We start from the raw sequence: 57,671 nt of genomic DNA, 5'->3' as shown, positions 1-57,671 counted from the left end.
CGGTCGGCAAGAAGGTGTTGTCAGAATGAAGCAGTTCGCCGTTCTTGCCGCAAACCGCCGCCGAGCCCCGTGGTGACGAGGTGCGGTGCGGACGGCATGTCACCGTAGGGCGTGTTCGAGACTGACGGCTGGCACGTGGCTGTATTCTTCCCACCGACGCAATTCGTCGAAGTGGGATGTCGTAGACGTACGTCCCGATCTCTGCAGAGCCAGCGGCCACTCGGGCAGAATCCCTGCCTCGCCGTCCGCCGCCTCCCAAAGCCATGGACGTTTGAATCGCCACGTCACGCCTCGCGAGTCGAGGAGGGCGTCTCCGTCCTCCAGATAGGCGTACGGACGAAACAACCGTTCGACGCTGATGAACTCATCGCCTGGCAGGTTGTACGAGAATCCTTGTTCCTCGGAAAGCTCGGACCATTCCTCTCCCTGTGGTAGGAGTGAAACCGTCTTCGTGGGACGTGGCAGCCAGCCGATATCGAGTGGTTGGTCGAACTGTTCAATCCCCGCAACATAGGTGATCGTCCTGGGTATGGATATTACCCGATTCTCTCCAGGAACGAAGAGCATTGGATTCCCCTCGAAACGGAACGGTGTGGCCGACCATTCAGCTGAGTCCAGGTGGCGGGGCAGTTGATGGTTTCCGTCCCATCCGTATTCGGACTCGGGATCGACTTGGTGCCACGGAAGTCGCACGGTCACATAGTGAGACGACGTATCGAGAATCGGTACCGAAATTGGGTCGCAGGATAGCTGAAGAATGTCCCCAATATGCAGATCCATTGATCTCCGTTTCGTGCTCGGTAGAGCCCGGATCGGCTAGTATACCGATCCAGGCCGCCATGGGCACAACCTCAGACGACGCGACCAGGCCATGCCGTTGCGCGAAGGAGCGGTGACGGCATGGCTCGGTCACGTACGTCAACTGTATGGATTAATTATCCCACACGAAGCTTCGTTGTCGTGTTGTCTTATTGCTTCCGGGATAGATCGGCCCGACGATTTTCGCGCCCGACGCCTTGATGAGCGGGGCGCATATCTTGCGGCAGATGTTTCGAGACGAGCCGCCGGCTATGGGCGTCCACCCCATTTGATTGATGAAGAGGATGGCGTTCTGCTCGGCATGTGTGCCTGGGACGTTGAAGGCAAGATGCTCGCCCGCCTGTAAAGCCTTTTTCTGGCCTGCGGTCAAGCCGGCGCCGTTCGCCGCGACGACCAATATGGTATTACCCTTACCGTCGCGCGCGGCTACCACGGAAACCGTGCTGTGTTTTTCCTTGGTGTAGACGTTGGGCTCGGCGTCCCAGATTTCCCTCGCCCTGGCCGCCAACTGGATTGGGCAGGTGGTGTTGTGAACCAGAACGCTGACATCGCCGGCATCGACGTAGTAGGTGTTGATGTCCGCGATCGTGAGATTGTGGACCCGCTGCCTGTCGGCCGTTCTCTTCTCAATCGCGCTGACGAGAACATACGTCCCGGCCGAGGTCTGCAGCCAGTCGCCGGACTTGAGATCTCCGGCATCCACCCACTCGCCGGTCTCCGGCAACCAGAAGGGATGTCCTTCAGTGGCGATAATGACGCCTGATTCGCCGTCTTTCTCGCTTCCAGGATCGACCGTGATCTGTACGAGGTTCTTCTGTCCTTCTCCGGTGATGAGAGCCACTACCGGCTTGGCTACGGTCTCCCCAGTTTCGGGATCCGTGGCGAGAACCTTGTCGCCAAGCTCCACTTCCTCGATGGGTTTGCGAGTACCGTCGGCCATGAGGACCTGGGTGCCGGGCGCAAAGCTGTTGCACTCGTCGTCGGAGCCGTCGAGCTTCTTCTTGCTGCTGCCCTTTCCGCCCTTCCGGGTGAGAATCTTCCAGAGCGCGTCCTCGAGGACTCCTTCGCCTTCACCGATGAGGCCATCGGCCACGGCGTGGTCATTCCAATCACATAAGGGAAACGCGCTGCAGTACTCCTCCTGCCCTTTCTGTATCCACTTGCCAAGGGCGACGTCGGCTTCGTCCCGTCCTTGCCGATGTTTCTTGTACAGCGCGGCATCCGCTTTGGCGGCCTTGTTTGCCAGGCGCGTGTACGTCTTCTTGAGCTTCTTGTCATCGGTGCTGTCCGCCAGCCTTCTCAGTCCCGCCTCTCGTTGCGGGCAATCTCCGGGCTGACAGGAGTTGTGCCCATCGAGCTCTATTTCGTTGATCGGGTTGCCGCCGGTGAAGGCGTAGCGGTTGGCCGTCCACGGGTCGAGGCCGAGGGAGAGATCGTCGAGTGCGTCGTTGTAAGAGTCGAGGTTCAGGAAGCGGTTGAGGCCGGGATTGTAATCGCGGAACCCCATGTCGTATATGCCGGTGGAGTTGTCCCAGCGCTTGGCGTTGAAGCGGTAGGGGTTGTACTCCTCCTTGGCGGTGGGGTCGGCAGAATCGGGTTTGTCGACACCGGTGAAGAGCTTGTCGTCGTTGCTGCCGTAGGCGGTGTAGCCATAGGTGGCGCGGCTGTCGCCGTTCTCCTTGGTGATCTGCTCGACGTCGGAGTGGGCGTTGTAGCCGTAGTAGGAGGACTCCTCCGTCCCGTCGGTGTTGACCTTCACCTGCGACAGGCGCTCGCCCCACGCGTTGTATTGGAAGGACTTGGTGAGCTTGCCGGCCACCTCTTCGTCCAGGACCTCCGCCGACAAGCCGAGATAGGAGTACGTGGTGGTCTTGGCGGTGGCGGTTCCCTCCTTCTCGGTCCGCGACGTGGTGCGGTCGAGAGGGTCGAAAGTGTAGGTGGTGACGGTGTTGGTCGTGCCGCCGGAGCCGAGGGTTTCGTGTTTGGTGACGTGGTCGAAGCCGTCGTAGGTGTACTTCTCCAGCGTCGTCCCGGCAGCGGTGACAGTGCGCAGCCGGCCGTAGACGTCGTAGCCCTGGCTGGCGGTGGCCCCATCGGCGGTGGAAGTGATCAGCCGGTTGCGGTCGTAGGTGAAGGTGGTCTGCTTGCCGCCGACGCTCTGGTCGTAGACGTTGTTGTTGGCGTCGTGCTTGTAGGTTTCGGTCTCCGCGGGGCCGCCGCCGGTCGGGGTCTTGACGGTTTTGGCGATGCGGTCGCGGGGGTCGTAGGTATAGGCGTAGTCGTGTTCCAGGTACGCGCCGAGGCTGTCGGCGTTCTGGATCTTGGTGTGGTCACTGGCCTTCTGTAGGTTGCCCTGGTAGCCAAGGGTGTGCTCGGCGACGATCGTGCCGTTGGACTTCTTTTCGACCGAGTGGCGCAACAGGCCGGTCAGGAAGTAGTCGTAGTCGACGGTGTTTCCGTTGGCCTTGGTCTCTTTGAGGCGTTCGCCGCGCGGTGTGTAGGTGTATCGGGTGACCTTGGGCTTGGTGTCGGTGGCGGACTTGCGGTTGGTGACCGAGTCGACCAGGTCGCGTACGTCGTAGGTGTAGGTGGCACGGGTCTTGTCGTGGGTGAGCTCGGTGACGGCGCTGTTCTCGTTGTACGCGTACGTGGTGGTGTTCTTGACGACCCCGTCCAGTTTTTCGACGATCTTGTCGATCTGGTTCAGGCCGGTGTACGTGATCGCCCAGTCGTCGATCTTGGCCGTGGTGGTGTTGTCGAGGATCTGGGTGAGGTTGGCGTTGGGATCGTAGACGTAGCCGAAGTCCTTCTTCTCGACGTCGGCGGCGTTGGTGTCGCGCACCAGCTTGACCGCGTCGGCGGCGACGGTGCCGTTGGCGTCGTCGGTCAGGGTGATGGTGGCGGGCTTGCCGGCGGTGAAGGAGTTGCTGCCCAGCTTCACCCACTCGCCGGCGTGTTTGGTCTGGTCCACCGTCTTTTCGTCGTCGCCGTCGATGGTGTAGACGGCGTTTGTGGCGGTGGCGCCGGCCGGGTAGGTTGCCCAGACCTGATAGGTGCCAGTGGTGTTGGGTATCACGGTCCAGGTGAAGGCGGACTTGCCGGTGCCTGCGGGGGCGGCGGCAAAGTCGTAGCCAGTGACCGCGGACTTTGTCGTCTTCGGACCGGTGGTCGGTGCGGCGGTCGTGCGGGCGGTGAAGGTGCCGGTCGCCTGAACCTGCCCGACATCGCTGTTGTCGGCGAACAACACGTCGATGTCGAGCGGGACACCATTGTCGGAGTGGGTCTTGAGTTTCCCGTCAGGGTAGTAGGACCAGTCCATGGCCCGCTGTGAGGAGCCGCCTGCCGAGGTGACGGTGCGGTTGGTCTGCAGGCCGAGCGTGTTGTAGTCGTAGCTGGTCTGGATACCCCACGCGTCGGTGCTGGTCTTGTTCCATCCGGTGTCCCAGTACGTCATCGTGCTGACGTTGCGGACGGTCTGGCCGTGCGACGGCGGGGCGCTGATCTCCCTCAGTCGAGACAACTCGTCGTAGACATACTTGACCGAGTCAGGCTGGTTGTAGGTGGCGTCGTCCTTGTCGTAGGGGTAGATCTCCTCGACGGGACGGTTGAGCTTGTCGTACTTCGTTTCTGTCAGGAAGTCGCCGGGGTCGTCGGTGGTTTCGACGCCGCGCGGGGTGATGGCCTTGGTCTGGTTGCCAGCCTGGTCGTAGGCGTACTGGGTGGTGACGTACTTGATCACGCCGTCGGTGGAGGAGTGCGGCACGCGAGTTTCCACCACGCTGCCGCGCCCGTCGTAGACGGTGATCGTCTTGTTGCCCTCCTGGTCGGTCTGGCCGACGGGCAGGCCGTCGCGGTCGTAGTCGGTGCTCGTCTGGTGGCCGGCCGGGTCCTTGACCGTTTTGACCTGATGGTTGCGGTCGTAGGTGTAGGCCGTGGTGTAGTCGGCCGCATCTGAGGTGGCGTTCTTGCGCGGGTCGACAACAGTAGTGACATCACCGACGTTGTCGTAGCTGTAGGTGATCTTTTGCTGAGCGGCGTTGACGACCTCGGTGAGCTGGTAGATCGGGTCGTAGACATACGTCGTGGTGTAGTCACCAGCGGTCGAGGTGAGGTTGCCCTTCGGCTCGGTCTGCGTCTTGATGTTGCCGGCCGCATCGTAGGTGATGGTGGCCTTGCGCTCCGGGCTGTCGGTGGTGTCCTTGGGCAGCAGTTGCTCGGTGAGTTGGTCGGCCTTGTCGTAGACGGCGGTCGAGACGGCGCCGTTGGGCGCGATCATCTTGGTGACGTTGTCGTTGGCGTCGTAGACGGGGGCGGGCGTGGTGATGAACACCCCGTTGGCCTGGTCCTTGGGGACCTTCGACTCCAGCGGCCTGTTGAACAGGTCGTAGGCCTGAGTGGTCTTGCCGCCCAGCGCGTCGGTGACCGACAGCACGTTCCCGCGCACGTCATAGACCGTGGCGGTCACCTTGTTGTAGGCATCGATGATCGTCTTGGGATAACCGGACGGGTCATAGTCGCCGTAGGCCGTGGAGTTGGTGTTGGCGTCGGTGCTTTTGGTGAGCTGACCATAGCCGTTGTACTCGTAACGGGTGGTGTAGTCCCCGGCCGTACTGGAGGCGACGCCCAGCGGGTCGGTGACCGACAGCAGACTGCCCTGGGCGTTGTAGCCGAAGGCCCACTTACGCCCTTCGGGCGAGGTCTTCTCGATCAGGTCGGCGACGTAGCCGTTGAGCCCGGCCTGGTAGACCAGAGTGCTCGGTGCGGTGTTGTTGGTGTTCGCCTCGGCGTCGCGCAGTTCCAGTGGGTAGCCGGTCTTAGGATCGTACTTCCACGTCGCGTACGCCTGGTTGGCCTCGGTGAGCTTGACCACGTTGTGGTCGGCGTCCCATTGCAGGGCCGTGGTCTCGTTCTTGGCGTTGGTGACCTGCTCGGCCCGGCCGTACGGATCGAGCACGTACTTGGTGGCGTTGTTCAGTGGGTCGGTGACCGTGGTGCGGACGTACTTGTTGAACGGCCCGTCGTTGTAGTCGAAGCGGGTCACGCCGCCGAGCCGGTCCTTGATGGTCTCGACGCGTAGCTTGCACCAGCCGAGCACGGGAGTGCGGTGGTAGGTGAAGGACGTGATGTTGCCGCGCGGGTCGGTGACGTCGGTGAGCTTGGCGTTCTGGTTGCCCCAGCCGGCGTCGTAGCCGAAGGCGAACGTCTTGGCGGTCGCGTCCCCGGCGCCGTCGACCATGCGCGCCATCAGGCCCTTGATGGTGTAGGTGAAGGTGACCTTGCGGCCGGCGATGTCGGTGACCGACTTAACCTGGTCGATGATGTGCTTGTTCGACAATTTCCGGCCGGACACCTCCTGGCCGTTACCGTCGATGTAGGTGTAGTCCTGGCCCTTCTTGTAGTAATCCAGGCTCAGCGTGCGGCGGCCGGTCGCGTCGGTGATGTGCTGCAGGAACTTCGTCACCTTGCCGAAGCACTCGTTGCGCCGCTCGTAGGCGAAGGACATGGTGTTGCCGTTGGCGTCCACGATCGCCGACTGGTAGCCCTCCTCGTCGAAGAAGAACTGAGTACGGTCCGGCTTGGTGAACACCCACCGGCGCAGCGGATCACGCCCGATGTGGGTCGGCGCGTTCGGGTCGGCCACCCGCTGCAGGTACAGGTGCACGCCCTTGGGGTTGGTGTAGTCGCACACCTGCGGGTTGCAGGTGGAGTTGCCGTGCTTGTTCAGCGTCCACACGTGGGTGGTGCCGTCGCCGTCGGTCAGTCGTACCTTGTTCGGCCAGGTCTGGCGGCGCGGTTCGAACGCCAGCGCGGTGCCGAGCCGTTGCAGCGTCGACGTCTGCAGTGACCAGCCGTAGCCCATCGAGCTGGAGGCGGTGTCGAGGCTGTTGTAGGTGGTACGGATGAACGTCTGCGGACCTCGCGAGGGATTGGATAACGCGTTGTAGGACCAGTTCAGATTTCCGGCGAAGGTGTTGACCAGCGCTGCCCCGCCCGCGCCGGTGTTCTTGCCGGAGTAGGTGTAGAACTTCTCCGATCCGAGCTGGTCGGAGGTGGGGGAGGTCAGCCGGATGCGCTGCGGGTGTTGCGGGGTGTGGTGGCTGGCCGACTTCCAGGTGCCGGCCGCGCTGTCGTAGATGTCCCAGTCCAGCGTGGTCGCCTCGGCCTTGTTGGTGCCGTCCCCGGTCAGCGCCGGAGCGGTCACGTTGGCCGTGACCAGAACGGACTCACCCGGCGGCAGCGCCTCCGGCAGCGCGGTCTTGATCTGGTTCGCGGCGGCGGACAGGTCCGTGCCATCCGGCAGCTTCCACCGGTAGCTCAGCTGCGTCGTGCCCGCCGGCCAGGTCTGGGTGGTGGTGTTGGTGACGGTTACCGGCACCTGGGCGCTGGCTCGAGCGTCCATCTCCAGCGGCGTCTCCGGTGCGTAGAACGCGCTGGAGCCCTCGCTCTTTTCCAGGTACGTCACCCGCAGCCGAGGCCGCAACACCGGCTCATCGCCCTCGGTGGACAGGAACGAGGCCGCCTGCTTGCTCGTGCCGGCCTCGTTGGCGACCTTGACCAGTAGGCCATGGTTGGTGGCCGGGTCAGTGCTCCACGCGGTGGCCGCGGCGGTGACGTCCCACTTCTTCCAGCCCGGCGCCGCCGTCAGCCCGGACACGCTGGACAGCGCGGTGGCCTCGAAGTCGCCGCCCGCTGTGGTCCAGGGGCTGGTCCAGGTCGCCGACTCATCGAAGGCCTTGGTCAGCTTGTGCGCGGCGAAGGACGCGCCGGTGCCGGTGGCGTTCGCGTTCCACAGCGACAAGCTCGCCTCGGTCACCTTGGCGTCGGCCGGGATCTTGTCGGCGTAGCCGGCGAAGGCGATCACTGCGCGGGTGTTGCCCGGCGTTCCGGTGGTGTTACCGGCCGCCAGTCGCTTGCCGTCATGCGTAGCGGTCGGCTCGCCGGAGGCCAGCGCGGTGTCGGCGCTGCCGTAGATCGTGGTGGAGATCAGGCCTGGCCGGGGCAGGACCACCGTCGCCTTCTGCGAGGTCGTGACCTGGCCGTTGGCCAGCACCGCCTCCACCCAGTAGGTGGCTTCGTGAATGTAGGACTCGTCCGCCACCGCCTCGGGGTCGCCGCCGCTGCTGGTATCGGTGTAGGTGGTGGTGTCCTTGCCGATCGAGGCGACCAGCGTGTCGTACCCCTCGGTCGGCGAGTTCTGGCAGCCCGACGGGCAGGTACGGTGCAACCGGTATTCCGCCAGATCATCGCTGCTGTCGGCCGGGGTCGGGTCGGCGTAGGCGGACCACGACAGGGACGCGCCCTGCGAGGTCACCGTGTCTCCCGGCTGTAAGACGACCGACGGCTTGCCGTAGGTGATGATCAGCCGCGGGTGGTTGGTGGTCTCGCCGATCATGCCGTCGCCGCCGTAGACGTCCTCACTCGACTCGTACACCGGACCGCCCACCTTGCCGGTGGCGCTCTCATCGGCGGCCTTCAGCATGAACCCCGGCACCTCGTCCGCAGTGGTCATCCACTTGTTGACCACGCCGGTGACGTTGAACGAATGCCAGCGCGACAGCTCTCCCGGGTTGCGGGTCACCGTGGCGATCGGGGTGGCCGCGACCGTGGGCTGGGTGTTCCAGGTCACCGTCCAGGAATCCCAGTCGCCGGTGATCTCCCGCGCCTCGACCGTGACCGGCCCGGCCTCACCCAAAGCCTGGTCGAAGTACGTCTCCAGCCGCGCGTCATCCACCACCGTGCCGATCGGCATCGGCAGGTAGAAATTGAGCAGCGACCGGTTGATCCCGGTCGCGGTCTTGCCCACCGGCAACTGCCAGGCCTCGTCGAAGTTCGTGGTCTTCTTGGCCGAGTCGATGTAGGTGTCATCGCGCTCCGGCGAGATCCGCAGGGTCGGGTCGATCACCACCGGCCATTTGCGCTCCGGCGCCGCCAGCCAGCCCGCGTCCGGCGTGAGCGTGATCGTGGCCTGCCCGTCCTTGTCCGTCACCGTCTGGGTGACCTTCTCCGAATGGCTCTTGCCGTACGGCGAGGCCGGATCGGACGTCTGGTCGATCATGAACGGTTTCGGCACCGTGAACGCGGTCGCCCCATCGGCGCCGACGAACGCGATCGACCCGTCCCGTTGCGCCTGGGCCTGCACGCCGTCGGTCTTGAGCGTGAACTCCAGCGGCGCCGACGGCGCCTTGTTCAGCACGACGAGCTCTTTCAGCCCCGTGGGGGTGAGCTTGTAGATCAGGTCGACGCCGTCCCACACATTGGCGTAGGTGGCCGTGGAGCCCGTCACTTTGGGTGTGATCTGCCGGTCCTCACCCGGCACACCCAGCCTCAGCCGCCGCCCGTCCAGTTCGACCTCGGCCAGACTGCTCGACCGGCCGCCGAACACCGATCCGAAGCCCGCCGTGTCATTGGCCGCCGCGACGCCGTTCTTCGCCCGCAGTTGGGTGTCGATGTTCTGCCAGGAGCCCTTGCCGTCCTGGAAATGCACCGGCTCCGAGGACAATTCCAGCTGGAGCCGCCCGTCGTCGAGCTGCCACACCTTACCGTTGGCGGTGCGTTTTTCCGTTAATTCCTTGACCCGTTTACCCGGCGGTTTTACCTGCCGGGGCTGCTCGGCCGCTTTTCCGTCGCGGCCGGGTAGTGCGACGGGTGTTTTTCCCGGCCGCATCTCGCCCTTCGGATCTTCGGCGAACAGGCCGCTTATGCCTTGCGACAGCCAGGTGGCGAACCGCGACACGATTCCTGCGTCGTGCGAGGAAGCAGGACTCTGCGCGGACGCCGGCGGCACCGAGACGAGCGAGGCGACCAAGGTGGTCGCTAGAACGACACTCGATGCTCTGCGTAATCTTCGGGAGCGGGAGAGGGATGAGGGTGTTCTGCTTGATAACCAGGACAAGCTTGCCTCCGTGCAGGTCAATGCGCCCTTTAAGTATGAGGCGCAGTTTGAGGGAACTCAGGAGGATCAACGCACGCGGAGTGAAGCTCGTCAACGATTACACAGGGTGATAGTTATGCGTTCGAACATGCTCTCGCATGGAGTGAAGGGGAAGGGTCTAGCAGGCGTGATTGTTGGCGATCCGACTCGAGTATGGACGAACCGTTGATGTGACGGTTCGTAAACGGCCCAGGTCGCAACAGGTCGCAAGTTATGTAAACGTTACATTCGGCTGCTGAACATCGGGCAATTTGGAGCGATCCAGCTATAAGTCTGCACGAATGTAGTTAAAATCTAGAGGAGCTGTGTTGGCTGAAGGTCTGACTATGCATGAGTGCTCGGCGGAAGGGACAAAGTCGCGCCAGGTTGCCATATTGACAGCGAATAAGTCTTGTGCGTAGAGTGCGCTTTTCAGAACCCGAGCGAGGCGGGTGTCACGGGAGTCTCTGATGAAGTCTTCGGTGTCAATGGCTTGTGCGGTGCCAAAACGCGGATACTGTTGCTGACCCAGGCGTTCGGAGAGCGATCAGGCCGCTCTGCGGTCTCGTTGATCAGTCCTGTTCGCTCCTTCAGCGGTGAATTCGGGAGGCCATGTCGATCACCTGGCGGGGGTCGTGCAGGGGCGGGCGGAGGGGCTGGCCCTGATGGGGGCGATGGTGGTTGAAACGCAGGTTGAACGTGACTACGCGTTCTCCTGGGTCCATCAGCAGGTTCCGGGCTTGCTGGGTGGTTCATGCATCGGTCGGCGTGGGACGTGACGCCCAGCAGGTGCACGCGGCCTGTTTCCATCGTCCATGACGAACAAGACATACAGGCGTTTGAGGAACATGGTGTCCGTGCATGAAGTCGCACGCCAGGATGCCGGAGGCATGTGAGGAACTGTCGCCAGGTAGGTGAGGTCGGGTGTGGCGCTGGGCCCAGGCCCGATGCGGCGAGGATTCGGCGGATGGTGCCTTCGCCGATTCGATGACCGCCCAAGTAGTTCACCGCTGATCCGCCGGTGCCCCATCGTGGGTTCTCGTCGGCCCGCCGGAGCACCAGGTTACGTAGCTCGCCCGGGATCGGTGGACGCCCGGTCGCCTTTGGGTGAGTCCAGCGTTGGCTGACCAGCCGGCGGTGTCAGGACAACAAGGTGCCCAGCGTCACGATCCGATGGAGGCGAAGCCGCGTGGGAAGCAATCGCGCCAGTGCGGTTAGCAGCGCCCGGTCGGCCCAGTCCAGTTGTGGCCGGACGACCTGACGTCGCAGGACGGCGACCTCATGACGCGGCACCAAGATTTCCGCCTCCTTGGAGGTTCGCCCCGCGCGTAGCGTTAACCAGCCGAACAGCCGGACCATCAGCAGATACAGCAGGCGTAGGAACATGAGTGCCGAGGATGGGAGGCCAGCTCAGATGACATGGACGAGTTTGGCACTGCACAGGTTTGCTCTGGCCGGTGAGCGGCGAGTAGTCGAGGCGCGCTGATCAGTCTTTGGGGATGTTGGCGGATGTGTCGGGCTTGTCTGGGGGTTGAGACGTGTAACTTCGGCTCCGGATGATCGAGCCAGGGGTACGCGCACTCACGGGGCAAGCTTCACCCCGCCGTCCAGCGACCGCCTATGTGACCAAGGAGGACGAGGACGGCGAAGATTGTCGCCAGCGCGACCATTGCCCCGATGATGACTTTCCGCTGAATGCGCATCGCGCTCGTCTTTCGTGGTCCGTCACCGGCGTCAGCAGTTGGAGCTGCTGCCGGTGGGCGTGGAAGTGCCGTCGTAGTGGGACCAGATGTGGAGCTGCACGCACGCCGCGTCCGGTATTCCGAACGCGTGCCAGACGGCCACTCGCCGGGTCTTGTGGCCACCGTTCGTGTAGTAGTAGTCCTGTTTGTCGTCGGGTCCACGCGGTGCCAGGGCCAGGTCAGTGCCCAGCCGGCCTTCCATCTCGACACCGACGAGGAGATGCCACCGCAGAAGGCCGTCGCCGCGGCGAACGCGGAAACGAGTTGAGGCGGTGGCACCCGTGGGGGGTGCCTTTCGCGACGCGCTGGCGTTCCACGCCGATTATCGGCCTCCGAGCTGCCCTGACCTGCGGATCCATGCTCACTCGGCATACATGATCGCCATTCGTCGGGAAAGATCCGCCTATGCGGGCGGCGGCCGTGCTCGGTGCGTGCTCGTACACCCCGTCACGCTTTTCGATCGCCTCCCCCCGCACCGCGAACCACCTCTTATGAGCCGTGCGTGGGCCAGTTTTCGCGCGCCGAGACGTAGAATTCGCGCAGTGCGAGCGTGAACACCCACCCCTCCTTGCGGAGATGCGTAACTACGTTCTGGCCGGCCACTCCATGGGCGGCTGGGTGACCCGCATGTTCGCCGCCGCGTACCCCAACGAGGTGGCAGGGCTTGTGGTGATCGACTCCAGCCATCCCGACCAGCACCGCCGGGTGCCCGGCTACTACTGGCAGACGTTCAAGTACGCGCTGATCCGCCGTACCAAGTGGTACGGCGCGCGGAGGTTGCTCAGCAACGTCGGCCTCGCAGCACTCCCCGACCTATCACGTGCCGGCCGAGTACGCGGAGGCGCGGGCCGCGCTGGGGTTCGGCCACCGGCAGCGGTGGACCTCGTGGTGGGAACTCGCGTTACGGGTGCAGATCGGCGCCGCCGTGCGGGTTCGCACCGGCCCAGTCGGGCGACACTCCCATGACGGTGCTGACCTGCGGCAAGGAACAGCCGGGCATAACGACGGAGAAGGACCGCGCACACGCGCGATCACACATCGAGGTCTGGCATCCGATGCAGGTCGACCTGGCGGCACTGCCCACCGGCTCGAAGTACGTCGTCGCCGAGAGTGCAGGGCACTACATCCACCACGACCAGCCCCAACTCGTCGTGGACGCGCTCCTGGATATGGTGCGGCGAGTTCGTACCTAGGTCAGGTGCTTGTTGAGGTAGTCCTGCACCGGCCGGTAGAGCGGGGACGTGACGAGTTCGGCGACGCGTGTCCGGTTGCACCACTCCACATCAGCGATCTCATCCGCACTGGCCGCGTGTGCGGTGCCGGCGACCATCTGGCAGGCGATGTAGGCCAAATTGCGGCCGGTGTCCGGGTGGATGCGTTCGCCCAGGTGCTTGATGGCTGCGACGCGGAGGCCAACCTCTTCGAGGGCTTCCCGGACGGCGGCCTGCTCGGCGGTTTCGCCCGACTCGACCTTGCCGGCCGGGAAGTGCCAGAGCAGGGCACCCTCCGGAACGCGGCGGCGGGCGAGAAGAACCCGCCCATCGGCCACGATGATGGCCACGGCGACCGCCGGTGGCTCACCGTCTGCGCTCGTCACTTGGATATCGACTGCTTGTGCATGGCGGACTCCGGGATGGGCTGTCGGTGCGCTACGCCCACCTCGTTGTACCACTTCCGTGCCGACGCCGTTACGGAGCAGAACCAGATCGGTGAGCTCGTGTGGGTACGCGAAGAGCTGCGATCTCCGATTCCCGCCGCGGGAACAGACCGGAGGTACGTGGCCTGAGCTGCGGTTAAGCGGCGTGGTGGTATTCGCTGATCGTGCCTGTTCGCTGGTTGTCGAGGTCGGCCACGTTGTGGGCGGGCTGCGTTGCGATGTTCGGGGATCGTAGATGACGAGACTGCGGAACCGCACCGCCCGGGTCACGACAGGGACATCGCTGTCCCCGTCATGACGTGGTCCGGCGCTCGCTCACGGGCGCTGGAGCCACCGGGCCGGGCCGCGGGCTCAGCCGAGGTTCACGCGGGTCAGGGAGTTGACGCGCGTTGCCATGATGCTCACGTTGAATATCGAGATGTTCGAGGTCGTGGTCGCGTTGCACGACAACCGCACGAGCCCGGAGGTGCTCACGGTGCGTGCCGTGACCGCTGACAGGCTGGCGAGCTGGCCGTTGGGGCCCAACGAGGCGACCGTGCGAGCGTTGTTGGTGCTGCTCTCGCTGATGATCAGCAGCGTGCAGGCCAGGCCGGATGCCGCGGCCGTGTTGTTGCGGCCCGTGAGTGTGGCCTCGGCGGTCCAGCTTCCGGCCGGGACGGCGAAGTCGAAGAAGACGTTCGCGGCACCCGTCGCCGTCCGGGTGGCGAACGTGTCGACGATGATCACTTCGGGAGGCACCGCGGCGGACGCCGGGGTCGCTAAGCCGATGCCGGTGAGCATGGCCGCCGCCGCGACCCAGATCGCCCGCCGGCCGCGTACCTTATCGAGAATCGCAGCAGACATGCCGCACCACTCCTCACATCCGGGGCGGCGCTGCGCCGCCCGACGACACTCCGATCGTGCCGTGCGGCATTGCGCAACTGTCGCACCCGCATCCGCGCCAACACCGGGCCCACACATGCCCGACGGCGGAGCGGCCCCTGCGCTCACAGATGGCGTTCGTTGTCGGCGTCTGTGGCAGCGTGGTGGTGATCCGCGGTCCCTTGGCTGTGAAGATCTCCCGGAAGACGCAGGTGAAGAGCGGGGCTCGATCGTGGATCACGACTGCCTTGACCGGTTGGCGGGTGCGGGGCCGTCCTAAGCCCCTCCTGTCGGTGAAGGGTCATTTACGCGCTTTCAGGTGGCGGTGCCAGCGCAAGATCGTCGCTGGGGTGACCGGGCGCGATATCGCCGGCGTGAGCTCACGAATCGCCCTCTCATACCTGCATGCTGCCTCTGCCTAGTTTGGTAGGAGGGAGGCGTGTTTCCGGGTTGGAGGGTAGGTCATGAATTGATCCACTGCTCCAAGAATTCGTCGGCTTCGCGTTCTGTGACAATTCTTCGAGCAGGCGCGGGACCAAAGCTGTCCACGACGTGCCTATGGCTGACAGGCCGTCCCATTCGGACTAGATAACAGGCTTGTCCATCGCTCATCTGGCGTGCCATTGTGCTGACGAATGCGTTTTTTCGATATCGGTTGATGAGAAGACGGAGGTTGTGCTCCTCTAGCTGCTTCCGTAATATTTGCAGTGCTTCTTCGTAGTCTTCCTCTGCTTGTACGGCCAGTATGATCTCGCCTCCTTTCTTGATCTTAATTTCGTACAATGACCGATCTTTGGCTTGTCTGGTTAAAATTGCACATGCCTCTCTGCGTCCAGCGGTTACATCCAGCAGCTTCGGTGTCCGGCGAATTCTGAGTACCCATCTCAGATATTTCAGAGTGACCTTGATGGCAAGCAAGCGGTTCTCCTATCGTTCGGAGGAAATTCAGTGCCGAAGTGGTGCGGAATTCGACATCCGAATGCCGCCTATTTCGTGCTGAGGTTGGGTATCCAAGTGCGCTTGCCTTGGCGGTTGATGTGCCAGGATCACACGATATCACCGGGCTCGATCCGGGCCCACAAGTATTCGTGTTCTGGTTGAGATACTGGTGATAGTCGTCCAACTTTCCGTACTCGTCTTTGAAGCCTTTCCCCGTGCGGTTCGAGGCGTGCAGGATCTCCCACACCGTGGAGGCCGCCATCGAGTAGCCCAGGCGCGCCGGCTCACCCTGGGGTCCGGTGCCCTCAGGTCGGGTTCTGCTGCGCCAACCGCACGATCAGGGCCTTGACCGGCTGATGGATTCAAGGGCGTCTCGGGCTTCTCCTGTCGGTGAACGTCCACTTACGCGCGCTACCAGGTTGCGGTGCCAACGCAGGATCGTCGCTGGCGTTACCAGGAAGATCTTCGCCCCCTCATCAACCGGTAGGCGCGCGATAACAACACCTCGAGATGGTCGCAGTCGCCGCTCTGATAACGCGGCAAAATCCCAGCTCACCGGACGCATCCGTATTTCCGAGCGGGGGAGGGTCAAGTCGCCATCCCGCGTGCGAGGGCTCAGTGATCAACGCGACGCGCCCATTATTGGACGCCAAGCAGGCTTCCGGGGCTGGAGAGCGCTTCAAGATGCCCGGGGCGCAGCGGCGACGGAGTCGGCCAGACGGGCATCATGCCTGAAGCCGGTCCATCCACGGGCCCTTTGCCGGCACCAGGGTGATCGGGCCGCCCAGCCTGAGATAGTGACTCGGGGAAATCCGGGTCGGCGTCAGAGGTGTGGCGCCACTCCTGGTAACGGGATCAGGTGGAGCGGATCAAGGTGAGGGAACCACCGACAACTCTGAGGGGCTACCGGTGCGCCGAGGTGGCCTGGGAGCACCCGGTCTGCCGGTGGGATCACAGCAGCAGTTGACTGAGCGGGTGCACGAAGTACCGCAGTGAGTACGCTTCCCACACCGCGCCGACGATGAGCAGCGCGAGTGCCGGCAGCGCCAGCAGGCCGATCTGCTGCAGGCCTCGGACATAGCCCTGGCGTCGGTTCTGTGCGCCGATGGTGCGGGGGAACAGCCAGTGCCTGCCCAGGAGGTACGCGCCGAGCAGAAGAAGTACGTACGCCTGGAACTCGATGATGAGGGTCAGGGAGTGGGGGATGAGTGCCACCCACCCCTGGGGGGATGCCGGAGCGAGCGTGATGCCGGTCTCGACCGACCAGTAGCCGAAGAACGCGAGCCCCGCGAAGGGCACGATGAGTGACGGAAGCACGATGGTCAGCGCGCTGAGCCGGAAGAGGTTGACTCCGAGGATGGTGAGCGCGAAAAGCGGCGGGGTGTTCACCAGCCAGCGCACCAGCTCGCCGGTGCCGTCCTCCTCCAGGGACGCAGACTGTGCCGCGCTGAGTTCGGGGAAGACGAGTCCGACCACGAACCCGATGATGGCGAGGCCGTAGGCGGCCGCGTTGATGATGAGATAGGCGCGCATGTTTTCGCGGATCACCCCGAAGGGTCGGCGCCAGAACGGTACGGGTGCGGGGTGCTCGATAGGAGCCGACTGGGATGTCATGCCCTCATCGCATCCCATCGTCCGCCGCGCGTGCAGTGGTGGCGTGTCACCGGATGATGTGACACCACGTCACTGTCCTGTGGGGCTCAATAATGGATTTGGTGTCTGACCTGCGGGTTGTCAGTGGTTGCAGCGGGCGGTTTGGTACTCGTTGATGAGGCCGCCGAGGATGGCTTGACGGTGAACTTGGTGGCGGGCGAAGTCGATGGGGGTCGGCGGTCCGGTTTCGGCTTGTGCTGGGCACAGCTGTCCGTTGCCGGCCGAGGGCGGCGACGCGGCTGCCGGGCGGATCCGGGAACCGCCGCCGTGTGCCAGTTGCGGCCCGCAGGTGCCGCCACTCCTGCGTCACTGCCGTCCGTGGCCGCCCGCCATCAGCGCTATGCGCCGTATCCGCCGTCGATCCTCAACACTGCGCCGGTGACGTAGGAGGCCTGTGGGCTGGCGAGGAAGACAACGCCTGCGGCGATCTCCTCCGGCCTGCCGTACCGTCCCATCGCCGTTGTCGGAAGGAACATGGATGCGGCCGGGCTGTCGGCGGGGTTCATCTCTGTGTCGATGAACCCGGACTGGATGACGTTGACCGTGATGCCCCGGTGGGCCAGATCGCGAGCTGCGCCCCGGCTGTAGCCTTCGAGGGCCGACTTGGTGCCCGCGTAGTCGGTCATTCCGGAGAAACCCACCCGAGTTCCCACGCCCGAGCTGATACTGACGATTCGCCCGCCATCGGGCAGCAGCGGGAACGCCGCTCGGATCGCGGCCACCACACTGGTGTAGTTGACGGCGAGCTGGCGATCGAAGGCAGACTCGTCGGCGAGTTCGCTGTCGATCGGGGCGGCGACGGTGACGCCCGCGTTGTTGACCAGAATGTCTAGCTTTCCGAACTGCTGGACCACGTTGTGGATCAGGCCCGCCGCCTGCGTCGCATCCGCCTGGTCGGCTCGGAAGGCCGCCGCGCGTACTCCCTTTGCCTCCAGGTCGGCGACTACCGCCTTGGCCTGATCGGCCGAGGAGGAGTAGCTGATCGCGACGTCGGCGCCTTCGTCAGCCAGCGCCAGTGCCGACGCCGCCCCTATCCCGCGCGATCCGCCGGTCACGATCGCTACCTTGTTGTCCAGCTTTCCCATGTGCTTCCTCCAAGTACGACGGAGTTCTTGACCGCGCGGTCCACTATAAGCATGGTGGACCGGACGGTCAAGAATCCGTATCCTGGTTCGCATGGCACGTCCGCGAGCGTTCGATGAGAAGAAGGTGCTGAACGCCGTCCGGGAGCAGTTCTGGGACGCCGGGTACGCCGCGACCTCGCTGGAAGACCTCATGCGGGTCAGCGGACTGGGCAAGGGCAGCCTCTATGCGGCGTTCGGCGACAAGCGTCAGCTCTTCCTCCGGGCGCTGCGCAGCTACACCGACGAGACCCATGGTCATCTTCGGCAAGCCCTCGCCGAGGCTCCACGGGCCGTGGACGCACTACGCATGCTCCTTGAGGCACCGATCGACGACCCGAACGACGCCGGCGCGCGGCGTGGCTGCCTGATGGCCAACAGCACCTGCGAACTCGGTAACGCCGATCCAGAAGTCCTCGCCCACGCCCATCGCACCTACGAGACGTCCACCGCGCTGATCGCCGACTGCGTCGCCCGCGCTCAACGCGAGGGCGACCTGCCGGCCGAAGCGGATCCGATCGCACTGGCGCGGGCTCTCCTGGCCGCGCAACAAGGGATCCTGTTCATGGGCCGGACCGGGTTGGACACGGACACGCTCACCGCCACGGCACGATCACTCGCGGCTCAACTCCTGCCGGACAACTCCGGCGACTCCTGAACCGACAGGCGCTGGCGGATCGTTTGCACTGTCTCTCATGCAGCTTGGACGGCCATGGAATGGTCGGCACGGGACCTCCCCTTCTATCTTGGCGCTCGGCGGGGACTGCCTGGCCGACATCGCCTCCGACCTGACAGTCTCACGCCTGATCGACCGCCTTCGCCGACCGCCCCGGCGAGGACGCCGCCACAGGTTCCTCGCCTGGCTGACATGCCCCTCACGATGGCCGAATTGCTCCATGGGCCGGTTCTGCGAAGCCCTGCACGGCGCCAACGCCTGCCGCCTGCGACGACATTGAGCAGGCAGTGCAGGAGTCGGCCCGAGCGCACCCGCAGCGAGCTGGACGATCGCCACGTGAGTGCGCTGTTTAGATTGACAAGTGCTACATTAGAGAGGCGTTTAGAGTTAACGAAGGGGACGTCAATGGTTAGGACATGGTTGATCACGGGTGCTTCGCGTGGTCTTGGGCGGCGGCTCGCCGAGGCTGTTCTTGAAGTGGGCGACCAGGTTGTCGCCACCGCGCGTGACCCCGAGCAGTTCGAGGACCTGGTGGCGCGCCACGGTGACCGGATGCGGGCGGTCGCGCTCGACGTTACTGACGCCGCCGCGGCCTTCCGTGCGGTCAAGGAGGCCACCGATGTCTTCGGGCGCCTCGACGTGGTCGTCAACAACGCCGGCTATGGCAACAGTGCGTCGATCGAGGAGATGGCGGAGGATGATTTCCGCGCTCAGATCGAGACCAACCTCTTCGGCGTGGTCAACGTCACGCGCGCCGCGCTGCCCGTTCTGCGTGCGCAGCGGTCGGGGGTCTTCGTGCAGGTCTCTTCCGTTGGCGGGCGCGTGGGCGGTACGCCGGGGATGGGCGCGTACCAGGCGGCGAAGTTCGGGGTTGAGGGCTTCTCCGAGGTGCTGGCCGCCGAGACCGCGCCGTTCGGGGTGAAAGTGATCATCGTGGAGCCGGGCGGGTTCCGTACGGACTGGCAGGGCTCGTCGATGGAGATGCACGCCGTTGGCCCCGACTACGAGGAGACCGTGGGCGCCATTCACCGCTACCGGCTCGACAGCAACGGCAGGCAGCCGGGCGACCCGGCACGCGCCGCCAAGATCATCATTGGCGTGGTGGGCTCGGACGACCCGCCGCGCCGGCTTCTGCTCGGCAGCGACGCTGTCGCCTTGGCGCAGAAGAGTGAGCGGATCCGCGCCGAGGAGACTGAGAAGTGGGCCGCGGTGAGCCGCTCGGCCGACTTTCCGGCAGGCGAATAGGGCTCCACTCTTGTTGGGACGAGCGATCGATTCCACGCTGCCTTCAACAACTTTCTCGTTGAAGTAGCGCTTATGGAGCTATCGATCTCAGGGATGGGTCAACAGGTTACTTCAAGTGCTACGCGACGGGTATCTTCAGGCAGGTGAGAGCAGACGCCGCACGCAATCTGGAACGTGTCCTGAGTACCGGCGCCCGTATGCTCGCCGATGATCCGTCGGCGACCATGGCCGCCATCGCGGCCGAGGCGGGTGTGGATCGTCGTACGGTCTACCGCCGTTTCGCCTCGCGTGAGGACCTCATGGCCGCCGTGTACGGTGCGCGTTACGACGCGGTCGAGGAGGCCGTGGCGGCCGCCAGGTTGCGCGAGGCGCCGGTCGCGGTGGCGTTGCACCGTTACGTCGAGGGCATCATCGCCGTCAATCGCGCATGGCCCGTCGAGACGAGTCGCATGTTGCGCGAGGGGGCGCTCCGCGAGCGTCGTCGCCGCCTGATCGACGAGGTGGACGCCTTTCTGCGGCGCGCCACCGACGAGGGCTTGCTGCGCCGTGACCTGCCATCCGGTTGGGCGGCCACGATCCTGCCGTCGCTGATGGAACACGCCGCCGAAAATCTGTCCGAGCTGAGCGCCGCGCAGGCCGCCGACGTCGTGGTCGACACGCTCCTGCGCGGCATCGGCACCCCGCCGGCACACTGACCCCACGACATATACACACGTCGTCAGCCCAGGGGCGGTGGTCGCCCCCCGCAAAGACCCCACTCGGCTCACGGGGTTGCTGTCGTCGTGCACGATGTGACGGTCTCGCCCTCCTGATCCGGGCGGCTGGTACGGTGATAAGAGCTCGTGTTCGGTAGGTAGGAGACCCCAGTGGCAGGTGACGACGACATCTCCGGGTGATACCGGAGATTGAACGGCCCCGGCAGGCGCGCATGATCGCCGCCGATGTGGCCCCATTCGTCGTTCCTTGATCCCTGGTCACTTTCCGGGCGGCCTCCGCGCGCCCGCGATCTCCTTACGAGGTTTCTCGCATGTCCGATACGTGCATCGTCTGTTCCCGCCTGTCCTTCTCCTGGCCCGACGACACCCCGGTCTTCGACGACCTGTCCTTCAGCGTGGGAAGCGGCCGTACCGGGCTCGTCGCCCCGAACGGCGCGGGCAAGAGCACGCTGCTCAAGCTCATCGCCGGTGAGTACCGCCCTCGCGAGGGAGGCGTCACCGTCGAGGGCGTGCTCGGCTACCTGCCGCAGAGCCTGCCCCTGACCAGCGATCTGACCAGCGATCTGACAGTGGCCGACGTGCTCGGCATCGCGCCGGTGATCGCCGCGCTGGACGCCATCGAGTCGGGCGACGCCGGCGAGGAGCACTTCACCACCATCGGCAACGACTGGGACATCGAAGAGCGCACCCGCGCCCAGCTCGACCGGCTCGGGCTCGGGGACCTCGCCTTCGACCGCCCGCTCGGCACGCTCAGCGGCGGCCAGGTCATCTCGCTCGGCCTGGCCGCTCAACTCCTCAAAAGGCCCGACGTGCTCCTGCTCGACGAGCCGACCAACAACCTCGACCTCGGCGCCCGCCGCAGACTCTACGACGTGCTCGGCGACTGGAACGGCTGCCTGCTCGTGGTCAGCCACGACCGCGCCCTGCTCGACCGCATGGACCGCATCGCCGAGCTCGAACGCGGCGAGGTCCGCTTCTACGGCGGCGACTTCACCGCCTACGAGGAGGCCGTACGCACCGAGCAGGAGGCCGCCGAACGTACCGTGCGCAGCGCCGAACAGGAGCTCAAGCGCGAGAAGCGCGAGATGCAGCAGGCCCGTGAGCGGGCCGAGCGCCGGGCGGGCAACGCGGCCCGCAACCTCAAGAGCGCCGGACTGCCGCGCATCTTCGCCGGCAACATGAAACGCGGCGCCCAGGAGTCGGCCGGCCGGGCGGGCCAGATGCACGCCTCCCGCGTCAGCGACGCCCGGGCCCGGCTGGACGAGGCGGGGCGGGCGCTGCGCGACGACCAGCGCATCTCGCTGGAACTGCCGGGCACGAACGTGCCCGCCGGGCGCACGGTCTTTCTCGGCGAGGGGCTGCGGGCCCGCGACCTGTTCGCCGAGCCGGGCCTCGACCTCACCGTACGCGGCCCCGAACGCATCGCGCTGACAGGCCCCAACGGCGCCGGTAAGTCCACCCTGCTCCGCATGATCAGCGGCGACCTGGAGCCCGGCGGCGGCACCGTCAGGCGGGCCGACGGACGGATCGCCTACCTGTCGCAGCGGCTCGACCTGCTCGACCTCGACCGCACCGTGGCCGGGAACCTGGCCGCGTTCGCCCCCGGCATGGCCGAGGCTGACCGCATGAACCTGCTGGCCCGCTTCCTGTTCCGCGGCGCGCGGGCACACCTGCCGGTGTCGGTGTTGTCCGGCGGCGAACGGCTGCGCGCCACGCTGGCCTGCGTGTTGTGCGCCGAGCCCGCACCCCAGCTCCTGCTGCTCGACGAGCCGACCAACAATCTCGACCTGGTCAGCGTGGCCCAGCTCGAAAGCGCGCTCGGGGCGTACCAGGGGGCGTTCGTGGTGGTCAGCCACGACGAACGCTTCCTCGCCGAGATCGGCGTGCGGCGGTGGCTGGAGCTGTCGGGCGGTCGTCTCCTGGAGACCGGGGGTCCCGCGGGTGAGTGACGCGCTGCTCGCCCGCGATCTCGTACGGACGCCGGGCGCGCGGCGCGTCCTCGACGGCGTCTCGCTCACCGTCGCGCCCGGCGAAAGGATCGGCCTGCCCGGCGTGTACGGGGCGCGGCTGGAGCGGGCCCAGGAGCGCGAGTCATGGGACGCCGACCGGCTCGCCGGGATCGTCCTCGACCGGCTCGGCCTCGGCGGCGTGCCCCACTCCCGCACACTCGCGTCGTTGTCCGGCGGGCAGCGCGGGCGGCCGGCCCTGGCGGCGCTGCTCATCAGGCGGCCCGCGGCGCTGCTGCTCGACGAGCCCACCAACCATCTCTCGCCCCGCCTCTGCGACGAGCTGGAGGAGGCCATGGCCGCCGGGGGGCCGGGCGCGATCGTGATCGCCAGCCATGATCGGTGGCTACGTGGACGCTGGCAGGGTCACCACCTTCTCCTGACAGGTGACGTCTGATGGTCAGGTCGTGAGCCGGACGGGCAGGGTGCGGTGGCCGTTGGAGATGAAGGACTCCACCGGGGTCAGGGAGCCGGGGTCGGTGGCCAAGGTGAGGCCGGAGTAGCGCGTGAACAGGGCGGGCAGGGCGACCAGGGCCTCCATGCGTGCCAGCGGGGCGCCGAGACAGTGATGGGCGCCGTGGCCGAAGGCGAGATGGTCCTTCGCGGGGCGGGTGACGTCGAAGCGGCCGGCGTCGGGGCCGTGGACCAGCGGGTCGCGTCCGGCCGCCGCGTAGCAGGCGAGGATCGCGTCGCCGGCGCGCAACGTGACTCCGTGGCCGAGGTCGATGTCCTCGACGGCGTAGCGCAGCGGGATGCTGGCCACCGGCGCCTGGTGGCGCAGCGCCTCCTCGATGACCGCCTCCCAGGTGACCCGGCCGTCGAGGACGAGGGCCAGCTGATCGGGGTGGGTGAGCAGCGCGAAGATCGCGTGGTCCAGCAGGTTGACGGTGCTCTCGTGGCCCGCGCTGAGGAACAGCGAGAGCGTGGCGACCAGTTCCTCCTCCGACAACCGCGAGCCGGCGTCCCGTGCCGCGATCAGCGCCGAGGACAGGTCGTCGGCGGGTCGTCGGCGCTTCTCGTCGATCAGCGCGTGCAGGATCCGCTGGATGCGCGGGTACGCCTCGGCGGCCTCCTCGGGGTCGGCCGCCGTCCGGAAGAAGGCGTCCACACAGCGGCGTACCTGCTCGCGGGTGTCCTCGTCCGTGACGCCGAACAGCTCGCAGATCACGTCGATGGGGATCGGGTACGCGTAGTGCTCGCGCAGGTCCACGCCCTTGCCCTGGTCGAGGCCGGCCAGTTCGTCGAGCGCGTCGCCGACGATCCGCTCGATGCGCGGGCGCAACTCGGCGGTGCGGCGGGCGGTGAAGGCGCCGGCGACGAGCCCGCGCAACCGGCGGTGGCCGGGGCCGTAGGAGGTGAACATGTTGCGTACGCCCACCCACGGGAACAGCCACTCCGCGGTGACCTCGCCCTTGATCCAGGCCGCCCAGTGCTGGTGGGCGTCCTTGGAGACCCGGGGATCGGTGAGGAGGTCCCGCAGCAACTCCTGCCCGCACACCGCCCAGGCCGGTACGCCTCCGGGCAGTTCGACGCGTACGGCGGGTCCGAGCGCCCGGAGCCGCGCCGCCTCCGCGTGGAGATCACGGCCGGTGGGGTCGATGACGAAGGGCCGATCGTCGGCGGCCTGCTCCATACTGCCCTCCAAGCCTCCTCGAACCGCAAGAGCGCGCACCCCTGGTGATTCTCGGTCCTCGGCAGGCGCCCGTCCAGAAAAGCGCCTCGAATTACGGCCGACACACAATGATCGATGGTGAAACTTGCCGGTTGACCCTGGTGCTGATCGGCAGTTTCATGTGGGATGCGCATTCCTCGTCGCCCCCAGGAAAGGCAGATCCGAGATGGCGCAGGACCCCGCTGAGCGGAAATTCAGCCTGCTCTTCGACTGGTTCGACCACACCGACGACGGCTGGGTCACCCGCGATGACTTCGAGCAGATGGTCAGCCTGTTCACCGCACTCGCCCCTCCCGACGACCAGGCCAACAAGGACGCCATGCGGGCGGCGTTCATGAGATGGTGGGACCTCCTCCTCAGCTTCGGCGCGGCCGACGCCCAGCAGCGCGTGAGCCGGGAGCGGTTCGTGTCCGTCATGCGGTCGCACGTCACGGAGCCGAAGCGGTTCGAGGACGTGGTGATGCCCATCGTCGACGCCCTCATGAGCGCCCTGGACACCAACCGCAGCGGCACGCTGACCGCCGACGAGTACGTCCGCATGTACGACGCCCTCGGCATCCCGCCAGCCACCTCCGCCCCGGCCTTCGAGCGGCTCGACCGCAACCACAGCGGCTCGATCAGCCACGACGAGTTCCGTACCGCGATCGAGGAGTTCTACCTGGGCACCGATCCGCAGGCGCCCGGCAACTGGCTGCTCGGCTCACCGCTCGCGTGACCGGTCCCGCGGCGGGCAGCCAGTTCGACGTGCCGGCGCAGATGTACGAGGACATGTTCGACCTGCCCCTGCGGCGTCACCTGGAGTCGTACACCGTGATGGGGTTGCTCGGGGACCTGTCCGGCAGGAAGGTCCTGGACCTCGGCCGCGGCACCGGCTCCTACAGCCGGTTGATCAGGCGCGCCGGCGCCGCGGCCGCCGTCGGCTGGGTCTCCCGGGAAGGACGGAAGGCACACGGCGCCGCGTTCTGGGAGCCGTACCTGCGTTGTCCCCATGCCGCGCTCCTGAGCTGCCGCAAGGCGGCCCCGGCATAGCGACGAGAGAAGCCTGTCTCCGCGCCGGTCGTGTCGCTGGCACGATCGCGGTCCCGGGCTCGCTCAGGGCTGCACGTGGGTCACCTCCGCACCGATCAGGTCCGCCACCGCCCGCAGGTCGGCCGCGCGGTGGCCGGTGCCCAGGGCCCAGTGGTGTGAGATGCCGCTGGCGCTCCACGCGTCCGTCCACTCGCCCGGGTCGCAGCCGAAGTCCACCCGGGACGTGGTGTTGCCGATCCGCAGCAGCGGACCCGGCACGACCTCGCCCTCCGAGACGACGAACCCGTACCTGCCGTCCCTGTCCTGCCGCAGCCCGAACGCGGTCACCGGGCCCCGCGTCACGTCGAACTCGACCGACACGCCCCACCCGCGCTTGCCGTGGTAGACGCCGAGGCCGCGCAGCAGCGGCCGGTGGGAGCTGATCGCCAGGTGGGCGGGGCCGTCGTGGCCCATCTCCACGTGGCCGCGGGTGAAGTCGAGCGCCTGCAACTCGGTGAACGAGCCGCCGGCGCCCAGCCGGTCCATGACGAGCATGGCCAGCGACGTCCGCAGCTCGTACTCGCCCGCCGCCGGCACGCCCCGCGCCGTGAGCAGGGACGCGCCGAGGATCATGCCCGCGCCCAGCCGCTCGTGGATCTCGCCGTCCAGGCCCCGGTGGTAGTAGGCCAGGCTGTCCAGGCCGAAGTCCTCGACCAGCCGGTCCAGGCCCACCGACACGCGGGCCGCCCACGCCAGGTCCTCCTCCTTCACCGAGTCGGCCAGCTCGAACACCTCGCGCGCCAGCGCCACCCGCTCGCCGGTCTCGGCGTCGGAGACCTTCTCCGTACGCACCCGCAGGTCGTCGAACTCCAGCACCTCCACGTGACCGCCGAAGTTGGCACTGACCAGCGTCAGGTCGGTGGCCACGTCCAGCATGCCCGGGTAGAGGTGGCCCATCAGGCCGTGCCGCCCGTGGCGCAGCGCCGCGCGGACGCCCGCCGCCCGTACCCAGCGGCCGATCCGCTCCCACGCCCGCTCGTCCTCCAGGTAACCCGACACCGAGCGGAACGGGATGCCGCAGCGGGTGAAGGCGTTGGCCATCTCGGGCAGCGGGCAGGCGCCGCAGTAGGCCAGCCACTGGCCGGTGTCGAAGGTGGCGTGCTCCATCGACTCCGTGGGCTGCAGGTTGATCAGCAGCACGGGCGCGCCGCTGCGCTGGGCGATCGGGACGAGCATGGTGGCCGTCATGTACGTCGTCAGGAACCCGACGATCAGGTCGCAGCCCGCGGCCCGCAGTTTCTCGGCCGCCTCGTCGCCCTCGCGGGCGTCGGAGATGAAGCCGACGTCCACGATCTCCGCGTCGAAGCCGCGCATGCGCTCGGCCACCCGGTCCGCCGAGCGCTGGAGCTGGGGCAGCAGGTCGGGGAACTGCGGCCAGTAGGCGCCCAGCCCGCCGGCGACCAGGCCCACCTTGACGCGGGGCGGGGTGATGCGGGGAAAGGTGTTCACGGTTGCTTCTTCAGCGAGCCTCTACTTTTCAGCGGGCCTCACGGTTGCTTCTTCGGCGAGCCTCTACTTTTCAGCGACCCTCGCGGTTACTCCTTCAGCGGGCCTCGACCTCGATGACGCGCGTGTAGTCGTTTGCGCCGTTCGAGGCCAGCGCGACGATGCGGATCGCGTCCGCGGTGACGGGGGTGAAGTCCGAGCGGGCCGTTCCCGCGGTGTTGCCGCGGACCTGCGCGACCGTCTGCCACTGGCCGCCCACCTGCGCCTGCACGTCCCAGTCGCGCACCCCGTACCGGGAGGCGGGGTACCGCTCGGTGTCCAGCGTGTACAGGTCCACGCGGGAGACCTGCCGTGCTTCGCCCAGCGCGATGGACAGCGTGTCGGGCCAGGCTCTGGCGGTCGCGTCGTTCCAGCCGTTGCCGCCGGCCCAGCCATTGGAGGAACGGTCGCCGTCGGCGACGCTGCACGGTGGATAGTTGGCGTTGACGTGCTGGGAGGAGGCGGTGACGGGGCGGCGCAGCGCGAGGTTGCCGCCGTTGTCCAGCTTGTCCACGGTCACGACCTCGACGGGCACCTCCAGCGTGCGCGAGGACGTGCGCAGACGCAGCCCGTACGTGCCCTCCCGGGTGCCGGCCGGCGTGGCGACCAGCAGGTTCGCGCCGACCTGGTAGCCGGGGGGCAGGTAGCTGGTCAGCATCGGGCGGGAGGCCGTCAGCGGCGCGTCCAGCTCCACCCGCATCGTCGAGTACGCGGCCTCGCGGGCGTCACTGCGCATGCCGATCTTGATCTTGGCGGGGCAGGCCGGGTCCACGCCGAGCGGCGCGACCAGCTTGTCCGCGCCCGCGACCGGGGTGAGCCTGCCGGTGCCCTTGGAGACGCCGGACTCGACCTGGACCGACAACGCCGGGGGAGTCGGCTCAGGAACCGGCGGGGTGGGGGCGGCGGTGGTGGCGGCGTAGGTGGCGGTGGGGACGGCGGCGGTGGTGGCGAGGGCCAGGGCGGTGGCGAGGGTCAGGGCGGTGGCGAGAAGACGCATGGTCGCACTCCTTCCTAGAGCACCTGCAGGCCGGGCACGCCGTCGAGGGCGACCAGGCTGGCGCGGGTGGAGACGGGGGCGCCGGGGCGGTCCACGTACGGGACGACCTTGTAGTCCGAGCGCCACTGGCCGCGGGTGACCTCGCAGGAGACGTAGCCGCGCTGGTAGTTGGAGAAGCGCAGGTGCGGGTTGACCGGGTCGGAGCCGCCGGGTGGCACACCGGTGGCGGGGTTGCCGTTGCCGCCGCTGGTGACCGAGGTGCAGACGAACTCGACGCCGACCGCGGGGGAGGCGGGGTCGTCGAAGTCGGTGCGCAGGTCTCCGGCGAGGTTGTAGTGGATGTCGCCGGTCAGCACCACCGGGTTGCCGACCCGCCGCTCGACCAGGCCGGTGAGCAGGCGGTCCTTGGCCGCCTTGTAGCCGTCCCACAGGTCCATGCTGAGCTTCTGCGCCGGGCCCGGGTCGTAGTCGAGTTGCATCATGGCGATCTGCTGGGCCAGCACGTTCCACTTGGCGCGGGAGGCGCCGAGGCCGTCGAGCAGCCACGCCTCCTGCTCGGCGCCGAGCATCTGCCGCGCCGGGTCGAGCCGGTCGGCGCAGTCCACCTGCTGGCCGTCGCCGCAGACCTGGTCGTCGCGGAACTGGCGGGTGTCCAGCACGCTGAACTCGGCCAGGTCGCCGAAGGTGAACCTGCGGTAGATGCGCGCGTCCGGGCCCTCGATGGAGGGGACGCGGACCGGCATGTTCTCCCAGAAGGCCCGGAAGGCGTTGGCGCGGATGACCAGGTAGTCCTGCTCGCTCACCTCGCCGCCGGGGCCGAAGCGGCCCGCCCAGTTGTCGAGCACCTCGTGGTCGTCCCAGGTGACGATCCACGGCGCGCGCCGGTGGGCGGCCTGCAGGTCCGGGTCGCTCTTGTAGAGGCCGTACTGGACGCGGTAGCGGTCGAGGGTGTCGCACTGCACCCGGAACTGCTCGGGCACGGGGGTGTTGCGGTTGCCGCCCATCGGCACGATGCCGTACTCGTAGATGTAGTCGCCGAGGTGGAAGACCACGTCGGGGCTTTCGTCGGCGAGGTGGCGGTAGGCGCTGTAGTAGCCGTCCTGCCAGGAGGCGCACGACGCGAATGCCAGGCGCAGCGACTCGGGGCTGCTGCGCGGCGCCGGCGCCGTCTTGGTGCGGCCGACCGGGCTGAGCTCGCCGCCGGAGCGGAAGCGGTAGAAGTACTCGCGGCCGGGCCGCAGGCCCTTGGCGTCCACGTGCACCGAGTGGCCGTACTCGGGCGTGGCCCAGGCCGAGCCGGAGCGGACGCGCCGGGTGAACGACTCGTCCTCGGCGATCTCCCAGTCGACCCGGATCCTGTTGTACGGCAGGCCGCCGAGCGGCTCCAGCGGCCTGGGCGCCAGGCGCGTCCAGAGGATCACCCGGTCGGGAAGGGGGTCACCGGAGGCGACGCCGAGCCGGAAGGGGTAGTCGGTCCTGGCCGCGGCGGGCGCGGTCCACGGGTCGGCCAGGTTCGTCGTGAAGGCCAGGGCGAACGCGGCGCTGCCTAAGCCGAGGAATCCCCGGCGCGAAGGGTACGGCATGCGGCTTCCAAAGCTGGGGGACGAAGCCCTCACTTTGTAGCAAGCAGGCGCGCTCTTAACAAGATACGAGTTAGAAATAACGCGTTCAAGCGTTACATCTCTGCCACCCGGACGTCCGCGTGGTGGTCGCGCAGCCGCTGCAGCAGCTCGGCCGGGGCGCCGGCGTCCACCACCACCACGTCGAAGTCGTCCAGCGGCGCCACCCGGTGCAGCGCCACCCGGGCCAGCTTGGAGCCGTCCACGGCCAGCACCCGCCGCGACGCCGAGCGCAACATCGCCCGCTTGACCAGCACGATCTCCTGCTCCTGGTGGTAGGCGTACTGCTCGGAGACCGCCGAGGTGGACACCACGGCCAGGTCGGTGTTCACCGCCTCGACCGCGTCCACGCAGCCGAGCCCGAGAAAGGAGTCATGGGTGGCGTGATATTCACCGCCCAGCGCGATGAGCCGGAGGTCGGGCTCGGCGGCCAGCAGCCTGATCGCCTCCAGGAAGTTCGTCACGACGGTGAGCGGGGCCAGCTCGCCCAGGTGGCGGGCCACGGCCAGCGCCGTCGTCGAGTCGTCGAGCATCACCGAGCTGCCCGGCTCGATCATCTGCGCCACGACCCGGGCGATCGCGTTCTTCTCCGCCGTGTGGGCCTTGAGCCGGTAGGCGATGTTGCTCTCCCACACGTTGCTGGCCTGGGCGGTCGCGCCGCCCCTGACCTTGCGGACCATGCCCTGGCGTTCGAGCTCGTCGAGGTCGCGGTGGACGGTCATCAGGCTCACGCCGAAGCTCTCGGCGAGCTCGGTCACGGAGGCGGAGCCCTGGCGCACGATGTGCTCGGCCATGCCCTGCCATCGCGTGGACCTGCTGGAGGTGTGCTGACGCGAATTCACCAATGTCTCCACCCTGCTCGGACGGCTGCGCATCCTACCCTTGACACCCCGCTCGGGCGACTCGTACCCTCCACCCACCGCTATTTTTAACATGTTTGATTGTTAATTTAACAATTCCCTCGGGGGATATCGGACATCGCACGACCGAGGAGACAGCGACCATGAGCGACCAGCTGCACCACGCCAGGGTCAGCCGCGGCCAGTTCCTGAGCATGATGGGCGGTCTGGCCGCGGCCACCCTCGCCACCGCCTGCTCGACCAGGCCGGAGACCACCGCCACCACCGGCGGCGGCAGCACCACCGACCTGAAGTTCATCGGCGTCGCCGACCAGAAGACACCCATGGACGAGCTGGCCGCCGCCTACGCCAAGGCCACGCCGGCCGTCCGGATCAACGCCTCCTACGCTCCGACCGACCAGGTGCAGACCTCCCTGCGTACCCAGCTCGGCGCCGGCAACGCGCCCGACCTGCACGTCGTCTATCCGGGCAGCGGCAGCGCGATGTCGATGACGCAGATCGCCCAGGCGGGGCTGCTGGCCGACCTGTCGGCACAGGCGTGGACCAAGACGATCCCGGAAGGCTTCAAGCCGGCCTTCCAGGTCGAAGGCAAGACCCACCTCTACTCGGCCGGGTCCTCGGTGATCGGCGCCGTCTACAACAAGAAGGTCTTCGAGCAGGCCGGGATCGACGCGCCGCCCGCCACGTGGAGCGAGTTCCTGGCCGTGTGCGACAAGCTGAAGAAGGCCGGGGTGACGCCGATCGCGCTCGGCGCCCAGACACCGTGGGTCACCCAGCTCATCACGTACGCGCTGGTGCCCTCCACCGTCTACGCCAAGGACCCGACGTTCGACGACAAGCAGCTCGCCGGGCAGGCGAGCTTCGCCGGATCGGGCTGGCGCCAGGCCATGGAGATGTACCTGGAGCTGCAGAAACGCGGCTACTTCAACGACAAGCCGAACGGCACCACGTTCGAGCAGCAGACCTCCATGGTGGCCACCGGCAAGGCGGCCATGGCCGTGCAGGTCTCCGCCGTCCTGCCCGACTTCCGCAAGGCCGCCTCCTCGCCCGACGACCTGTCGATGTTCCCTGTGCCCGGCGCCGACACCGCCGATCAGGTGTGGATCCCGGCCGGAGTCGTCGTCGGCCTCGGCGCCGCCGCCAAGGGCCGCAACGTCGAGCAGGCCAAGGCGTTCATCGACTTCCTCGGCCGCCAGGAGAGCATCAACGCCTGGGCCAAGGCCATCTCCGCCATCCCCCTCACCCAGGATGCGAGCTCCACCATCGACCCGGCCGTCAAGTCGTTCCTGCCCTTCACCAAGGACCGCGCCGTGCCGTTCATGGACCAGCGCTGGCCGAACGCCGAGGTCCAGCCGGTGCACTTCGCGGTCGTCCAGGAGTTGCTGGCCGGAGACTCCACGATCGACCAGGCGCTGAAGAAGATGGACGAGGCATACCGCAAGTGACTCCCGTAACAGCGGGCCGCGCCCGCCCGGCGCACGTCCGGCGGCGGCGGCGCTTCACCGCGGCCACCCCCTCCTGGTTGTTCGCCGCGCCCGCCCTGGCCGTGTACGCGCTCGTCGTCCTGTACCCGGCCGTGACCGGCGTGATCTACGCCTTCACCGACTGGAGCGGCATCGGCCGGGACATGTCGTTCGTCGGCCTGGCGAACTTCCGCACCCTGCTGGGCGACGAGCAGGCCATGGGCTCGATCGGCAACACGCTGCTGCTCACCGTGGCCATCGTGGTCGTGCAGAACGGCGCCGGGCTGCTGCTGGCGCTCGGCGTGCACGTCAAGCTCAGGAGCCGGGCCCTGCTGCGGGTCGTCTTCTTCGCGCCCGTGGTCGTCAGCCCGGTCATGGTGGCCTTCCTGTGGAAGTACCTCTACAACCCCGACCCGTCGGCCGGCCTCAACGGGCTGCTCGGCCTGCACATCGACTGGCTGGGCGACCCGTCCGTCGCGCTCTGGTCGATCGCCGGCATGGTCGTGTGGCAGAACGCGGGCTACTCCATGGTCATCTTCCTGGCCGGGCTCGAAGGCGTGCCGCGCGAGCTGCACGAGGCCGCCATGATCGACGGCGCGGGCACCTGGCAGCGCTTCCGTTTCGTCACCTGGCCGCTGCTGGCCCCCGCCCTGACGATCAATCTGATGCTCTCCACGATCGGCGGCCTGAAGCTGTTCGACCAGGTCTTCGCCGCCACCAACGGCGGCCCCGGGTACGCCACCGAGACGTTGTCCACGGTGCTGTACAAGCAGGCGTTCGTCTTCGGCAAGTTCGGCTACAGCACCGCCGTCGCCCTGGTGCTGGCGCTGTTCGTGGCCGCGGTGTCGCTCGTCCAGGTCTACTACCTGCGCAGCCGGGAGGTGACGGCGTGAGAAGGACGTTCGCGCTGGAGATCGTCATGATCGTGGTGGCGGTGGCGTTCCTGTTCCCCGTCTACACGCTGGTCTCGCTCGCGCTCAAGGATCCCGGCCAGATGGCGCGCTCGCCGCTGGCCCCGCCGAACCCGCCCACCCTGGACAACTTCACCAGTGCCTGGTCCGCCGCCGCGCTCGGCCCGTCGCTGGTCAACAGCACGGTGATCACCGCGGTCAGCCTCGTCGCGCTCATCGCGCTCGGCTCGTTCGCCGCGTACTTCCTGGCCCGCGTCCAGACCCGCCTCGGCTACGGCCTGTACGTGTTGTTCCTGCTGGGCATCGTGCTGCCCTTCCAGCTCGGCATGATCCCCCTGTACGAGCTGGTCAACGACCTCGGGCTGATCGGCACGCACGCCGGGATGATCCTCTTCTACACCGGCATCCAGCTCCCGTTCACCGTCTTCCTCTACACCGGCTTCATCCGCGCGCTGCCCCGTGAGTACGCCAGCGCCGCCCAGATCGACGGAGCCTCGCACCTGGCGGCGTTCACCCGCGTGGTCTTCCCGCTGCTGCGGCCCATCACCGGCACCGTGCTGATCCTCAACGCCGTCTTCATCTGGAACGACTTCTTCACCCCGCTGGTCTACCTCGGCGGATCCGGCTTCGAGACGGTCCCGGTCAGCGTGTTCGCCTACGTCGGCCAGTACGTCTCCCAGCACGGGCTCGTCTTCGCCGGGCTCGTGCTCGGCGCGCTGCCGATCGTGCTGGTGTTCCTGGTGCTGCAGCGTTACGTCATCAAGGGCTTCGCGAGCGGACTCAAGGGATGAACGTCTTCGAGGCGTTCCGCGAGCCGCCGCGCGCGTTCTCCCCGGCCGCCATCTGGTGGTGGAGCGGCGAACCGCTGCGCCGCGACCGGCTGCGCTGGCAGATGGAACGCCTGGACGCCGGGGGAGTGCACAACCTGGTCATACTCAACCTCGCCCCCTCGGGGCCGATGTTCGGCGCCGACGCCGACGAGCCGGCGTTCCTGTCGGAGGCGTGGTGGGAACTGCTGGACGGGGTGTGCTCCGACGCCTGCGAGCTCGGCGTGCACCTGTGGTTCTACGACCAGCTCGGCTTCTCCGGCGCCGACCTTCAGGCGCGGCTCGTTCAGGAACGGCCCGAGTTCGCCGGGCAGTGGCTCGTGCAGGAGCGGCCCGAGTTCGCCGGGCAGTGGCTTGTGCAGGAGCCTCGCCTGCAGGTCGGCGGGCAGTGGCGGTCACCCGACGGGTCCGTCACCTTGCGGGGCTTCGACTACCTGTCCCGCGAGGCGTGCGCGGTGTTGCTGGACCGCGTGCACGGCGAGTTCGAGCGGCGGGTCGGGCACTGGTTCGGGCGGGTGATCGCCGGGTCGTTCCAGGACGAGCTGCCGATGCTGCCCACCTGGTCCGCCCGCTTCGCCGAGGAGCACCTCGCCCGGCGCGGGCGGCCGTACTCGCCCGGGGACCCGGGGGCCTACCAGCTCACCCGGGCCGAGCTGGCCGAGGAGGCGTTCTTCCGGCCGCTGGCCGAATGGCACGCCCGGCATGGGCTCGTGCACGGCTGCGATCAGCAGGACCCGGCCCGCGCCGGGCATCCCGTGGACGGGGTGCGGCTGTACGCCGACTACCCGCGTACGCACCGATGGTTCGGCGCGCCCGGCTCCGACCACCACGGCGACGCCCGCCTGCACTCCTCGCTCGCTCATCTGTACGGTCGGCCGCGCACCTGGATCGAGGCGTTCCACTCCAGCGGATGGGGCGGGACGCTGGAGGAGACCTTCGACTGGCTGCTGCCGTGGTTGCGGGCCGGGGCCACCCTGTACAACCCGCACGCCGTCTACTACACGACCAAGCGCGGCTGGTGGGAGTGGGCGCCGCCGTCCACCGACTGGCGGCAGCCGTACTGGCGGCACCACCGCGTCTTCGCGGCGGCGGTCACGCGACTGTGCGCGGCGCTGTCGCTGGGGCGGCACGCCTGCGACGTCGCGGTACTCCTGCCCACCGCCACCGCCCAGGCCGGCATCGGGCCGGACGGCGAGGCGGGCCCTGAGGCGGTGCTGGCGCAGGAGGTGTACCGGGAGCTGGTGGGGGACATGGCCTGGTTCGCCACCTCGCCCGGGGTGCTGGACCGGCTCGGGATCGACGCCGACGTCATCGATGAGGAGTCGGTGCGGCGCGCGGTCGTCAAGGACGGGCGGCTGAGCGTCGCCACCGAGGCGTACCGGGTGATCGTGTTGCCGGCCGTCACGACGCTGGACCCGGAGGTGGCCGCGCGGCTGGCGGAGTTCGCGGAGCGCGGCGGGCTGCTTGTCGCGGTCGGCACGCCCGTGGCCGGAGCCCATTTCGTGGCCTCCGGCGGGCTGCTGGGGGAGGCGCTGGCCGGGCTGGAGCGGCGGGTCGAGGCGCCGGTGCCCGCGCTGGTGCGCGAGCACGGGGATACCACACTGGTGTTTCTGCCCGCGGCGTTTCCCATGGCCAGCCGGATCGGGGTCGGGCGGCCCGAGGAGCGCGGGGTGGAGCTGGGCTGGCTGGACGCGGTCATCGACTTCGACCCCGGCCGGTACGCGCGCACGATGCCGGTCACCGTGCGGGGCGTCTCGGGCACGCCGTTGTTGCTGCGCCCGTTCGCCGGTGGCGATCCCGTGCCGCTGGCGCACACCCGCGAGGGCGATGTCGTACGGGTGGACGTTCCGTTCGACGACGGGCCCGCCGCGCTGCTGGTGTTCGACGGCACGGACGCCTCGCCCGTGGCGCGGCCGGTCTACGCGGTGGAGCAGGACCTCGGGGACGAGTGGGACGTTGAGCTGGTGCCCACCCTGGACGACACCTGGTCCGACTTCGGCTCCGGTGGCGGCGTCGAGTGCTGGACGTTGCGGACGCCGGAGGGGGAGCCGGTGGACGTGACGTTCGGGCCGCGCGGCGAGCAGCGGGTCGGCGACGGGCCGTGGACGCCGTCGGTCTGGTCGGCCTCACGCGGGCTGCGCAAGGACCCCGTGCACCGGGAGACGCTCGGGCCCAAGGGGCGCGTGCCGGTCGAGTTCGTGGCGTTCGGGCAGGTTGGGGCGGCGGTGGAGGCCCGGTTCCGTACGGTGCTCACCGTTCCCGCGGGCGGGGGATGGCTCGCCCTCGGCGCGGGCGCGGCCAAGACGCTCATGATCGACGGCGTTGAGCGGCCGCTCGACGATCGCGGCTACTCCGCCGTCGCGCTCTCGCCTCTCACGGAGGGTGAGCACCTGCTGGAGCTGGTGCTGGTGCCGGATGAGGAGCTCGACCTGCGGGCGTACGCCTGCCTGGTGGCCGATCCCGCCGATGCGGTGCGCCCCGAGTGGATCGCGGGCACTCCGCTGGAGACGGTCGTCCACCTGCCGGAGAGCGGGACTCCGCTGGAGAAGGTCGCGCACCTGCCGGAGAGCGGGACTCCGCTGGAGACGGTCGCGCACCTGCCGGAGAGCGGGCGGGCGGCGGTGCTGCAGGTGGCCTCCACCGCGTTCTGCCGGGTGCTCGTGAACGGTGCCGAGGCCGGTCGGCAGGGTGGTTTCGATCCCTACGCGGAGGCCGACATCCCCCGCGTGCGCCGCTACGACGTCACCCACCTGCTGCGCGAGGGGGCCAACACCGTGCGCGTCGAGTCCGACGGGTGGGTCCTGGTCGACGGCCTGGCGGTCTCCGGTCCCGGCTGGTCGCCCGCGCCCCGCGTACGGCGGCGGCAGCACGGGGATCCCGCCGCCCTCTGGTTGCTGCCCCGCCCGCACCCGCTGCCGGAGGCGGACTGGCTCGACGGCGGCCCGGTCGCCCTGCCCGCCGGGTTCGCGGTGCCCGGCGCCCGTCCGCGTACCGAGCGGTTCCTGCTCGACCCGCCGCCCGGGGCGACGGGCGTCGAGGTGCCCGCCGTGGGCGAGTGCGAGGTGCGGTGGCCGGTCGAGCTCCTGGTACGCACCACACCGGGCGCGCAGGCCGGGGCGGCGCTCACCGGGCCGATCCGGTTCGCGTGCGGGCCCGGCCGGATGCGGCTGGGCGACTGGGAGGAGCAGGGGCTGGCCGGTTACAGCGGCGGCGTGCGCTACCGGGCCACGGTGTCCGCCGGTTCCGGGGCGGGCCTGCTCGACCTCGGCCGGGTCAGGGGCAGCGCCGAGGTGAGCGTGAACGGGCGGCCCTGCGGCGTGCGGGTCTGCTCGCCGTACGTCTTCGACGTCGAACTGGACGAGGGTGACAACGTCGTCGAGATCCTCGTACTCGGCACTCTGGCGCCCTACCTGGACGAGGTCAGCCCCACGCACTTCGTCTTCCCCGGCCAGCGCACCACCGGCCTCTTCGGCCCCGTCCGCCTGCGTCGGCAGCCTGTGGAGCGTGACGGCCACTTCTGACGCGATCTTCGGCACCTTTTGCATGACCTTCGACATAAGCCCCGAACCGGCTGGGCGTTGTGACCGGCCGAGTCCGCGGCATCCCCGCGTCATCCGCCTGTAGGCCAGGGCACACGGGACCGAGGCCGCGGCGTGTGGCCAAGTCGGTGCTGGTCAAGCGGATGCCACCGTGCGGGGCGCGGACGTCGGGACGCGGGGAAGGCCGATCTTGTGGTCACCGTAACAGCGGTATACGCCTTTGACCAGATATAGGCGGAAGCGCTGACTCTTTCGATGCTACTTATTGACATTTCGCCGAAAATGGCGCGTACTTCGATCGAAAGTCGATCTAACTTCCCCTACGGCACCACCCAGCACGCGACGCGATCGGTCCAGGCCAAGACCCACATCGCGCGCGCAGCAGCGTCCCGAGCACCCGCAAGTCACCCTCACGCAAGCGTCACCGATTGGGGAACCATGACCGAGGTAGGCAGAGGCGCGGCGGAAAGCCTGCTCTCCCGGCGTGCCTTCACCACGACCGCGGCGGCTGCCGCGCTGGCACCATTGGTCACAACGAATCAACCCGCGGCGTTGACCCAGGCCGGTATGACCATGGGCGCGGTCCGCCGCATCACTCTGTACGCCGAGCGGCTGGCGGACGGCCAGTTTGGCTACGGCCTTGAGCCCGGCAAGGCCACGATTCCCGGGCCGCTCATCGAGATGGTCGAAGGCGACACGCTTGAGATCGAGATGGTCAACAACCTGAACGTGACGGCGAGCCTGCACGTCCACGGGGTGGACTACGACGTGGCCAGCGACGGCACGCGCCTGAACGAGAGCGTGGTCGAGCCCGGGGGCCGGCGCACCTACATCTGGCGCACCCACGCGCAGGGCAGGCGCGGCGGCGGCGCCGGCATCGAGCCCGGCAGCGCGGGCTACTGGCACTACCACGACCACGTGGTGGGGAGCGATCACGGCACGGGCGGCATCCGTCAAGGGCTGTACGGCCCGCTGGTGGTCAGGCGGAAGAAGGACGTCAGGCCGGACAAGACGTTCACCGTCGTCTTCAACGACATGATGATCAACAATCGCGCCGCGCACGACGCGCCGGAGTTCATCGCCAAGGTCGGCGAGCGCGTGGAGTGGATCGTGATCACCCACGGCGAGTTCTACCACACGTTCCACATCCACGGGCACCGCTGGGCCGACAACCGCACCGGCATGCTGGAGAGCCTTGAGGACCAGAGCCGGATCATCGACACCAAGATCACCGGGCCCGCCGAGTCGTTCGGCTTCCAGCTGATCGCGGGCGAGCGTGTCGGCCCGGGGGCGTGGATGTACCACTGCCACGTCCAGAGCCACTCCGACATGGGGATGGCCGGCATCTTCACGGTGACGGACGCGGCCGGAAACGTGCCGGGCCGGCCGGGCGGCGGTCAGCCGAGCGGTCACCCGAGCGGTGATCACGCGGGCCACTGACGGCCGCACAACTCCGGGCGCCCCCATCTCGTATGAGCACAGCCCCACGTAGACGTCGACAACCCCGGACCGCGGCCGACCCCCGAACTCGTCCGCGAGTGGTCCCGAATCACCCTCGATCCCAAGGAGCAATGATGGGTCGAACAGGCCATTTACCGTCCCGAACATCCGCCTGGCGACGCTTGCTGATCACGATGTCGAGTGCCGTCCTGCTGCTCGGACTGGCGACCCCGACCACCGTGCAGGCCCAGGCACAGGCCCCCGCCCCGGCCGCCAAGAAGGCCGCCGTCAACGTGCTGGTCTTCAGCGGTCAGGCCGCGCAGCAGGACGACCCGGTACGGGCGGCCGCGACGGCGATCAGGGAACTGAGCAAGAAGAACGGGTTCTCCGTTGAGGAGGCCCAGGATCCGGCGGTCTTCACCGCCGACAACCTGGCGCGGTTCCGCGGCGTGGTGTTCCTGTCCGCCAAGGGTGTGAACCTGGACGAAGCGCAGCTCGCCGCCTTCCAGACGTACATCAGGGGTGGCGGCGGGTTCGTCGGCATCCGCGACGCCGCCCGCGCGCAGGTGGACTCGGCCTGGTTCACCGAACTGATCGGCACCCGTCCCGTCGGCGCCCTCCCCATCGCGGAGAAGGTGACGGAGAGCGCGGCGAGCGCGGAGAACCCGCCGAACGAGACCAAGGACAAGCTCTTCGACGGGGACAACGACACCAAATGGCTGGCCAGGACGCCGACCGCGTGGGTGCAGGGCAAGCTGGACAAGCCCGTCGCGATAGCGCACTACGCGCTGACGTCGGCCAACGACTTCACCGGCCGGGACCCGAAGGACTGGACCCTCCAGGGCTCGCAGAACGGGACGACCTGGACGGATCTCGACAAGCGCAGCGGGGAGACCTTCCCCCAGCGGTTCCAGAGCAAGGAATACAAGTTCGAGAACACCACGGCGTACCAGTACTACCGGCTCAACGTCACCGCGAACGGCGGTGAGCCCCTCACGCAGCTCGCCGAGCTGCGGCTGTTCGGGCCCGACTCCGCGCCTCCCCCCGAGGCGAAGGAGCAGAAGGCCGTCGTGGACATCCTCGACCGCCTGCATCCGGCGAACGAGGGGCTTCCGCTCACCCTGACGCGGACCGACAAGTGGCTGAGCTGGAACCCCAATCCGGTGGGCAAGGTCCACACGATCGCGCAGGTCGAGGAGTGGACCTACAACCGCAGCATGAACGGCAACGGTCCGTTCCATCCCATCTCCTGGTGCCGTGACTACGACGGCGGCCGGTCCTTCTACACCGGCATGGGCGGCACCGCGGCGAGCTACACCAGCGACAAGCAGTTCCGCACGCACCTCGCCGGCGCCATCCGGTGGGCGACCGGCATCGTACGGGGCGACTGCCAGGCGACCATCGCGGCCAACTACGCCGTGGAACGGCTGACCACGGCGAACACGCAGGGCCAGCTCGACCAGATCGGCGAGCCGCACGGCCTGACCATCGCGCCGAACGGCAAGGTGTTCTACATCGGCAAGGCGGCCTGCGCCACCGGCCCGGTCGTCGACTGGAGCGACCCGAAGGTGGGCCTCGGCTGCGGCACCATCCACCAGTGGGACCCGAGGACCAAGCAGGTCAAGCTGCTGACCACGCTGCCCGTCATGGGCAACCGCGGCAGCGGCGACGAACTGGTCAAGAACGAGGAGGGCCTGGTCGGCATCACCCTCGACCCGGACTTCGCGGAGAACGGCTGGATCTACGCGTACTGGATGCCGCACGCGTCGATCGACCGGGACAGGCGCATCGGCAAGCGGACGGTCTCCCGGTTCGACTACGACTCGCGTACCCAGACGATCGACCAGAGCAGCCGCAAGGACCTCCTGCAGTGGGACACCCAGATCCACAGCTGTTGCCACGCGGGCGGCGGCATGACCTTCGACGAGGACGGCAACCTCTACGTCGGCACCGGTGACAGCAACTCCTCCGGCGGATCCGGCGGTTACTCGGGCAACAACTGGAGCCAGGACTACAAGGGCACCTCGTTCCAGGACGCCCGCCGTACCTCCGGCAACACCAACGACCTCAACGGCAAGATCCTGCGCATCCACCCGGAGCCCGACGGCACCTACACGATCCCCGAGGGCAACCTGTTCACTGGTGAGGAGGAGGGCGGCGGCAAGACCCGCGCGGAGATCTGGGTGATGGGCGTGCGCAACATCGCGCGGCTGCAGTGGGACAAGGAGAACAACTGGATCACGGCCGGTTGGGTCGGTCCGGACGCCGGCGGCCCGAGCGAGACGTGGGGACCGGCCAAGTACGAGACCGTGACGGTTCTCACCTCCGCCGGCAACCAGGGCTGGCCGTACTGCATGGGCAACAGGCAGCCCTACCGCGACCGCGGCAACGGCGACCCCACCCAGCCCGCCGAGTGGTACGACTGCGACAACCTGAAGAACACCTCCCCGCGCAACACCGGCCTCGTCGATATCCCGCCGGCGCGCGACAACATGATCTGGTACTCGCCGCAGGGCGGTGGCCCGGTCTATCCGAAGCGGCAGGACGGCAGCGGTCTCCCGACGTACAAGCAGGGTGAGGAGACGCTCACCATGCCCTACCTCAAGGGCGGCGGCCAGGCGGTCATGTCGGGCCCGACCTACCAGCGTTCCCAGACCGACACCGGCAGCGGGGTCGCGTGGCCGGAGTACTGGGACAACAAGTGGTTCATCGGTGACCAGTCCAACGCCAACAACCGCATCGCCGTGACCGTGAACCCGGAGACCGCCAGGGACGCGGGCCGGCCGGCGTTCGCCGAGGACCTGCGGAGCATCATCCCGGGCGGCACCGCCTCCAACCAGCTGTATTCGTGGATGGACGCGAAGTTCGGCCCCGACGGGGCGCTCTACATGCTCGACTACGGCAACGGCTTCTTCAGCCTGCACGCGAACCAGAAGCTGGTCCGCGTCGCCTACAAGGGCGGCCCGGCGACGCCGAACCCGGAGGCCGCCGTGGCGCGTCCGGCCCGGCAGAACGCCGAGCCCAGGACGATGACGTTCGCCGGCGCCAGGGCCGGCGGCGTGGCGTGGGAGTGGAACTTCGGCGACGGCAGCGCGCCGTCGAACCAGGCCGCCCCGACGCACACCTACGCCGCCTTCGGCACCTACGAGGCGACGCTGAAGGTCACCTACGCCGACGGCGAGCAGGTCACCGGGAAGATCCCTGTCACGGTCGGCTGCGCCGCGCCCGACGCCCGGCCGACGGTGCAGTTGCTCGACACCCTCACCGGCGTGCGCAACAAGGCGGCCGGCGGCGGTTGCACGATCAACGACCTGATCGACGACGAGCGCGACTGGAAGAACCACAACCAGTTCGTCAAGCACCTCAACACCGTCGTGGGCCAGCTGCTCCAGGACGGCGTCATCACCGCCCAGGAGGCGCAGGCGCTGCGCACCGCCGGCGCCGGGTCGGAGGTCGGGACGGTGAAGGGGTACCAGCCCATCTTCGACGGCACGGCGGCGTCGTTGCTGGGCTGGAGCCAGGCCCCGTCCGGGCGGTTCGCCCTCCAACCGGACGGCACGATCCGCAGTTCCGGCGGTCTGGGTATGTTGTGGTACTCCGACAAGGCGTACGCGGACTTCTCGGTCCGGCTGCAGTTCCGCGACAACTCGCCCGACCCGCACCGCGCCAACAGCGGCGTCTTCGTGCGGTTCCCGGACCCGAGAACCCCGCTGGAGCAGCGTCCCGCCGGAAGTTGCGGCACGGTCGGCTCGGCGCGCACCTCACCCGCGTGGGTCGCGATCTTCTGTGGCCACGAGATCCAGATCTACGACGGCGAGGCCGGCGAGCCGCAGAAGACGGGCTCCGTCTACAACTTCCTGCCCAACGGCCTGAACCGGGCCGGGGCGACCCCGAAGGGCCAGTGGAACGACTACGAGGTACGAGTGGTCGGCCAGCACTACACGATCATCCGCAACGGCACGGTGATCAACGAGTTCGACAACACGCCGGGCAAGGCGTCGTCCCGCGCCGGTGACCCGCCCACCGACCTGCGCCAGTTCATCAGCGGGTTCGTCGGGCTGCAGAACCACGGCAACAACGACGTGATCGACTTCCGCAACATCCGCGTGCGCGAACTCTAGGACGGGTGCCGGGCCTGGGGAGCGTTCTCCGGGCCCGCCACTGGAAAGGTGCATCGACACATGTATGTCGGATCTCTCCCCTCCCTCGTGATCAGAGCCTTACGCCGGGCGTCCGGAGCGGTGACGGCGCCGCGCCTCGCCCTGGTGCTGCTCGCCGTGGCGCTTCCCGCGCTCTTCCTGTCGTCGGTCCAGGCCGCCGCGCAGCCCCGTACGCAGCTCACCGCCGCGCAGGCGGCCGACCAGGTGCTCACCTGGACCGCCGACGACAGCATGACCGCGTACAAGTCGGCGCCGGAATCGGCGACGGCCGGTCCCGCCACCATCGTCTTCGAGAACAGCGCGGCCACCGGCAACACCACCGGCATGACGCACACGCTGACGTTCGACACCTCCACCCCCGGCTACAACCACGACGTCAGCCTCAACATCATCGCCAGCCCCTTCGACGCCAACGGCGGCCGGCACATCGCCCAGGTGAACCTCACCCCCGGCAAGTACCGCTACATCTGCGTGATCCCCGGTCACGGCCAGATGACCGGCGAATTCGTCGTCACCGAAGGCGGAAGCGACGACACGACCGCACCGCAGGTCTCCGCGCAGGTGGCGGGCGACCAGGACGAGGACGGCAACTACGTGGGCGCGGCGACGGTGACGGTCTCGGCGAGCGACACCGAGTCCGGGGTGGACACCGTGGAGTACGCGCTCGACGGCGGGGCGTTCGCGGCCTACACGGCTCCGGTGTCGGTCAACCAGGTGGGGGCGCACACGGTGACCTTCCGGGCCACCGACAAGGCGGGCAACACCTCGCCGGTGGGCTCGGTGGCGTTCACGGTGGTCGCTCCGCAGGAGGAGGACACCACTCCGCCCGAGGTCACCGGGAAGGTGACCGGTGAGCAGGAGGCGGACGGCGACTACGTGGGCGCGGCGACCGTCACGCTCTCGGCGAGCGACGCCGGCTCCGGGGTGGACACCGTGGAGTATTCGCTCGACGGCCAGCCGTTCGCGGTGTACACGCAACCGTTGTCGGTCAACCAGCCCGGCGCGCACACCGTGACCTTCCGTGCCACCGACAAGGCGGGCAACACCTCGGCGGTCGGCTCGGTGACGTTCAGGGTGGCGGACTCGCAGGAGGAGGACACCACCCCTCCGCAGGTCTCGGCGGTGTTGTCGGGCCAGCAGGACTCGGCGGGCAACTACGTCGGCGCGGCGACCGTGATGATCTCGGTGAGCGACACCGAGTCGGGGGTCGCCACGGTGGAGTACTCGCTCGACGGCGGAGCCTACATCGAGTATCCGTCGCCCGTGTCGGTCAACCGGGCGGGCGCGCACACCCTGTCGTACCGGGCCACCGACAAGGCCGGGAACACCTCGCCGGTGGCGACGCTGAGGTTCACCGTGGTGGCTCCCGAGGACGACACCACGCTGCCGCAGGTGTCGGCCGCGATCACCGGCACCCAGGACTGGGCCTGGAACTACGTGGGCTCGGCGACGGTGAAGCTGACGGCGAGCGACGTCGGTTCCGGGCTGGACACGGTGGAGTATTCGCTCGATGGCCAGCCGTTCGCGGTGTACACGCAACCGCTGTCGGTCAACCAGCCCGGCGCGCACACCTTGTCGTACCGGGCCACCGACAAGGCCGGGAACATGGCGGTGGGCACGGCCAAGTTCATGATCGTGGAAGCCGGCGGCGAGTAGCACCCGCTGCCGGGCAACGGTGAGCGGCCCCCGCCCCAAGGCCGGGGGCCGCTCAGAAGGTGGCGACGGTCTGGGCCGCGCGGCCTTGGACGAGGGCGGCCTGGTCCGACTGCTGCGCGGAGAGTAGCGCCATGCCCCCAGGGGCCTGGCCGAGCAGGCCGAGGTCGTCTCGCTGAAAGGCGGCAGTCGCCGACTCAAGGATCGAGACCTCGGCCGTGTCCCCGCGGCCAGAACGGACAACAGGGTGATTCAGAGTTCACCCGGAACAGCCGGGTTACGATCGATCCGGAATTGATGCCGCGACCGAATGAGCCTGTGGCGGCTCAGAGCGTTTGATATCCGACCGATATCGGCGATGAGGTGCTGCTGCATCGCGCATTTGATTTAACGGAATTGGCCACCCAGGGGCCGTATACCGTGGTGTAGCTGCCGCTGCTATTCTGGCAGAAGAGAACGACCCGTGTCTGAGTAACTCCGGTACCGCTGCACAACGCCCACCCAGAGCCGCCGAGAACGCCAATCTGCGCGCTCGTGCTGCAGGTCGCTGCCTGGGCGGCAGTCGTCGGTGACATTAAGGTCGTCGCGGCGGCAATCGCAGCCACCGCGGCCGCCGAAACGCCGAACTTCTTGACACGGCCCATTACCTACCTCCTTCGGAGTCGATGATTACGGCTTGATCGTAGTCACAGCTTTGGCGGATATCCATAGGCGATGGAACGCAATTTGGGCGAGCGGTTTACGGGCTGGCCGCAGGCTCGCCGGTTGTGGTCCGGAATAGGAAACAGTCCGTCAGTGGTGTATTCATCCTGGTGACGGCAGCGGTGAATGTGCTGGTTCTCGTAATCCAGCGTTGGGCGGCTGTTCCCCGGGAAGTGGCGCGATCATGTGGGCTGCAGCCGCCATGCAAGCGGCACGTGATCGACTGCCGGCGTCGGAACCGGCAAGGCAGCAGCGTGAGGGACAACCATGGCGTCCACCGTCTTCGGGACATTCGCCGTCATCGCAGTGATCGTGGCCGTGGTGCTGTTCCTTGTGCTGAGGCGCAAGCCGCACACCCGCCTCGGTGCGTACATCAGCGCGCCGATCATCCTGCTGGCCGCGGGCATGCTCGCCATGGGCGCGCTGTCGTTCGCGAGCCTGGAAGCCATCGCGCTGCGGACCTTCACGCCGTCCGAACGCGCGGCGGCGGTGCCGTGCGACGCGGCCGTCCTGGGGACCGAGGAGACGGGCAACAAGCTCAACGGGCGCTACATCTGGTTGTTGCGGCTCCGCGTGACCCCGCGGGACGGCGACCCGTACGAGATCGAGCGCACGGCTCGGCTGACCTCGGACATGAGTGAACGTTTGCGGCGCGGGGACGTCGTGCTGCCCTGCCTGGTGGCTCCCGCCGACCACACCCGCATCGAGATCCCGGCCCTGGCCTGAACCGTTCCGGTCGCACTGCCGCCGGACGGCCACCGGTCGCAGCCGCCGATCCAGGCTGCGGCAACTGACTACCCGCCGCCTCGCCCCCGGCCGCATGTCAGTCGAGCGGGATGAGAACGTCGGCCAGTTCGCCGGGGATGGAAAGGAACGGCGAGTGGGAGGCATCGACCGTCACGACGGAGGTCGGGTTGTCGGGAAACGCCGCGTCGGCCTCGGAAATGAACTTCGCCTGCACGCCCGGCCGGATGGCCATGTCCCGCGTGCAGACGATGTACGTGCGCCGCACCGATCCCCAGCCGTCGTGAGTCAGGGCGGTGGTGCCCAGCATGATGCCGATCGGGCCGTCGGGCGTCAGCAGGCCGGTGGCGGCATCGGCCAGGGCCGGGTCCACGTCACCGTAGAACGCCTCGCGAAGCCGCTGCCGGTACGCCGCGTCGTCCGTGGCGAAGTCGAGCCGCAGCGCGCCCATCTGGGCCGGGTCGCCCTGCAACAACGGCGCGACCTGGTCATCGGCGGCCTCCGGAAGCCGCGTGTACGCCACCGCGGGCACGCCTGATGCCGGCATGTACGCAGAAACGTACACCGCGTGCGCGACGAGTTCGGGTGTCTGCTGGGCCGTTCGCGTCAGCACGGGACCGGCCGCGCTGTGGGCGACCACCGTGACCGGCTCGCCATCGCCGATCCGCTTGATCTGCGAGGTCAGCAACTCGGCCGCATCATTGAGGCTCACGTCCGCCACGGGCGAAACCTCGGTGCCGACCGCCTCGCGGTCGTACGGCTGCTCGGTGAACCACCGAGGACGGCGGGCATAAAGCCCATGCCCCGCCAGGTCCACCGCGACGGCCCGGCGTCCGGCGGCCACCACATGGGGGACGACTTCGCTCCAGCACCAGGAGCCGTGCCAAAAACCGTGAAGTAACACCAGCGTGGACATGGATGCTCCCTGGGGTGGCGTCTGTGTCAAGGCTCGTGGGTCGGGTGAAAGACTCTGCTAATTGTTGGCGCTGGGCGGAACGGCCTCGTGATCCATGCTGCATGCATCGTGTGGGCCTCGGGAAGATGAGGACCGGCGTGGCTTTGCGGGCGGCAACGGTTTCAGTACGCCAGGTTGACGTGGGTCCGGTGGTGGTTTCCCTTTTCGATGAGGTCGACGAGTCCCAGGGCGTAGTCCGCGCCGGAGATCGCGCCGCCGCCCTCGGCCTGGACGGCCACGTCGTCGCCGACCCGGTACACCCCCAGCCGCTCGCCGGGCGCGAACGAGCCGAACTTCGCCGCCGGGCTCACGAATACCCAGTTGAGCGCCTCCGGAGTGGCGGGGAGGTCGTCAACGACGAGCGCCGCCACGGAGACGATCTCATCGTGATACCCGGCGGGAGCGTGGCTGAGGTCCTCCACGAAGCGCGGGGCTCCGGCTGCCGGACGCAGCGACGAGAAGCCGCCGACGACGAACAGCGGAACTCCCTCGGCGGCGGCGAGACGCGCGATCGTGCGGTACACGTCGCGAAAAGTGCCGGCGAGCGTGCCGCGCGGCGCGAGTGCGCCCACCACGACGTCCGCACCGGAGACGACCGACGACAGCGCGGCCTCGTCCGTGGCGTCGCCTTGGACGTAGTTCACGTCCGGAACGCGGTCAGCGGGAAGCGAGCGGCTGAGCGCGGTGACTGCGTGACCGCGGGCGGCGGCCTCCGCGACGATGGCCGATCCGGCGTAGCCGGTGCCGCCGATAACGGTGAGGTGGGACATGGGGTGCCTTTCTCCCGAAATTTCGGAGACCCTTGGCCGGGTCGCCTCGGTTACTGTAGGAGAGCAGGTCCCCGTCGGGAAGAAGGCACTTTTTGGTAACCTCGCAGAAGGCCGCGGTGCTCCGCGGCGACCCATATGACGCCGACTGCACGACTCGTCGCATCCTCGACCGCATCGGCGACCGGTGGACCGTCCTCATCGTCGGCGTCCTGGGCGAAGGTGACGCCCGCTTCTCAGAGCTTCGGCGGCGCATCGAGGGCGTCTCGAAGAAGATGCTGACCCAGACCCTGCGCGGACTCGAACGCGACGGGATCGTGCGCCGCACGGTCTATCCCGACGTGCCGGTTCGGGTGGAGTACGCACTAACCGAGGCCGGTCGAACATTGCTGGAACCGCTCCGCGCGCTCCAGGAGTGGTCGATCGAACACCTCAGCGACGTGTCGGCGTCGCAGGAAGCCTATGACCGCGCGGAATGATCGTTGTGGCTCCTGGATGTCCCGCGGGGGACGCAGGTCAGCGCCGCCTGCGGAAGGCGTCGGCGGCGGACCTGTCGATGGTCGTCAACTGGGCGTGGACCTGGTCGAAGGTGTACGGATCGAGGTCACGCAGCAGGGCATGGGCGTGACGCCAGCGTTCGTCGGCGGTCGTGTGGTCGCCGGCGAGGTGGTGGCTGGCTCCCAGGTGCGCGAGGGTGCTGGCCTCGGCGTACGGGTCCCCGAGCTCTCGGAACACGTCGAGGGCCTGACGGTAACAGGGGACGGCCCCGCCGGGGTCGCCCAGCCGGAGGTGGGTGTCGGCGAGGCATGACCACGCGTGGGCCTCGTAGGGGCGGTTGCCGAGCTTCTGATGCCGGACCAGGGCCTGCTCGCACAGGTCGAGCGCCCGGCCGTGGTCTCCCAGGCGCCCGTGGTACCAGCCGAGGTCGGTGAGCGCGATGGCCTGTCCGGCCTCGTCGCCCAGCCGGTCGAAGAGGTCGTGGGCGCGGCGGGCGGCCTCCAGCGCTTCGGCCGTCCGGCCCTGGAAGCCGTACACGAGAGTCCGGAAGTAGTGCGTCCACGCCTGACCGGAGGGGACATCCTGGTGCAGGGCGGCGTCGAGGTGGTGGTGGGCGTCGTCGAAACGGCCCAGGTCGGCGAGCGCGGCGGCGAGATTGCGGCGCGCGCGGGCCTCCTCCACCGGGTCGCCGAGCCGCCGGGCGGCGGCCACGGCGGCCCGCTGGGTCTCGGCGCGGTCGTGCCAGCGTCCCCGCCGGTGCAGAAAGACGAACAACGCCCCCGCCAGCCGGCAGACGTGCCGGTCAAGCCCCAGGCCGACGGCCAGATCGAGGGCGGCGAGCAGGACGGGGCGCTGGTCCTCGAACCAGGCCATCGCCTCGTCCGTCCCGGTGAAGCCCGTCACGCGGACTTCCGGACGGGGCGCGGTGAGGGCGATGATCTCGGTACGCCCGTACAGATGCGTCGCGGCGGCACTCGCGGAATGGACGTAGTGCTCCACGACGCGGTGCCGCGCCTCGTCCCGGTCCGCGTCGCGGGCCTCGCAGAGTTCGGACGCGTACGCGCGCAGCAGGTCGTGGCACGAGTACCGGCCCGGGGCGTGCTCGGTGAGCAGGTTGGCGCGGGTCAGCTCGGCCAGCGGCGCCCGTACCCGCGAGACCGGGACGCCCAGCAGGCTGGCGGCGGCGTCGATCGTGCAGCCGGGACCGGGATGCAGGCCCGCGACCAGCCGGAACGTCCGGGCCGCCGCCTCATCCGCGAGCGTCTCGTACGACCAGGAGAAGATCGCCCGTACGTCGACGGCACGGTCGAGCGCGCCGAGGGCGTCACGGAACTCGCCGGCGAGCGCGCCCAGCGGATGCGCGGGATGGATCGCGGCGCGCGCGGCGACGATCGCCAGCGCCAGCGGCAGCCCGGCACAACGATGGACGATCTCCTCGACGGCGGCGGGCTCGGCCGCGATCCGGTCACGCCCGAGCCGGACGGCCAGCAACCGCCCGGCATCCTCCGGAGGCAGCAGATCGAGGGTGAGCGGATGCGCCCCGTACGTCATCACCAGCTCGGCGAGGTGATCCCGGCTGGTCACCACCACCAGGCAGCCGGACGCCCCGGGCAGCAGCGGGGCTACCTGGGCGGCGTCGCGGGCGTTGTCCAGCAGCACCAGCATGCGCCGCCCGGCCAGCAGGCTGCGGTAGAGCCCGGCCTGCGCGGCCGGAGTGTCCGGCACCTGGTGCGGTGGCACCCGCAGGGCGTCGAGGAACTCGCGGATGGCCGCCGCCGGTCGTACGGGCTCCCCGGACGGTTCGTAACCGCGCAGGTCAACGTAGAGCTGACCGTCCGGGAACTGCCCGGAGACCCGGTGCGTCCAGTGCACGGCGAGCGTGGTCTTGCCGACGCCGGCCGTACCGGCGATCACCGCGATCGACGGCGACCGGGACCGCGTCCCGTCCAGCGGGCCGGGCGGGGCGTCCGCCCGTCGGGGCAGGGCTGGTGGCGGGCGGAGCAGTGCGTCGAGCGCCGTCAACTCGGCCTCACGTCCCGCGAAACCACTGACCGCGGCGGGCAGTTGCCGGGGAACCGCGCGGATGACGGGCGGGGAGTCGCCGGCGAGCAGTTCGGCGTGGACCTGCCGCAGCTCCGGGCTGGGATCGGCGCCGAGTTCCTCGGCCAGCCGGCGCCGGATCGTCTCATACCGCTCCAGCGCCTCGGCGGGACGGCCGGCCGACTGCAGGACCCGGAGCAGCCGCGCCCAGAGGGACTCCCGCAGCGGATGCCGCTCGGCCAGGTCGGTGAGGACGGTCAGAATGGGACACGCTCCTGTCGCGAGGTCCAGGTCGACCCGCCGCTCCAGCGCGGTCAGGTACCGCTCCAGCAGCGCCGGGCCGACCGAGCGCTCCAGCCAGTCCGAACGAATCCCGTCGAACGGAGTGCCGCGCCACAACGCCAGCGCGGCGGCCAGCCGGGACCGCTCGGCCGCCGGGTCCGCCGCCGCCTCATCGAGCAGACGGCCGAAGCGGAGCGCGTCCACCTGTTCCGGCTCGGCCATCAGCAGGTAACCGCCCGGCCGGGCCTCGATCAGCTGTTCATCGGCGGTCCCCAGGGCATGACGCAGCCGTTTGACGTTCGTACGGACGTTGGTCCCCGGGGCCCCGCCCGCATCCGTACCCCACACCGCGATCGCCAGCCTGTCCGTCGGGACGGCACGGCCCGCCGACATCGCCAGCACGGCCAGCAACGCGCGCAACCGCCCGGCCGGGAGCTCGACCGGCCGCCCGCCCACCGAGACGCGCAGCGGCCCGAGCAGTTCGACGGTGACCACGTGGTTCGCCTCCTTGGCTGGCCGGCGACGAGTTTCACCAGACTGACACAACTCTGCCACCCCCGATCCGCCAAGCTGGTGATCATCCCGCCTGAGCGGAACCACTTGAGAGGGACACGTCATGAGCAAGGTCATCGCAGGGATCTCAATGTCGCTGGACGGGTTCGTCACCGGGCCGGACGTCACCCGGGAACAGCAGTTGGGAGAGGGCGGGTCCGTGCTTCACCAATGGCTGCACGAACCGCACCCGCGCGACACCGAACTGCTGGCCGGGATGCGCGACGGCGCGGGCTCGATCCTGATGGGCCGGCGGTCCTACGACCTGGCCGAGGGCGACGGTGGGTGGGGCGACGGCGGCCCGGCCGGTCAGGTGCCGTGCTTCGTGCTCACCCACAAGCCGCCGGCCCCCGAGACGGTACGGGCGCCGTCGGTCTTCACCTTCGTCACCGGCGGCATTCACAGCGCGGTGGAGCAGGCCAAGGCCGCGGCGGGTGACAAGGTGACCGCCGTCCACGGCGCCGGCGCGGCCCAGCAGTGCCTCGCCGCCGGCCTGCTGGACGAGATCCAGATCCACCTGGCTCCGGTCCTGCTCGGCAGCGGCACCCGGCTGTTCGAGCAGCCGGGCGGACGTCACCGGCTTGAGCGCGTTCAGGTGATCGACTCCCCGAACGCCACCCACCTGCGATTCAGGGTGATCCGCTGACCGCACGTACAGACGTAGGGCGCGGTCCGGCCAGGCGAGCACGGCGCCCGCTCCGGCGGGGTGCCGGGTGTCCCTGTTCCTCTGGCATGAAATCGTATGCCTGCATCGCGATGCTATCCTTGCCCGGATGCCTGAAGACCCGATGGCCAAGCGGTCCGTGCCCAGGATGCGTGACATCGCCGCCGCGGCGGGCGTCTCGCAGAGCACCGTCTCCCGCGTCCTGAGCGGCGTGCCCACGGCGGTGCCCATCGCGCCGGCGACCCGCCAGCGGGTGCTGCGGACGGCGCGGGAGCTGGGCTACCGCCCCAATCCGCTGGCTCGCGGGTTGCGCGGCGCTTCGACGAACCTCATAGGCGCGGTGGTGCGCGACTTCAGCGACCCCTTCTTCGCCGGGGTGATCGAGGCGCTCGTGGTCGAGTCGATGGCGCACGGCTACAACGTCGTGCTGGGGCACGTCCCGGGGCGGACGGGCGATGAGGCCGTCTCCCTGACCACCGTGCTGGAGACCCGGCACACCGACGCGGTGGTGCTGCTCGGTGACATGCAGGAACACCCGCGGCTCCTGGCCGACCTGCGTGACTCGATCGTGCCGGTGGTGGCGCTCTGGCCGGGTACGAGCCCGCGCGAGTTCCCGACCGTCGACGCCGACGACCGGGCCGGCATCCGGGCGGGGCTGAGCCATCTGGTGTCGCTGGGCCACGAGCGGATCGCCTTCGTCAACGCGGAACTGCCCAATGAGTACCGGGCCAGGGAAGAGGCGTACCTCGCCTTCATGCGGGAGCGGTTCGGCGCCGTGCCGCCGGGCTATGCCCAGCGCAGCCCGAGCACCCTGGCCGGCGGCGACGCCGCGCTGCGGCGTCTGATGGACCGGCCCGACCCGCCCACGGCGGTGGCCGCCTCGACCGACGTGGTGGCCACGGGCGTGCTGCACGCCGCGCACGGCCTGGGCGTGACCGTGCCCGATCGCCTGTCCGTCGTCGGTTTCGACGACATTCTCATCGCGGCCCACACCGTGCCGGCGCTGACCACCGTACGGATGCCGATCTCGGAGATCGTCGGCCACGCGGTCACGCAGGCGGTCAGGCTGGCCCGGGAGCCGGGCGGCACCCAGCGCCGACCGGACCTGGAGGTCTTCAAGCCGTCCTTGATCGTACGCGACTCGACCGCACCTCCGGCCTCGCGGTGAGCCCGGGTGCGCGACTGCCTGCGTTCATTTGATGGCTCCGCTCATGAGACCTGACACGTAGTGGCGCTGGAGCAGGAAATAGAACAGGACGCACGGAATGATCGAGATGGTGACGCCGGCCTGCAACATGCCCCAGTCCGTGCCGCCGAGGCTGGTCTCCGTTCGCGACGTGGCGAGGATCAGGGGCAGGGTGAAACTGGAACTGCGGCTCATCATCACCAGGGCGCCGAGGAATTCGTTCCATGAGGTGATGAAGGCGAAGAGCGCGGTGGTGACGATCGCGGGCACGGCCGACGGGATGAAGACCCAGCGCAACGTTTTCCACGACGAGGAACCGTCCATGATGGCCGCCTCCTCCAGTTCCGCCGGTACGGCACTGAAGCTGTTGCGCAGGACGTACAGGCTGAACGGCAATTGGATGGCCGTGTGCAGGATCGCGAGGCCGAGCAGCGAATTGGTCAGGCCGATCTTCGCGAACATGAGGAACATCGGCGTGAGCAGCGCCTGATAAGGGATGATCAGCGCGAGCAGCAGCACCACGAAGATGACCTCCTTGCCCGGAATGGGGAAACGGGCCAGCCCGTAGGCCGCGGGAACGGCCAGCAGCAGGGTGAGGACAATGGTCAGCAACGCCGTGCCGAGGCTGTTGAGGAGATAGACCGGCAGGCCCTGCTGGTAATTCCACAGCCGTACGTAGCTGTCGAAACTGAGCCCATGGGGAAGGTAGGTCGGAGGCGAGGCCGCCGCCTCCTGCGTGGGTTTGACCGAGGCGAGGACCGACATCACCAGCGGCGTCAGCATGACCGCGCAGACGGCCATGCAGACCGCCGCCACCAGGTACTTTCCGCGCCCCTTCACGGGTGGCTCCGCCGGGTCAGCAACAGCTGGATCACGGTGCCGACGAGAATCGTGAACGCCAGGACCATCGACAGGGCGGCGCCATAGCCGAGTTTCAGATAGGGGAAGGAATTCAGGTAGATGTAGAAGACCGAGGTCGCCGTCTCGTTGCCCGGCTGGCCGGCGGTCATGATGTAGAACTGGTCGAAGGCGAGCAGCGAGCCGATCACGCTCACCAGGGTCACCAGCAGGACCGTGCGCAGGGTCAGCGGCAGGATCACCCGGGTCACCCGCTGGCGGTGGCTCGCCCCGTCCACGTGGGCGGCCTCGACCACGTCGGCCGGCACGGCCTGGATCGCGGCGACGAACAGGATCATCCCGAAGCCGATCACCTTCCAGACGACGGAGGCGCTGATCGCGAGATTGGAGACGCCGGCGTCCACGCCCAGCCACAACACGGGTTCGTCAATGAGGCCCAGATCGCTCAGCGCACGGTTAACCAGGCCGAAATCGGTGCTGAAAAGCCAGTACCAGAGCAGGCTCGACACCCCGAGGCCGATCACCACCGGAATGAAGACCACCGTACGGGTGAGCCGGCGCAGCGCGGTGTTCCTGGCGGTGAGCAACGCCAGCAAATAGCCGCCGGCGATGAGGACCGGAGTGATGAGCGCGGTGTAGAGCAGGGTGAAACGGAAGGAGACCCAGAACTGGGTGTCGCCGAGCACCCGCTCGTAGTTCGCCGGCCCGACGAATCTCGGCGGGGACAACAACGACCAGTCGTGCAGGGACATCCAGGCCATCTGCACCAGGGGATAGGCGGTGAAGGCGAGCACGAAGAGCAGGGCCGGCGCCAGGTAGGCGAATCCGACCAGGCGGCCGCGCGGGCCATGGCGCATGACAACTCCTCTCGGTGGCAACCGTGTCCACCGGGATTCACCCGATGGACACGGCGGGAATCGTTGCTACGACCGGCTCGCGATGGCCTTCATTTCCTTCTTGGCGTCGGCGATGACGGTGTCGAGGGAGTCGTCGCGGTAATAGGCGCGCTGCAACATCTTCAGCCACGGCCCCTGCGGCGAGTTGATCTGCTCGAAGAACGTGACCGTGTACGGCGTGCGTCCCACCGTGAGCGCCTTGGCCACGTCCTGCACCAGCGGCTCGGCCTGGAAATACTTGTTGTCCACCATGTCGGTGCGCGTGGTGAGATTGAGCGCCTTGGCGTAGACCTCGGTCTGCACCTCGTCGGAGAGCAGGAATTTCATCACGTTGACCGCGTCGTTGACCCGCTTGCTGCCCTTGGGCACCACCACGAGGTCACCGCCGATGAAAGAGGCCGAAGAATTCGGCGCGGTCCCGGGCAGCAGGGCGATGCCGAAGTTCATCTTCGGATTCTGCTGGCGCGCCAGCGTGATGTTGAAGTTGCCGGTGCCCATCATGCCGACCTTGCCGGAGCCGAACTGGAGATGGAACGTCTCACCGTTCTCCGCGCGCCCTCCTTCCGACACGTTGCCGGCCTCGACCATGTCGCGGGCGAACTGCAGCACCTGTTTGACGCCATCGCCGACCAGCGGCTCGTCGCCCGCGCCCGCCGCCTCGATGGTGGCTCCCGAGGCCCACATCAGCGGGCCGACGGTGAAGATGTTGCAGCCGGCGCAGTTGCCCGGCAGGTAGTAGCCCTTGACGCCGCCGCCCAGCGCGGTGATCTTGTCGGCGTAGGAGCGCAGCTCGGCCAGGCTCGTGGGCGGCTTGTCCGGGTCGAGCCCGGCCCGGGTGAAGAGGTCCTTGTTGTAGAAAAGGGCGGACACGTCCGCGTAGAGGGGCACGCCGAAGAGCTTGTTGTCGAAGGTCGCCACCGTCATGTGGCCCTTGCTGGCGGTCTCCAGCTCCGGCCAGTCCTTGATCTGGGCGGTGAGGTCGACGAGTTGTTGTTCCTTCTCGAACTGCGGGGCGTAGATCAGGTCCATGCCCATCAGATCGGGCACCTCGCCGGAGGCGACGCCCTGGGCGATCTTCCCCACCATCTCGGTGTGGGGGATGTAGGTCAGATTGATCTCGCAGTCGGGGTTTTTGGTGTTCCATGCCGCGACCAGCAGGTCCACCATCTGCTTGTTGCCGCCTGAGCGCTCCCACATCGTCAGGGCGCCCTTACTGGCACAGGTCGTCGTCGCGGCCTGCGGTGTTTGGGGGACCGCGGGGGGCGGCTCCCCCTGGCCGCAGGCGGCGGTCGCGAGCAACAGTGCCGCCGCGGCAGCCCGGACGGGCCACCTGGGGTGAGTTCTCATTTGCCGGGCTCCTCTCGCCGGAGCGGACCGGGTTGACATGACCCCCTGCTGATGGCAACGTAACCGGCGATGAATTCGATTGCATCCATTCGTTTTCATTTCGTGATTCAGGAGTCTCCGGCCCGGGGCCCGCGCATCGAGTCGCCGGTCGCCGGCCCGCGGATGTGCATGCAATGTCTTCACCGAAGTGCAGGTCAAACGGCGGCGCACTCCAGAGGGGGGAGTGCGCCAAGGGGCTGGTCCCGCTCGGCAGCCACGCGGCACGGCGCGCTGTCCACGCAACCACGACCGATCGCCAGGTGACATATGGCCCACAGACTCCCGCGGCACCCGGGCATCTCCACCTGTGCCGCCGGTCGGTTCCCGGGCCTCTCCACGACGACGTAGACCGGCGCATCCGAAGGGAGATCGCCCATGCCCAGCAACACCCTCACCCGGACCAGACTCGCCATCGTCTTCACGGTCGGATTCGCGGCCGCCCTGGGCCCGGCTCTGGTGGCCGCGACCCCGGCATGGTCCGCGGAAGGCGGCCGGCCGAGCATCTCCAAAAAGCACTTCGGGACCCTGGCCGGCGGCGAGAAGATCGACGTCTACACGCTGCGGAACTCGGGTGGGATGCGGGTGAAGATCCTCACCTACGGCGGCATCCTGCAGTCGATCGAGGTCCCCGACAGCCGGGGCAGGCCGGCCAATGTGACCCTCGGGTTCGACAACTTATCCGACTATGTCAAGAAAAGTCCGTACTTCGGGTGCATCACCGGCCGGTACGCCAACCGCATCGCCAAGGGCCGGTTCACCCTGGACGGCAAGACGTACCGGCTGGCCACCAACGACGGCCCCAACCACCTGCACGGCGGCGCCAAGGGTTTCGACAAGCGGGTCTGGAAGGCCGACCCGTTCAGGCGGGGCGGCAGCGTGGGGCTCGTGATGACCTACACCAGCCCGAACGGCGAGGAGGGCTATCCGGGAACGCTGCGTACCAGGGTCGTCTACACGCTGACCGGCGACAACCGGATCCGGATGGACTACCGGGCCACCACCAGCCGGCCCACGGTCGTCAACCTCACCAACCACGCCTACTTCAACCTGCGCGGTGAGGGCAACGGCCGGATCCTCGGCCACGAACTGCAGATCAACGCCTCCCGCTACACGCCGGTCGACAAGACGCTCATCCCCACCGGCAAGACACCCGGATTGGGCGGGACGCCGCTGGACTTCCGTGCGCCCACCGCCATCGGTGACCGCATCGACAACAAGCACCAGCAGATCACCCGGGGCGGCGGGTACGACCACAACTACGTGCTCGACGGCCGTGGCCTGCGGACGGCGGCCACGGTCGTCGAGCCGGACAGCGGGCGCGTGCTCAAGGTCATCACGGACCAGCCCGGCCTGCAGTTCTACTCGGGCAACTTCCTGGACGGCACGTTGCGCGGCACCGGCGGCCGCCTCTACCCGAAGCGGTCCGGTTTCGCCCTGGAGTCGCAACACTTCCCGGACTCGCCCAACCACGCGAACTTCCCTTCGACCGTCCTGCGGCCCGGCGACGTCTACCGGACCACGACGATCTACGCGTTCTCCACCGTCTCCTGACAGAACACCGTCTCCTGACAGAACACCGTCTCCTGACAGAACACCGTCTCCTGACAGAACACCGTCTCCTGACAGAACACCGTCTCCTGACGAATCACCGTGTCCTGACGAATCACCGTCCCGACCATCACCGTGTGCTGAGGCGAATCATGAAAGACATCCATCCGAAGGTCGAGGAGGCCCTCGACACACTCAGCCTGAACCGCGTCGCGCGCCGCCGCCTCCTGACCGGGACGGGCCTGGTCAGCGCCTCGGCGGCGGCGACCGCGCTGTTGTCGGCGTGCACGTCCGATCAGCCGCGTCCGGCCGCGTCCGGTGGCGCGGGTGCGGCCGGGGATTTCCCGGCCACGCCGAAGTGGAAGTTCGTGCTGGTCTGCCATGTCACCACGAACCCGTTCTTCACCCCCACCCAGTACGGCGCCCAGGACGCCTGCGCGCTGCTGGGCACCGAGTTTCAGTGGACGGGCTCGAAGGACTCGATCGTGGCCGAGATGGTCAACGCGTGCAACGCCGCGATCTCCGCCAAGGCGGACGGGCTGGCGGTGGCCGT

General features: G+C 68.0%; 41 protein-coding genes and 1 pseudogene. 22 read left to right on the top strand and 20 right to left on the bottom strand.

Features of this window, described 5'->3' with window-relative positions:
- Nucleotides 1-99 precede the first annotated feature (99 nt).
- The 4 genes from AB0I81_RS53880 to AB0I81_RS53865 all read right to left on the bottom strand — a co-directional run bounded on the left by AB0I81_RS53880 (nt 100) and on the right by AB0I81_RS53865 (nt 11,674).
- Complete coding sequence (locus AB0I81_RS53880) at nt 100-780, bottom strand: hypothetical protein (RefSeq protein WP_360676141.1); 681 nt, start codon at nt 778-780, stop codon at nt 100-102.
- 151 nt (nt 781-931) lie between these two features.
- Nucleotides 932-9,625, bottom strand: coding sequence for a DNRLRE domain-containing protein (locus AB0I81_RS53875; RefSeq protein ID WP_360676138.1), 8,694 nt, complete (start codon nt 9,623-9,625; stop codon nt 932-934).
- 1,245 nt (nt 9,626-10,870) lie between these two features.
- The gene (locus AB0I81_RS53870) at nt 10,871-11,116 is read right to left on the bottom strand and encodes a hypothetical protein (RefSeq protein ID WP_360676135.1); all 246 of its coding nucleotides are present in this window, start codon (nt 11,114-11,116) and stop codon (nt 10,871-10,873) included.
- Nucleotides 11,117-11,464: 348 nt separating this feature from the next.
- Complete coding sequence (locus tag AB0I81_RS53865; protein ID WP_360676132.1) at nt 11,465-11,674, bottom strand: hypothetical protein; 210 nt, start codon at nt 11,672-11,674, stop codon at nt 11,465-11,467.
- Nucleotides 11,675-12,048: 374 nt separating this feature from the next.
- Between AB0I81_RS53865 and AB0I81_RS53860 the strand changes: the two genes are divergently transcribed.
- Together AB0I81_RS53860 and AB0I81_RS53855 are read left to right on the top strand one after the other, a co-directional pair.
- Nucleotides 12,049-12,438: an alpha/beta hydrolase gene (locus tag AB0I81_RS53860; protein ID WP_360676130.1), complete on the top strand. Its 390-nt coding sequence runs from the start codon at nt 12,049-12,051 to the stop codon at nt 12,436-12,438.
- The gene (locus AB0I81_RS53855; RefSeq protein WP_360676127.1) at nt 12,435-12,665 is read left to right on the top strand and encodes an alpha/beta hydrolase; all 231 of its coding nucleotides are present in this window, start codon (nt 12,435-12,437) and stop codon (nt 12,663-12,665) included. The genes AB0I81_RS53860 and AB0I81_RS53855 overlap by 4 nt, the downstream gene beginning before the upstream one ends.
- Here the strand turns inward: AB0I81_RS53855 and AB0I81_RS53850 are convergent.
- From AB0I81_RS53850 to AB0I81_RS53830, 5 genes are all read right to left on the bottom strand, one after another.
- A complete protein-coding gene (locus AB0I81_RS53850; RefSeq protein WP_360676124.1) occupies nt 12,662-13,033 on the bottom strand; it encodes an NUDIX domain-containing protein in 372 nt (123 codons plus the stop codon). The two genes, AB0I81_RS53855 and AB0I81_RS53850, sit on opposite strands and share 4 nt — an antisense overlap.
- 447 nt (nt 13,034-13,480) lie before the next feature.
- Entirely contained in the window at nt 13,481-13,972 is a 492-nt protein-coding gene (locus tag AB0I81_RS53845) for a hypothetical protein (protein ID WP_360676121.1), read from the bottom strand.
- Nucleotides 13,973-14,452: 480 nt separating this feature from the next.
- Nucleotides 14,453-14,908, bottom strand: coding sequence for a hypothetical protein (locus tag AB0I81_RS53840; RefSeq protein ID WP_360676119.1), 456 nt, complete (start codon nt 14,906-14,908; stop codon nt 14,453-14,455).
- 972 nt (nt 14,909-15,880) lie between these two features.
- The gene (locus tag AB0I81_RS53835; RefSeq protein ID WP_360676116.1) at nt 15,881-16,462 is read right to left on the bottom strand and encodes a stage II sporulation protein M; all 582 of its coding nucleotides are present in this window, start codon (nt 16,460-16,462) and stop codon (nt 15,881-15,883) included.
- Nucleotides 16,463-16,920: 458 nt separating this feature from the next.
- Nucleotides 16,921-17,667, bottom strand: a complete 747-nt coding sequence (locus AB0I81_RS53830; RefSeq protein WP_360676114.1) for an SDR family oxidoreductase — start codon at nt 17,665-17,667, stop codon at nt 16,921-16,923.
- A gap of 91 nt (nt 17,668-17,758) precedes the next feature.
- Between AB0I81_RS53830 and AB0I81_RS53825 the strand changes: the two genes are divergently transcribed.
- The 5 genes from AB0I81_RS53825 to AB0I81_RS53805 all read left to right on the top strand — a co-directional run bounded on the left by AB0I81_RS53825 (nt 17,759) and on the right by AB0I81_RS53805 (nt 22,743).
- Nucleotides 17,759-18,361 (top strand): TetR/AcrR family transcriptional regulator, encoded by a 603-nt coding sequence (locus tag AB0I81_RS53825; protein ID WP_360676111.1) that lies wholly within the window; start codon nt 17,759-17,761, stop codon nt 18,359-18,361.
- Between the two features lie 423 nt (nt 18,362-18,784).
- On the top strand, nt 18,785-19,624 hold the full coding sequence (locus AB0I81_RS53820; protein ID WP_360676108.1) for an oxidoreductase: 840 nt from the start codon (nt 18,785-18,787) through the stop codon (nt 19,622-19,624).
- Nucleotides 19,625-19,821: 197 nt separating this feature from the next.
- Nucleotides 19,822-20,319 carry a TetR family transcriptional regulator gene (locus tag AB0I81_RS53815; protein ID WP_360676105.1) on the top strand — a complete coding sequence of 166 codons (498 nt, stop codon included), beginning with the start codon at nt 19,822-19,824 and terminating at the stop codon, nt 20,317-20,319.
- Nucleotides 20,320-20,651: 332 nt separating this feature from the next.
- A complete protein-coding gene (locus tag AB0I81_RS53810; RefSeq protein WP_360676102.1) occupies nt 20,652-22,289 on the top strand; it encodes an ABC-F family ATP-binding cassette domain-containing protein in 1,638 nt (545 codons plus the stop codon).
- The gene (locus AB0I81_RS53805; RefSeq protein ID WP_360676100.1) at nt 22,282-22,743 is read left to right on the top strand and encodes an ATP-binding cassette domain-containing protein; all 462 of its coding nucleotides are present in this window, start codon (nt 22,282-22,284) and stop codon (nt 22,741-22,743) included. The genes AB0I81_RS53810 and AB0I81_RS53805 overlap by 8 nt, the downstream gene beginning before the upstream one ends.
- A gap of 3 nt (nt 22,744-22,746) precedes the next feature.
- Here the strand turns inward: AB0I81_RS53805 and AB0I81_RS53800 are convergent, their stop codons facing one another.
- Nucleotides 22,747-23,991, bottom strand: a complete 1,245-nt coding sequence (locus tag AB0I81_RS53800; protein WP_360676097.1) for a cytochrome P450 — start codon at nt 23,989-23,991, stop codon at nt 22,747-22,749.
- Nucleotides 23,992-24,184: 193 nt separating this feature from the next.
- Between AB0I81_RS53800 and AB0I81_RS53795 the strand changes: the two genes are divergently transcribed.
- Nucleotides 24,185-24,733 carry an EF-hand domain-containing protein gene (locus tag AB0I81_RS53795; protein ID WP_360676094.1) on the top strand — a complete coding sequence of 183 codons (549 nt, stop codon included), beginning with the start codon at nt 24,185-24,187 and terminating at the stop codon, nt 24,731-24,733.
- Nucleotides 24,730-25,047: a hypothetical protein gene (locus AB0I81_RS53790; protein WP_360676091.1), complete on the top strand. Its 318-nt coding sequence runs from the start codon at nt 24,730-24,732 to the stop codon at nt 25,045-25,047. The genes AB0I81_RS53795 and AB0I81_RS53790 overlap by 4 nt, the downstream gene beginning before the upstream one ends.
- A 63-nt stretch (nt 25,048-25,110) precedes the next feature.
- Here AB0I81_RS53790 and AB0I81_RS53785 read toward each other — a convergent pair whose 3' ends face one another.
- The 4 genes from AB0I81_RS53785 to AB0I81_RS53770 all read right to left on the bottom strand — a co-directional run bounded on the left by AB0I81_RS53785 (nt 25,111) and on the right by AB0I81_RS53770 (nt 30,029).
- A complete protein-coding gene (locus AB0I81_RS53785; RefSeq protein ID WP_360676088.1) occupies nt 25,111-26,535 on the bottom strand; it encodes an L-fucose/L-arabinose isomerase family protein in 1,425 nt (474 codons plus the stop codon).
- A 94-nt stretch (nt 26,536-26,629) separates the two neighbouring features.
- Complete coding sequence (locus AB0I81_RS53780; protein ID WP_360676085.1) at nt 26,630-27,568, bottom strand: discoidin domain-containing protein; 939 nt, start codon at nt 27,566-27,568, stop codon at nt 26,630-26,632.
- Between the two features lie 14 nt (nt 27,569-27,582).
- Nucleotides 27,583-29,151: an alkaline phosphatase D family protein gene (locus tag AB0I81_RS53775; RefSeq protein ID WP_360676082.1), complete on the bottom strand. Its 1,569-nt coding sequence runs from the start codon at nt 29,149-29,151 to the stop codon at nt 27,583-27,585.
- A gap of 92 nt (nt 29,152-29,243) precedes the next feature.
- Nucleotides 29,244-30,029: a DeoR/GlpR family DNA-binding transcription regulator gene (locus AB0I81_RS53770; protein WP_360676079.1), complete on the bottom strand. Its 786-nt coding sequence runs from the start codon at nt 30,027-30,029 to the stop codon at nt 29,244-29,246.
- 161 nt (nt 30,030-30,190) lie between these two features.
- Between AB0I81_RS53770 and AB0I81_RS53765 the strand changes: the two genes are divergently transcribed.
- The 8 genes from AB0I81_RS53765 (at nt 30,191) to AB0I81_RS53730 (ending at nt 45,468) form a co-directional block, all read left to right on the top strand.
- The gene (locus AB0I81_RS53765; RefSeq protein WP_360676076.1) at nt 30,191-31,492 is read left to right on the top strand and encodes an extracellular solute-binding protein; all 1,302 of its coding nucleotides are present in this window, start codon (nt 30,191-30,193) and stop codon (nt 31,490-31,492) included.
- A complete protein-coding gene (locus AB0I81_RS53760; RefSeq protein WP_360676073.1) occupies nt 31,489-32,403 on the top strand; it encodes a sugar ABC transporter permease in 915 nt (304 codons plus the stop codon). Before AB0I81_RS53765 ends, AB0I81_RS53760 begins: the two co-directional genes overlap by 4 nt.
- Nucleotides 32,400-33,212, top strand: a complete 813-nt coding sequence (locus AB0I81_RS53755; RefSeq protein WP_360676070.1) for a carbohydrate ABC transporter permease — start codon at nt 32,400-32,402, stop codon at nt 33,210-33,212. The genes AB0I81_RS53760 and AB0I81_RS53755 overlap by 4 nt, the downstream gene beginning before the upstream one ends.
- The gene (locus AB0I81_RS53750; protein ID WP_360676067.1) at nt 33,209-36,769 is read left to right on the top strand and encodes a hypothetical protein; all 3,561 of its coding nucleotides are present in this window, start codon (nt 33,209-33,211) and stop codon (nt 36,767-36,769) included. Before AB0I81_RS53755 ends, AB0I81_RS53750 begins: the two co-directional genes overlap by 4 nt.
- 456 nt (nt 36,770-37,225) lie before the next feature.
- Nucleotides 37,226-38,227, top strand: a complete 1,002-nt coding sequence (locus AB0I81_RS53745; RefSeq protein WP_360676064.1) for a multicopper oxidase domain-containing protein — start codon at nt 37,226-37,228, stop codon at nt 38,225-38,227.
- A 194-nt stretch (nt 38,228-38,421) separates the two neighbouring features.
- Nucleotides 38,422-42,348 carry a ThuA domain-containing protein gene (locus AB0I81_RS53740; RefSeq protein WP_360676062.1) on the top strand — a complete coding sequence of 1,309 codons (3,927 nt, stop codon included), beginning with the start codon at nt 38,422-38,424 and terminating at the stop codon, nt 42,346-42,348.
- A 60-nt stretch (nt 42,349-42,408) separates the two neighbouring features.
- Complete coding sequence (locus AB0I81_RS53735) at nt 42,409-44,043, top strand: chitobiase/beta-hexosaminidase C-terminal domain-containing protein (protein WP_360676059.1); 1,635 nt, start codon at nt 42,409-42,411, stop codon at nt 44,041-44,043.
- 966 nt (nt 44,044-45,009) lie between these two features.
- Nucleotides 45,010-45,468, top strand: coding sequence for a hypothetical protein (locus AB0I81_RS53730; protein WP_360676056.1), 459 nt, complete (start codon nt 45,010-45,012; stop codon nt 45,466-45,468).
- A 97-nt stretch (nt 45,469-45,565) separates the two neighbouring features.
- Here AB0I81_RS53730 and AB0I81_RS53725 read toward each other — a convergent pair whose 3' ends face one another.
- Nucleotides 45,566-46,402: an alpha/beta fold hydrolase gene (locus AB0I81_RS53725; protein ID WP_360676054.1), complete on the bottom strand. Its 837-nt coding sequence runs from the start codon at nt 46,400-46,402 to the stop codon at nt 45,566-45,568.
- A gap of 161 nt (nt 46,403-46,563) precedes the next feature.
- Nucleotides 46,564-47,211, bottom strand: coding sequence for an NAD(P)H-binding protein (locus AB0I81_RS53720; RefSeq protein WP_360676051.1), 648 nt, complete (start codon nt 47,209-47,211; stop codon nt 46,564-46,566).
- Nucleotides 47,212-47,327: 116 nt separating this feature from the next.
- On the opposite strand from AB0I81_RS53720, the gene AB0I81_RS53715 reads away from it, so the two are divergent.
- Entirely contained in the window at nt 47,328-47,687 is a 360-nt protein-coding gene (locus AB0I81_RS53715) for a helix-turn-helix domain-containing protein (RefSeq protein WP_360676048.1), read from the top strand.
- A gap of 37 nt (nt 47,688-47,724) precedes the next feature.
- Here the strand turns inward: AB0I81_RS53715 and AB0I81_RS53710 are convergent, their stop codons facing one another.
- Entirely contained in the window at nt 47,725-50,523 is a 2,799-nt protein-coding gene (locus tag AB0I81_RS53710) for a BTAD domain-containing putative transcriptional regulator (protein WP_360676045.1), read from the bottom strand.
- Nucleotides 50,524-50,644: 121 nt separating this feature from the next.
- On the opposite strand from AB0I81_RS53710, the gene AB0I81_RS53705 reads away from it, so the two are divergent.
- Nucleotides 50,645-51,226, top strand: coding sequence for a dihydrofolate reductase family protein (locus AB0I81_RS53705; RefSeq protein WP_360676043.1), 582 nt, complete (start codon nt 50,645-50,647; stop codon nt 51,224-51,226).
- 127 nt (nt 51,227-51,353) lie between these two features.
- Nucleotides 51,354-52,412 carry a LacI family DNA-binding transcriptional regulator gene (locus AB0I81_RS53700; protein WP_360676040.1) on the top strand — a complete coding sequence of 353 codons (1,059 nt, stop codon included), beginning with the start codon at nt 51,354-51,356 and terminating at the stop codon, nt 52,410-52,412.
- Nucleotides 52,413-52,436: 24 nt separating this feature from the next.
- On the opposite strand, the gene AB0I81_RS53695 is transcribed toward AB0I81_RS53700, so the two are convergent.
- The 3 genes from AB0I81_RS53695 to AB0I81_RS53685 all read right to left on the bottom strand — a co-directional run bounded on the left by AB0I81_RS53695 (nt 52,437) and on the right by AB0I81_RS53685 (nt 55,531).
- Nucleotides 52,437-53,213, bottom strand: coding sequence for a carbohydrate ABC transporter permease (locus AB0I81_RS53695; RefSeq protein WP_360676037.1), 777 nt, complete (start codon nt 53,211-53,213; stop codon nt 52,437-52,439).
- A 53-nt stretch (nt 53,214-53,266) separates the two neighbouring features.
- Nucleotides 53,267-54,145, bottom strand: coding sequence for a sugar ABC transporter permease (locus AB0I81_RS53690; RefSeq protein WP_360676034.1), 879 nt, complete (start codon nt 54,143-54,145; stop codon nt 53,267-53,269).
- 66 nt (nt 54,146-54,211) lie between these two features.
- On the bottom strand, nt 54,212-55,531 hold the full coding sequence (locus AB0I81_RS53685) for an extracellular solute-binding protein (RefSeq protein ID WP_360676032.1): 1,320 nt from the start codon (nt 55,529-55,531) through the stop codon (nt 54,212-54,214).
- A 414-nt stretch (nt 55,532-55,945) separates the two neighbouring features.
- On the opposite strand from AB0I81_RS53685, the gene AB0I81_RS53680 reads away from it, so the two are divergent.
- Together AB0I81_RS53680 and AB0I81_RS53675 are read left to right on the top strand one after the other, a co-directional pair.
- On the top strand, nt 55,946-57,121 hold the full coding sequence (locus AB0I81_RS53680; protein WP_360676030.1) for an aldose epimerase family protein: 1,176 nt from the start codon (nt 55,946-55,948) through the stop codon (nt 57,119-57,121).
- A 149-nt stretch (nt 57,122-57,270) separates the two neighbouring features.
- Nucleotides 57,271-57,671 (top strand): annotated as a pseudogene (locus AB0I81_RS53675) (sugar ABC transporter substrate-binding protein); the annotation flags it as partial.

Source organism: Nonomuraea sp. NPDC050404 (assembly GCF_040655495.1).
GTDB lineage: Bacteria > Actinomycetota > Actinomycetes > Streptosporangiales > Streptosporangiaceae > Nonomuraea.
This window is presented reverse-complemented; position numbering and strand designations above follow the sequence as displayed.

Bases quoted from the DNA above. Each gene is read 5' to 3' on its own strand.
- AB0I81_RS53880 (WP_360676141.1), bottom strand. From the start codon at position 780: ATGGATCTGCATATTGGGGACATTCTTCAGCTATCCTGCGACCCAATT.
- AB0I81_RS53870 (WP_360676135.1), bottom strand. From the start codon at position 11,116: ATGTTCCTACGCCTGCTGTATCTGCTGATGGTCCGGCTGTTCGGCTGG.
- AB0I81_RS53865 (WP_360676132.1), bottom strand. From the start codon at position 11,674: ATGGAAGGCCGGCTGGGCACTGACCTGGCCCTGGCACCGCGTGGACCC.
- AB0I81_RS53860 (WP_360676130.1), top strand. From the start codon at position 12,049: ATGCGTAACTACGTTCTGGCCGGCCACTCCATGGGCGGCTGGGTGACC.
- AB0I81_RS53855 (WP_360676127.1), top strand. From the start codon at position 12,435: ATGACGGTGCTGACCTGCGGCAAGGAACAGCCGGGCATAACGACGGAG.
- AB0I81_RS53845 (WP_360676121.1), bottom strand. From the start codon at position 13,972: ATGTCTGCTGCGATTCTCGATAAGGTACGCGGCCGGCGGGCGATCTGG.
- AB0I81_RS53835 (WP_360676116.1), bottom strand. From the start codon at position 16,462: ATGCGCGCCTATCTCATCATCAACGCGGCCGCCTACGGCCTCGCCATC.
- AB0I81_RS53830 (WP_360676114.1), bottom strand. From the start codon at position 17,667: ATGGGAAAGCTGGACAACAAGGTAGCGATCGTGACCGGCGGATCGCGC.
- AB0I81_RS53825 (WP_360676111.1), top strand. From the start codon at position 17,759: ATGGCACGTCCGCGAGCGTTCGATGAGAAGAAGGTGCTGAACGCCGTC.
- AB0I81_RS53820 (WP_360676108.1), top strand. From the start codon at position 18,785: ATGGTTAGGACATGGTTGATCACGGGTGCTTCGCGTGGTCTTGGGCGG.
- AB0I81_RS53815 (WP_360676105.1), top strand. From the start codon at position 19,822: ATGCTCGCCGATGATCCGTCGGCGACCATGGCCGCCATCGCGGCCGAG.
- AB0I81_RS53810 (WP_360676102.1), top strand. From the start codon at position 20,652: ATGTCCGATACGTGCATCGTCTGTTCCCGCCTGTCCTTCTCCTGGCCC.
- AB0I81_RS53795 (WP_360676094.1), top strand. From the start codon at position 24,185: ATGGCGCAGGACCCCGCTGAGCGGAAATTCAGCCTGCTCTTCGACTGG.
- AB0I81_RS53780 (WP_360676085.1), bottom strand. From the start codon at position 27,568: ATGCGTCTTCTCGCCACCGCCCTGACCCTCGCCACCGCCCTGGCCCTC.
- AB0I81_RS53775 (WP_360676082.1), bottom strand. From the start codon at position 29,151: ATGCCGTACCCTTCGCGCCGGGGATTCCTCGGCTTAGGCAGCGCCGCG.
- AB0I81_RS53765 (WP_360676076.1), top strand. From the start codon at position 30,191: ATGAGCGACCAGCTGCACCACGCCAGGGTCAGCCGCGGCCAGTTCCTG.
- AB0I81_RS53750 (WP_360676067.1), top strand. From the start codon at position 33,209: ATGAACGTCTTCGAGGCGTTCCGCGAGCCGCCGCGCGCGTTCTCCCCG.
- AB0I81_RS53745 (WP_360676064.1), top strand. From the start codon at position 37,226: ATGACCGAGGTAGGCAGAGGCGCGGCGGAAAGCCTGCTCTCCCGGCGT.
- AB0I81_RS53740 (WP_360676062.1), top strand. From the start codon at position 38,422: ATGTCGAGTGCCGTCCTGCTGCTCGGACTGGCGACCCCGACCACCGTG.
- AB0I81_RS53735 (WP_360676059.1), top strand. From the start codon at position 42,409: ATGTATGTCGGATCTCTCCCCTCCCTCGTGATCAGAGCCTTACGCCGG.
- AB0I81_RS53730 (WP_360676056.1), top strand. From the start codon at position 45,010: ATGGCGTCCACCGTCTTCGGGACATTCGCCGTCATCGCAGTGATCGTG.
- AB0I81_RS53725 (WP_360676054.1), bottom strand. From the start codon at position 46,402: ATGTCCACGCTGGTGTTACTTCACGGTTTTTGGCACGGCTCCTGGTGC.
- AB0I81_RS53720 (WP_360676051.1), bottom strand. From the start codon at position 47,211: ATGTCCCACCTCACCGTTATCGGCGGCACCGGCTACGCCGGATCGGCC.
- AB0I81_RS53705 (WP_360676043.1), top strand. From the start codon at position 50,645: ATGAGCAAGGTCATCGCAGGGATCTCAATGTCGCTGGACGGGTTCGTC.
- AB0I81_RS53700 (WP_360676040.1), top strand. From the start codon at position 51,354: ATGCCTGAAGACCCGATGGCCAAGCGGTCCGTGCCCAGGATGCGTGAC.
- AB0I81_RS53695 (WP_360676037.1), bottom strand. From the start codon at position 53,213: ATGCTGACGCCGCTGGTGATGTCGGTCCTCGCCTCGGTCAAACCCACG.
- AB0I81_RS53690 (WP_360676034.1), bottom strand. From the start codon at position 54,145: ATGCGCCATGGCCCGCGCGGCCGCCTGGTCGGATTCGCCTACCTGGCG.
- AB0I81_RS53685 (WP_360676032.1), bottom strand. From the start codon at position 55,531: ATGAGAACTCACCCCAGGTGGCCCGTCCGGGCTGCCGCGGCGGCACTG.
- AB0I81_RS53680 (WP_360676030.1), top strand. From the start codon at position 55,946: ATGCCCAGCAACACCCTCACCCGGACCAGACTCGCCATCGTCTTCACG.